This is a genomic window from Mesorhizobium sp. WSM4816 (assembly GCF_055811535.1).
This window is the reverse complement of sequence record NZ_JBVVQR010000018.1, coordinates 56,408-112,134: the sequence shown is the minus strand read 5'-3', so window position 1 is coordinate 112,134 and position 55,727 is coordinate 56,408. Positions and strand designations below refer to the sequence as shown.

Below are 55,727 nucleotides of genomic sequence, written 5' to 3'. Positions count from 1 at the left end.
ACCCGGCGCCGGTGTTCGAGATCAGGGCCAATGGAAAAAGCTTCGTCGATTTCCAGCACGACGTGACCGCGGAGGATGTACGGCTTGCACATCGCGAAGGCTTCGTCTCGGTCGAGCATCTGAAGCGCTACACCACGCTCGGCATGGCGACCGACCAGGGCAAGAGTTCCAACATACCCGGCCTCGCCATCATGGCCGAGGCGCTGGGCAAGCCGATTCCCGAAGTCGGCACGACACGCTTTCGCCCACCTTTTTCGGCCGTGTCGATCGGCTCACTCGCCGCCGAGCGTTTCGGCGACCTGAGGCCCCAACGGTTGACGCCGATGCATGACTGGCACGTCGCCAACGGCGCGACCATGTATTCGGCCGGCCTCTGGTATCGCCCGATGATTTATGGCGATCCCGGCGAGACGATCGAGCAGGCCTATGTGCGCGAAGCCAGGGCGACGCGGGAGAGCGCCGGCATCGTCGATGTCTCGACGCTGGGCAAGATCGCCGTGCAGGGCCCGGACGCGGCCGAATTCCTCGACCGGGTTTACACCAACATGTTCTCGACATTGGCCGTCGGCAAGGCCCGCTACGGGCTGATGCTGCGCGAGGACGGCCTCGCCTTCGACGACGGCACGACGTGGCGGCTCGGCGAACAGGACTTCCTGATGACCACCACCACCGCCAATGCCGGCAAGGTGATGCAGCATCTGGAGTATTTCCTCGACGTCATCTGGCCGGAGCTGAAGGTCCATGTCACCTCGGTGACCGACGAATGGGCGGGTGCGGCGATCGGCGGGCCTAGGGCGAGAGAGATCCTTGCTGCTTGCGTCACCGGCACCGCCGTCGACAACGCAACCCTGCCTTTCATGGGCATCGCGCACGGCAAGATATCAGGCGTGCCGGTGATGATCTGCCGGCTTTCCTTCTCCGGCGAAATGGCCTTCGAAGTCTACTCCGGCGCCGGCTACGGCACCCATGTCTGGGAAGCCTTGATCGAAGCCGGCAAGCCGTTCGGACTGGTGATCTACGGGCTTGAGGCGCTTGGCACGTTGCGCATCGAGAAAGGCCACGTCACCGGCGCCGAGATCGACGGCCGCACCAGCGCGCGAGACCTGCATCTCGACTGGATGCTGTCCAGGAAAAAGCCCTTCATCGGCTCGGCGATGATGGATCGCGAGGGCCTGATCGCGCCCGGCCGCCTGGAACTCGTCGGCCTGGTTTCGCTGGACAACCAGCCGCTCAACGGCGGCGCCCACATCGTCGAAGCGCTCGACGAAGCCAATCCGCACGATTCCATCGGCCACATCACCGCTTGCTGTTATTCGCCGGCGCTCGGCAAGTACATCGCGCTCGCTTTGGTCAAGGACGGCAAGGCACGGCGCGGCACGCGCGCCCATATCTCCGATCCTCTGCGCAACCGGTTCGGCCCGGTCGAGATCGTCTCCAACCACTTCTTTGATCCGGACGGGAGCCGCATGCATGGTTGAGCGCCAATCCCCGCTTGAGCTGGAGCTGCGCACCGGCTCGCATGGCGATTTCGAACACGGCATCGAGGTCATCCTCTCCGAAACCAGGCCGGGATCGATCCTGCAGCTCGCTGCCTGGCCGGGCCAGGAGAAGGCGTTGATAGCAGGCATTCGCACCGTTCCCGGCCTTGCGCTGCCCGACGGCGCCGGCGCCGGCAGCACCAACGGCGTGAGGTCGGTGTTCGGATTTGCACCGGGAAAATTCACCGTGGTCGACGAAGCCGAGGGCCTGGCATCGGCCTTTGCCAATGTCGTCACCCCTGATATCGGCACGGTGACCGACCTGTCGCACGGCCGCACCGCGATCCGCATCGCCGGACCGAAGGCGGAATGGGTGCTGGCAAAGTTCTTCGCCATCGACTTCGCGCTGCCGGCCTTCCCGGTCGGTGCCGGCCGCTCGACCATGCATCATGATGTCTTCGCCCAAATCCAGCGCACCGGCGCCGACCAGTTCGACATCTATGTGTTCCGCTCGTTTGCGCGCTCGTTCTGGAAAGCGCTCTGTCACGCCAGCGAGGAAGTCGGCTACGAAGTGCAGTAGACCGACGCGGCGCGTCGTCACCACGCTTGGCGTCACCTCAACTGGCGAACGTCACCCACTCTTCCAGCGGCGCGCGGTCGGTGCGGAACGCGTTTTCGGGCTTGGATGTGTCCTCACGGCCAAGCGCCATGCCGCAGACGACGATCTCCTCGTCGGGAATGTTGAGCACCGGCCTGATCTGCTTGTGATAGGGTGCAAAGGCCGCCTGCGGGCAGGTGTGCAGGCCCCTGCCCCGCGCCGCCACCATGATGTTCTGCAGGAACATGCCGTAATCGATCCACGACCCCTTGTTCAGCCGCCGGTCGACGGTGAAGATCATGCCGACCGGCGCGTCGAAGAAGACGAAGTTGCGGTCGTGCTGCGCGCGCATCCTGTCGACCTCACGCCGGCCGATGCCGAGCACGCTGTAGAGGCCGAAGCCGTTGGCCCGCCGCCGGGTCAGATAGGGCTCGAAGAACTGGTCGGGATAGTAGCGATACTCGTCCCACTCGGCCTTTTCGGCACGGATGCCGGAGTTGAGGATGGCATCGGTGATCCGCTGCTTGACCTCGCCCTTGGTGACGTAGACCCGCCAGGGCTGCATGTTGGTGCCCGAAGGCGCACGCGCGGCAACGGCGAGTATGGCGCGGATCGTCTCGTCGTCGACCATGTCGGGCAGGAACGCCCGCACCGAACGGCGCGACGTGATCGCCTCGTCGACGATCGCCGCGCCATCCGTAATCTTAGTCCTGTTTTCCAGCATGGGCGTCCCTTTGCGCGTGCCCCGGAAACCGGAATCGATTCCGGAAAGGATACATGCGCCGTCTAGAAATGAGAGAGCACCATTGCGGTCCAATTTGACGCATGGCGCTCTAACGCAAGCCTCGACCGGACGCCCTCACTCGCCGTTCGTGGCCGAGCCTTTGCCTGAACCGTCAAAACGGCGCAAGCAAATCTTGTGGCCTCATGAAAATTCTCTTGATTTTTTCACGAACCTGACCTTTGATGAAATTTGCCCTCAATTTTTCACCAAGGGGGACTTTTCACCAGACAGATTTTTACCGAGAAAAAAGGCTTTGACCTCAACCGCCGTCAGATCGGAGCAGGAAACCCGCGAACGGCTGCTGGCCGGCGATATCAGGGCGCTGCGCAGGGCGCGTGGGCTGACGCTTGCCGAGACCGGCCTGAAGCTCGGCCGCTCGGTCGGCTGGGTCAGTCAGGTCGAGCGCGGCCTGTCGATACCATCGCTTAGCGATCTCAGGGCCTTCGCGGAACTGTTCGGCGTGCCGGTCAGCCTGTTCTTCAGCCACGACGTGCCCGTCGAGAACGAGCGCGGCGTGGTCGTGCGCGCCGGCAGCCGCCGCACGCTTGGCACAAGCGATTCCGGACTGGTGGAGGAGCTTCTGTCACCCGATCTCGGCGGTAGCTTCGAGATGCTGCGTTCGGTCTTCGCGCCGGGTGCTGAACTGAAGACCGAAGCCCGCCGGCCGACGGAGGAAGCCGGATATGTCGCTTCCGGCAGCTTCGACATCGAGATATCAGGCGTCTGGCACCGGCTTGGTGAGGGTGACTCGTTTCGCTTCGACGGCAAGCCGTTCCGCTGGCGCAATCCCGGTGCGGAGCCGGCGGTGGTCATCTGGGTGGTTTCGCCACCTGTCTACTAGAGGTCTGGAGAAGAGTATGGCCGGTTTGCCGACCACGGCACGTGTGGTGATTATAGGAGGCGGTGTCGTCGGTGCGTCGGCGCTCTACCATCTCGCCAAGGCGGGCTGGACCGACTGCGTGCTCCTGGAAAAGAACGAGCTCACCTCCGGCTCGACCTGGCATGCGGCCGGCAACGTGCCGACCTTCTCCTCGTCATGGTCGCTAATGAACATGCAGCGCTATTCGACCGAGCTCTATCGCGGGCTGGCCGATGCGGTCGGCTACCCCATGAACTACCACGTCACCGGCTCGCTCAGGCTGGCCCATACGGCAGAGCGCATGCAGGAGTTCCAACGCGCCAAGGGCATGGGCCGCTACCAGGGCATGGACATCGATGTGGTCGGCCTCGACGAGATCAAGCGCCGCTACCCGTTCATCGAAACGCATGAGTTGAAGGGCGCACTCTACGATCCGAGCGACGGCGACATCGACCCGGCGCAGCTGACCCAGGCGCTGGCCAAGGGCGCCCGCGACCTGGGTGCGAAGATCATTCGCTTCTGTCCGGTCACCGGCGTGCGCCGCGACAAGGACGAGTGGGTGGTCGAGACCGCTCAGGGCGAGATCCGCTGCGAGATCGTCGTCAACGCCGCCGGCTACCGTTCGGCCGAAGTCGGCAGGATGTTCGGCCGCGACGTGCCGATGATGGTGATGAGCCATCAATATATCCTGTTCGAGGAAATCCCCGAACTGGCCGCGTGGTCGAAGGAGCAGGGCAAGAAACTGCCGCTGCTGCGCGACGTCGACACCTCCTATTATCTGCGCCAGGAAAAGAACGGCATGAATCTCGGCCCCTATGAGCGCAATTGCCGTGCCCATTGGGTCGGCCACAACGATCCGATGCCCGACGATTTCTCGTTCCAGCTGTTCCCCGACGATCTCGACCGGCTCGAGGACTATCTGGCCGATGCCGTCGCCCGCGTGCCGATTCTCGGCACCGCCGGCCTGTCCAAGGTCATCAACGGTCCGATCCCCTACGCGCCGGACGGCAACCCGCTGATCGGCCCGATGCCCGGCGTGCCGAACGCCTTCGAGGCCTGCGTCTTCACCTTCGGCATCGCCCAGGGCGGCGGCGCCGGCAAGGTGCTGGCCGAATGGGTGACTGAGGGCCAAACCGAATGGGACATGTGGTCCTGCGATCCGCGCCGCTTCACCGGCTTTGCCTCGGCCCCGGATTACTGCGTCGCCAAGGGCATGGAAATCTACGGCAACGAATACGCCATCCAGTTCCCGCGCCATGCCTGGCCGGCAGGCCGCGACCGCAAACTGTCGCCGATCCATGATCGCATCAAGGCGCTCGGCGCTTGCTTCGACGCCTATAATGGCTGGGAGCGCGCCACCTGGTACGCGCAGGCCGGCGACGACGTCTCGGAAACCGCGACGCTGACCTTCCGCCGCGACGGGCCGTGGCAGCATCGCGTGCGCGAAGAATGCCTTGCCGTGCGCGATACCGCCGGTATTTTGGACCTGCCCGGGTTCTCCCGCTTCAATCTCGACGGTCCGGGCGCGGCCGACTGGTTGAGCCAACAGATCACCGGCCCGGTGCCGAAACCCGGCCGCATCGGCCTCGTCTATTTTGCCGACGACAAGGGCCGCATCGTCACCGAAATGTCTGTCGTTCGCCACGACGAGAATTTGATGACGCTGATCACCGCCGCGGTGGCGCAGTGGCACGATTTCGAATGGCTGAAATGGCGCATGCCGAAGGAAGCCTCGTTCAGGCTGGTCGACAGGACCGAGGAATTCTCAACGCAGATCCTCGCCGGGCCTAATTCGCGAAAAATCCTCGCCGATGTCTGCGCCGCCGACCTTGCTCTGCCCTGGCTGACGCACCAGGAGACGACAATTGCCGGCCGTTGGGCAAGGCTGTTGCGCGTGTCCTTCGCCGGTGAACTCGGCTGGGAAATCCATACCAGGATCGACGACACCGCCGCCATCTTCGACGCCGTCTGGGCGACCGGGCAGAAGCACGGCCTGAAACCGTTCGGCATGTACGCGCTGGATTCATTGCGGCTTGAAAAATCCTATCGCGCCTGGAAAGGCGACCTGTCGATCGACTATTCGATCCTGCAGGGTGGGCTGGAGCGTTTCGTGAAATGGGACAAGCCGGATTTCCGTGGCAAGGCGGCGCTGCAAAACGAGAAGCAGCAGGGCGTGAAGAAGCGCTTTGTCACGCTGGTCGTCGAAAACCCCGGCGGCTGCGACGCGCCAACCATGTCGACGCTGTGGCATGACGGCCGGATCGTCGGCGAGACGACGTCCGGCGGCTGGGGTCATCGGATCGATAAGTCGATCGCGCTCGGCGTGCTGCGCGCCGACCTGACTGAGCCGGGAACTGCGGTCGAAGTCGAGATCTTCGGCGAGCGCTTCAAGGCGATCGTGCAGAAGGACGAACCGCTGTGGGATCCAAACAACGAGAGGTTGCGCGCATGAATTCAGTCATTCTCACCGACGGCGGCATGGGCCAGGAACTGGTCCGCCGCAGCAGCTCCGATCCCACCCCGCTATGGTCGGCCAGGGTGCTGATCGACGAACCGGACCTGGTGCGCGACCTGCATGCGGAGTTCATTCGGGCTGGCGCCCGCGTCATCACCATCAACACCTATTCCGCAACCCCCGAGCGGCTGGCGCGCGAGGGCGCGGAAGAGCTGTTCAAGCCGCTGCAGCAGCGCGGCATAGAACTGGCAAGGCAAGCGCGCGACCAGGCCGGCGACGCGGCAATCGCCGGCTGCCTGTCGCCGCTGTTCGGCAGCTACGCACCGGCCCTGACGATATCCTTCGAGGATACGCTCGACATCTACCGCCGCATCGTTGCCGAGCAGGCCGACGGTGTCGATCTGTTCCTGTGCGAGACCATGGCGTCGGTCGAGGAGGCGCGCGCGGCTGTCACCGCCGCGTCGGAAAGCGGCAAGCCGGTGTGGGTGTCGTGGACGCTCGCCGATCACGGCGCGCCGCGGCTGCGCAGCGGCGAAACCATAGCGGCGGCAGCAAGAGCTCTCGACGGCCTGCCGGTCGCAGCCAGGCTGATCAATTGCTGCCGGCCCGAAGCCATTGCTGCAGCGCTGCCCGAACTGATCGCTCTCGGCGGGCCGGTTGGCGCCTATGCCAACGGCTTCACCTCGGTCGAGGCGCTCAAGCATGGCGGCACGGTGGAAGTGCTGCACGCCCGCCACGACCTCGATCCGGATGCCTATGCCGACCACGCGGTCGGCTGGGTCGAGGCCGGCGCCGACATCGTCGGCGGCTGCTGCGAAGTCGGGCCGCCTCATATCGCGGCCCTGCGCGACCGGCTCGAACAGGCCGGCCACGAAATTTCGGGAGTAGCATAATGCCCAGGCCGTCATCGCGCATTTCCGGCATCGTGCCTTCCGGCAAGGACGGCTGGGAGGTCCATTTCGCCGCCTGGACGCGCAAGCAGGCCGGCGAGGACATCATCATGCTGTCGGTCGGCGACCATGATTTCGACACGCCGGCGCAGACGATTGAAGCCTGCGTGACCGCGGTTCGCGCCAGCAATCACCACTATACCCCGCTTGCCGGTATTCCGCGCCTGCGCCAGGCAATGGCGGCGGCCTCGACCGCCTGCACGGGCATTACGACCAACCCCGACCAAGTCATCGCCACACCGGGCGGGCAGGCTGCACTTTATGCGGCGGTGCAGGCCGTTCTCGACCAGGGCGACCATGCCATCGTGGTGGCGCCCTATTACGCGACCTACCCCAACACCTTCAGTGCGGCGGGCGCCGATTTCACCGTGGTCGAGACACCGGCCGAGGATGGTTTCCAGCCGCGTGCCGCCGACATTCGCGCCGCACTTCGGCCGAACACCCGCGCCATCCTGATCAACACGCCGAACAACCCGACGGGTGCCGTCTATTCGCGCCAGCGGCTGGAAGAGCTGGCGCAGATCTGCCGGGAGCATGACCTCTGGCTGCTGTCGGACGAGGTCTATTGGACACTGGGCGGCGGCGAGCACGTCTCGCCGCGTTCGCTGCCCGGCATGGCGGAACGCACGCTGGTCATCAATTCCATGTCGAAGAGCCACGGCATGACCGGCTGGCGGATGGGCTGGCTGAGCGGGCCCGAACAGATGATCTCGCTGCTGACCAACCTCAATCTGGTGACCACCTACGGCCTGCCGGCGTTCATCAGCCTCGCTTGCGCCGAGGCGCTGGAAAACGGCTACGGAGTCAAGGAGATCGCCGAACGCTATGCCGCACGGCGCAGCGTCGTCCTCGATGCCATGCGCGGCATGAACAACGTCACCGTGCGCGGCTCCGAAGGCGGCATGTATGTCATGCTCGACATCTCGGCTCTCGAGCCGGACGACGAGAAATTCGCCTGGGCCCTGCTCGACAAGGAAAAGGTCGGCGTGATGCCCGGCTCGAGTTTCGGCGAGGCCGCCGCCGGTCATATTCGCGTCAGCCTCTGCCAGCCCGAGGCGGTGCTTCTGGAAGCAACCCTTCGCTTGCGCCGCTTCGCGTCCAGCTACCGCCGCGAGGCCGCATGAGCGCCCTGCCCCAGAAAACCATTCTGGCCAAAACCATTCCTTCCAAGGCGAGGGCCGTCATCATCGGCGGCGGCGTCTCCGGCTGCTCGGTCGCCTATCATCTGGCCAAGCTCGGCTGGACCGACATCGTGCTGCTCGAACGCAAGCAGCTGACATCGGGCACGACATGGCATGCCGCCGGCCTGATCGGCCAGTTGCGCGGTTCGCAGAACATGACACGGCTGGCGAAATATTCGGCCGACCTCTACGTCAGGCTGGAGGCCGAGACCGAAGTCGGCACCGGCATGCGCCAGGTCGGTTCGATCACCGTGGCGCTGACCGAGGAACGCAAGCACGAGATTTATAGGCAGGCGTCGCTCGCCCGCGCGTTCGATATTGACGTGCGCGAGATTTCGCCAAACGAAGTCAAGCAGATGTACCCGCATCTTAATGTTTCCGATGTGGTCGGCGCCGTGCATCTGCCGCTCGACGGCCAATGCGACCCGGCCAATATCGCCATGGCGCTGGCCAAGGGTGCGCGCCAGCGCGGTGCGACGATCGTCGAGAATGTGAAGGTCACCAAGGTCCACACCAGGGATGGCCGCGTCACCGGCGTTTCCTGGACGCAGGGCGACGAGCAAGGCATGATCGAGGCCGACATCGTCGTCAATTGCGCCGGCATGTGGGCACGCGAGCTTGGCGCCCAGAACGGCGTCAGCATCCCGCTGCATGCCTGCGAGCATTTTTATCTCGTCACCGAACCGATCCCCGGCCTGACCCGGCTGCCGGTGCTGCGCGTGCCGGACGAGTGCGCCTACTACAAGGAAGATGCCGGCAAGATGATGCTCGGCGCCTTCGAGCCGGTGGCCAAGCCGTGGGGCATGGACGGCATAAGCGAAGATTTCTGCTTCGATCAGTTGCCCGAGGATTTCGAACATTTCGAGCCGATCCTCGAAATGGGCGTCAACCGCATGCCGATGCTGGCCAGCGCCGGCATCCACACTTTCTTCAACGGCCCCGAGAGTTTTACGCCTGATGATCGCTATTATCTCGGCGAGGCGCCGGAGCTTTCCGGCTACTGGATGGCGACCGGCTACAACTCCATCGGCATCGTCTCCTCAGGCGGCGCCGGCATGGCGCTGGCGCAATGGATCAACGATGGCGAAGCACCCTTCGATCTGTGGGAGGTCGACATCCGCCGCGCCCAGCCGTTCCAAAAAAACCGCCGCTATCTCAGAGAGCGCGTCTCCGAGACGCTCGGCCTGCTCTACGCCGATCATTTTCCGTACCGGCAGATGGCGACCTCTCGGAACGTCAGGCGCTCCCCGCTGCATGAACATCTGAAGGCACGCGGCGCGGTGTTCGGCGAGGTTGCCGGCTGGGAGCGGGCCAACTGGTTCGCGCGTGAAGACCAGGAGCGCGAGTACCGCTATTCCTGGAAACGGCAGAACTGGTTCGACAACCAGCGCGACGAACATCTGGCGATCCGCAACGGCGTCGGCCTGTTCGACATGACTTCGTTCGGCAAGATCCGTGTCGAGGGCCGCGATGCCTGCGCCTTCCTGCAGAGGCTTTGCGCCAACGACGTGGAGATGGCGCCGGGCAAGATCGTCTACTCCCAGATGCTCAACCAGCGCGGTGGCATCGAGAGCGACCTTACCGTCTCGCGGCTGTCTGAGACCACTTTTTTCCTCGTCGTGCCGGGCGCCACGCTACAGCGTGATCTCGCCTGGTTGAAAAAACATCTCGCCGATGAATTCGTCGTCATCACCGATGTCACCGCGGCCGAGGCCGTGCTCTGCCTGATGGGCCCGGATTCGAGGAAGCTGATTCAAAAGCTGAGCCCGAACGATTTCTCCAACGAAACCAATCCGTTCGGAACGTTTCAGGAGATAGAAATCGGCATGGGGCTGGCCCGCGCCCATCGCGTGACCTATGTCGGCGAACTCGGCTGGGAGCTTTACGTCTCGACCGACCAGGCCGCACACGTGTTCGAAGCGATCGAGGCGGCCGGCGCCGATGTCGGCCTGAAGCTTTGCGGCCTGCACACGCTGGATTCCTGCCGCATCGAAAAGGCCTTCCGGCATTTCGGCCACGACATCACCGACGAGGACAATGTGCTGGAGGCAGGCCTTGGATTCGCAGTGAAGACTGCCAAGGGCGATTTTCTTGGCCGCGATGCCGTGCTGAGGAGACAAGAAACCGGATTGAACCGGCGGCTGGTGCAATTCCGCCTGAAAGACAGGCAACCCTTGCTCTTCCACAACGAAGCGATCCTGCGCGACGGCAAGATTGTCGGCCCGGTCACCTCGGGCAATTACGGCCATCATCTCGGCGGCGCCGTCGGCCTCGGCTACGTGCCTTGCCAGGGCGAGAGCGAGGCGGATGTGCTATCGTCTTCCTACGAGATCGAGATCGCCGGCGAGCGCTTCGCCGCGGAAGTGTCGCTGAAGCCGATGTATGATCCGAAAGCGGAACGGGTGCGGATGTAGAGCGCCCTTCCCTTCTCCCCTTGTGGGAGAAGGTGGCCGAGCGAAGCTCGGTCGGATGAGGGGTGTTCCAGCTTGGCACCCCCGCACTCCGTCCAGCACCCCTCATCCGTCTCGGCGCTGCGCGCCGATCCACCTTCTCCCACAGGGGGAGAAGGAAATCTCCGCCAGCTCAAAACCGCTCCAGTTTCGCCCGCACCTTCGCAAGGAAAGCAGCCCGGCTCCCGGGTGTCGACGCATCCATCAAATAGTGCGCCAGAAAGAACGTCCTGCAGCGGGTGGCGCAGAGCGCCCGCATGCCGCGCAGGATTGTCTTGCGTCCCGGCTGGCCGACGACGACGCTCCACCAGGTCGGTGCGCCGCAGGTCGTGATCACCCCGATCTTCGTCACATGCCTCACCAGTGACTGGATCCGTCCCTTGCCGGCCGGCAGTCGGAAGGCGACGTCGGTCGCCCACACCCGGTCGAGCCAGCCCTTCAGCATCGCCGGCAGCCCGTACCACCATGTCGGATAGATGAAGAGGATTGCCTGGGCCCAGTTGAGATTTTCGATATGCGGCTTGAGCGCCGGATCCTGCGGGGCGTGCTCATTATAGAAGCGTCGCTCGTCACAGCCCATGACCGGATCGAAATTTTCCGCATAGAGGTCGAGCAGCCGCACCTCCCAGCCTCTCGCCTCCAGCACGTCGATGGCACTATCCCGGATCGCGGCGCAAAAGCTTTCCGGGACCGGATGGCAATAAACCACCAGGACCCGCATCAGAAGACATCCATGCTGGCGGCGACCTTCGCCGTAAATCTCTTCCGCGTTTCATCGGTCGACAGGTTCATCGAATAATGCGCGAGATAGGACACCGAGGCACCTGGCTTGACCGTCGCGCGCAAGACACGCTTGACCAGCTTGCGCGGCGGGTCGCCCATCAGCATGGCGTGGAGCCGGCTGCCACCATAGGTGGTGACCGCCGCCAGCTTGCGGATGTTGTGCAGCGACGGCTGCACCTTGCCACTGACCAGCTTGAACGAGACGCCGGGCAGGAAGACGCGGTCGAAAAAGCCTTTCAGGATCGCCGGATAGCCGTAGTTCCACACCGGAAACGACAGCACCAGCGCCTCTGCCCGCAGCAGGCGCTCGACATAGGGCGCTGCCGGATCACCGGCGCCGCGCTCGTCGTGATAACCGAGCCGCTCGGCCCGTGTCAGCCGCGGGTCGAAATCCTCGGCATAGAGATCGCAATCGTCGACGGCGTGGCCGGCGGCCGTCAGCCGCTCGACGATCGTCCGGTGCAGACCGGCGTTGAAGCTGGTTTCGACCGGGTGGGCATAGAGCACGAGGATGTTCACCGAAGACCTCGCAGGTCAGCGCGACAGCGCCACACGCTCGTCATCGTTCACCCCGCCTTCTGCAATCCCTTGAACAGGAACGACTTGCCCGAGCGATAGTCGTAGTCCGGGTTTTCCCAGGCGATCATCTTGCCGGGATTGAGCAGCCCTTGCGGATCGGTTTCGCGCTTGAAGGCGAGCTGCACCTCGTCCGTCTGCTTCATGCCGCCTTCTTCCAGCGTGTAGCGGTGTGGATTGAAGACCCAGCAGCCATTGTCTTCATGGATGCGGATGATCTCGTCGAGCCGCTCGGCCGTGGTGAAGCGGACCAGCGGCAGTCCGGCGACGCCGATCGCGCCGTCGAAGCGGATGAATTCGAGATGAACGGGCACCTCGTCGCCGAAGCGGTCGATCATCGCCTTGACGTAAGCGAGGTGATCCGGCGAGGGATAGCGGGTCTGCAGATAGGTAATATCAGGGTCGACCCTGATGGCGCGCAGCGTCGTGTGGTTCCAGGTCAGCTCATAGGCCGGCGGCAAGCCCTTGAGATCGGCCTCCTTGTCGGCGCGGAAGACGATCTCGCCCTTGCTGCGCGCCGTGAGGGCCACAAAGGCGTCCATCGCCTGCGGGGCGATCATGCAGACGACGATGCTTTGCTCGCGCCGGAAGAATTTCTGGTGCCGCTTGAAATAGTCGTAGGGGATCGGCGCGGCGATCGGCGTGATCAGCTTCGCCAGGATGCCGTCCTGGATGGCGAGATCGTTGCCGAAGCCGGCCGCATCCATGAAATCGTCGAAGCCGACGATGACGTCGATCCAGTCGTAGGATGCGGTCAACGGCATCTCGACCTCGGTGATGATGCCGTTGGTGCCGTAGGCATGCATCACCTTCAGCACCTCCTCGCCGGCAAGATCCATGATGCGAGGCTCCGCCTCCATCGTCACGGTCCTGAGCCGGATGACGTTGCCGAGGTCGCGCAGGCCGCCCCAGCGGATCGAGCCGACACCGCCCGAGCCGCCGGCGACAAAGCCGCCTATGCTCGCCGTGTTGTAGGTCGACGGCGACATCCGCAGCTCCTGGCCGGAATGGGCGCGCGTCGCCCTGTCGATGTCGGCGAGGACGGCACCTGGACCGGTCACGACGCAGCCGGGCGCGATCGTCTTGATCGTATTCATCTCGGCGAGATTGAGCACGACGCCGCCGGACAAGGGCATCGCCTGACCGTAATTGCCGGTACCGCTGCCGCGTGGCGTCACCGGAATGCTATGCCGGTGGCACGCGGCAAGCACGCGGATCACCTCGTCCTCGGTCTTTGGCGTCACGATCAGGTCGCCGGTCACGTGATCGAGCTGTTGCTTCAGCACCGGGCTGTACCAGTAGAAATCGCGGCTCTTCTGCTGGATGATCGCCGGATGGTCGTCGATCTTCAGACCGTCGAGGTCGCGCTTCAGTGCCGAAATGTCCATCATCTCTCCATCAGATCGTCGAGTTCGGCATAGTCGGGCAATTGGCGCTCGATGGCGCGACCATCCCGCACCACGATGCGATCCGATTCGGGCCGCGACAGCAATTCTGTCCAGTTCCGCCCCCTAAAGACGACGAAGTCGGCGCCACCGCCGGCGGCAAGGGTGCCGAACCCGTCGAGCCGCATCACCCTGGCCGGCGTCGAAGTCACCGCTTGCGGCCAGTCGCCGACCGGGTGATCGAAATGCAGTATACGCGTCGCCATGCGATAGACTTCCAGCATGTCGAGATCGCCATAGGCGTAGAACGGATCGCGGGTGTTGTCGGAGGCGACGGCGACGGGAATGCCGCGCGCCTTCATCTCGTGCAGCAGCGTCACGCCGCGCCAGCGCGGCGTGGTCTGGTCGCCGCGCCGGTCCTGCAGATAGAGGTTGCACATCGGCAGCGACACCACGGCAAGTCCCGCCTTCGCCATCTTGTCCAGCGTGTCGAGCACGTCGAGATCGGGCTGGCGTGCCAGCGAGCAGCAGTGGCCGACGAGGATGTTTCCCTCAAACCCGTTCCACAGCGCCGCCTCGGCGATCTTCTTCAGCGAGATCGCCGAGATGTCGTCGGTCTCGTCGGCATGGAAATCGAGGTCGAGGCCATGCTTGATCGCCTGCGCGAAAACCCGATCGAGAAGTTCTTCCAGATCCGGCAGCATATAGGTGACGACGCCAAGCACGCCGTTGGCCGCAGCGACGCGTTTGGCCAGGCTTTCAAACCATTTCTTGTCGCGCACGCCTTCGATGCCGAGCAGGCAAGCGGCCTGCAGCTCGACGCGGCCACGCCATTTCTCCCGTACCGTCTCGAACACCGGCCAGGAGATCTCCTCCTGCGGTGCGACGCTGTCGAGATGGGTGCGCAAAGCCCTGGTGCCGTGCGCGTAGGCGCAGCGCAGCGAAAAATCCATGCGGCGAGCGACGTCCTCGGCGCTCCAGCGGGCAGCACGGTCGGCGCCGGTGGCGTTCAGCGCACCCATGAAGGTGCCGTCCGGATTGGGTTTTCGAGGCCAGATATGACCTTTGTCGATATGCGTGTGGCAGTCGACGAAGCACGGCATGACGATACGGCCGCCGAGGTCGAGGGCGCCTGCGGGTTTATTGGACAGGCGATTCGCGACGATGCTGGCGATTTTGCCGTCGGCGACAGCGATGTCGGCGAGCGTAAAGCCGTCGCTGTCATAGGCAGCGGCAAGGTCGGGCGTGAGCGACTGATGAACACGAACGTTAGCAAGATGGTAAGGACCAGAGGCTGGTATCTCCAACACCATCATCGCTCCTGCTTCAGCGCACTCTCGTGCCAGCGTCGCAGGATCAGGTGCGAGATCAGCGACAGCACCAGGAAAATCAAAATGCCGGTGAACGAGATCAGGATCAGCGCCGCAAACAGCCGCGGTGCGTTGAGCCGGTAACCGGCCTCGATGATGCGCGAAGCCAGCCCCGACGACTGTCCGGTGGCCCCGGCGACGAACTCCGCGACCACCGCGCCGATCAGCGACAGGCCGCCGGCGATCTTCAGCCCGCCGAGGAAATAGGGCATCGCCGCCGGCAGGCGCAGATAGCGCAATTGCTGCCAGCGGGTTGCGCCGTTGAGCTTGAACATGTCGCGCAGGTTGCGGTCGACAGAGTTGAGGCCGAGCGTCGTGTTGGACAGGATCGGGAAGAAGGCGACGATCCAGGCACACAGCAGAAGCTTCGTCGTCTGGTTGTCGACATAGATGTTGATCAGCGGGAAGATCGCGACGATCGGCGTCACCTGCAGCACGATGGCGAACGGGAAGAACGACATCTCCACCCATTTCGATTGCGTAAACAGCACCGCCAGCCCGACACCGCCGATGACGGCCAGAAGCAGGCTGAGAAAGGTGATCCTGAGCGTCACCAGCAGCGAGGAGAACAGCAGCCCGGCATCGTCGAACAGCGTTTGCAGCACCACAGCGGGGCGCGGCAGGATATATTTCGGGATGTCGTTCCAGACGCAGATGCGGTCCCACAGCCAGATCGCCAGGACCATGATCGCCAGCGGCAGCAGCCATCGGCCGATCCGCTCGAGCCGCTCCTGGCGCACGCGACGCGCCTCCTCTGGATCCAGGGTTACGGCAGTATGATCAATGGCCGTCATGATGCGGTCCGGCGGTTGAGTTGATGGCGCCGATCAGCACATCGGACGCCTGGCGGCAGAGCGCGGCATAGGCGGACGAGGTGCGGAAGGCTTCGTTGCGCGGATAGGACGCATCGATGGCGAGTTCTTTGAAGACCCTACCCGGCCGCGCCGCCATGACGACGACGCGGCTGGAGAGGAAAACGCTTTCGAAGACGCTGTGGGTGACGAAGACGACGGTAAAACGCTCGTCCTGCCACAGTTCCAGGAGATCGTTGTTGAGCTTGAAGCGGGTGATCTCGTCCAATGCCGCAAATGGCTCGTCCATCAAAAGCACGCGCGGCTTGGTCACCATGGCGCGGGCGATCGAGACGCGCATCTTCATGCCGCCGGACAATTCGCGCGGCACGGCTTTCTCGAAGCCGGTCAGATGAACCCGCGCCAGCATCTCCATCACGACAGGCGCAGCCTTGGCCCGCGACACACCCTTCAGCCTGAGCGGCAGCCAGACATTGTCGAAGACGTCGGCCCACGGCAGCAGCGTCGGTTCCTGGAAGACGAAGCCGATGTCAGAGCGATCGGCAGCGCTGCTGCCGCGCCAGTCGAGCAGGCCGGAGGTCGGCGTTGCAAGACCGGCGATGAGGCGCAAGGCCGTCGACTTGCCACAGCCGGACGGGCCGAGAAGGCTGAGGAAGTCGCCTTCCCGGATCGTCAGGTCGACGTCGCTGAGCGCTGTCACGCCGTTGGAAAAGACTTTGCCGACGCCGCGCAGCGCCAGCAGCATCGGACCTTTGCCCGATGCGCTTGCCGGCGCTTGCGCCACTTTCTCCTGCATCATGCCCGGTGCTATTTCTTCAGGTCGATCCCGACGCCCTTGTTGACGAAGGCCAGTGTGTAGGACTTTTTGATGTCGACGTCGGCCGGCACGACCTTGGCCTTGACCATCTTGTCGTAGAAGCTCTGGATGCGCGCGTCGGTCATCGCGCCGATGCCGAGTTTTTCCGTATCGCCGGAATCGACGATGCCGAATTTCTTCATCTGCTCGATCGAGAACGCGATCTGCTCGTCGCTGATGTCGGGGTTGTCCTTCTTGATCGCCGCGTTGGCGGCAGCGTTGTCGCCGTAGAGATAGTTGTACCAGCCCTTGGCCGAGCCATCGACGAAGCATTGAACCACCTCCGGCCGCTTGTCGATCGTCGCCTGCATGGTCTCGATCGTCGTCGCATAGGTGTCGAAGCCGTAGTCGGCGAGCAGGAACAGATTGGGCTGGAAGCCGCCTTCCTTGGCGACGGCGAAGGGCTCCGAGGTCACGTAACCCTGCTGGATCGACTTCGGATTGGCGATGAAAGGTGCGGGGTTGAACGTATAGGGCACGCGCTTGGCCGGATCGAAGCCGAACTCCGTGATCATCCACTGGAAGTAGCTCTGTGCACCTTCGTCGCCGATAATGTACTGGTCCGCGTTCTTCAGATCCTCCCACCTGTCGAGCCCCTGACCCGGATGGCTCATGATCACCTGCGGCTCTTTCTGGAACGAGGCGGCGACGACACGCAGCGGAATCTCCTGCTGCACGGCGTCGAAGGCCTGCAGCATGTTGCCGCCCATGTAGAAGTGGATCTTGCCGGCAAGCAGCAGCGGCCGACCACTGACCTGCGGGCCACCTTGCATGATCGTCACGTCGAGCCCGCACGCGGCATAGGTGCCATCAGCCACCGCCTGATAATAGCCGCCATGCTCGGCCTGGGCGAGCCAGTTGGTGCCGAAGGTGATCTTCTCGTTTGCTGCCGCGTTCAGCGTGCTTGCGGCAAGCAGCACGATCGCGCCAGCCGAAATCTTGAGTTTTCCGTCCATCCACACCACCCTCAGTTGGCTCTGGCGCGCCGCGCGCCGAGCTCGACACCATCGATCGAAGAAGCAAGACACATGCCATCGCCCGGACCGCCCGCCTTGCGCAACAGTGGCGCGCGAAAGCCGGACCGGTCATGCCGTACCGGGGGCATCGTGCCTATTTTTTGAACGCCTGTCCACAATCGCCCTGATAGTATGCACTGCATCTTGAGGGCTCGCCTGATCCGGCTTTACGCTGGCAGCAGACTGGAGATTTTCATGTTCAAGTTCCTGACGCCGAAGTCAATCAAGCCGCCCTTTGCCCGCTACAGCCATGGCGTCGAGGTGCCGCCCGGCAAGCGGCTGGTGCTGTGTTCTGGCCAGGTCGCCATCACGCCGGACGATAAGATCCCGGAGGATGCCGGCGCGCAGGCCGAGCTCTGTTTTCAAAGCATCGCAGCGATTCTCGGCGACGCCGGGCTTGGACTTTCCGACATCGTGCGCATCAACGCCTATGTCACCGACCGCGTCTTCCTGAAACCCTATATGGACGTGCGCGATCGCCTGTTCACCAGCCCGGCGCCGGCTTCGACGCTGATGATCGTGTCCGGTTTCGCGCGACCGGAATTCAAGGTCGAGATCGAGGTCATCGCGGCAGGGTGAGGAGCCGGCTGGAATCGACAGGCCGTTGATCTCCAGTTACACGACAAAGGCTGGTGCTGCCCCTCATCCGCCTGCCGGCACCTTCTCCCCGTATAGTGACGGGGAGAAGGGAAGCGCTCCAACGCTGGCGACCCCCTTTCCCCGTCTCTATACGGGGAGAGGGTACGGGTGAGGGGCAGCGCCAACGCCGCCAGTTTGCTCGAGGTTTCAAAATGACCGTTGCAACGAAACGCGTGTGGTGGGGCGACTATCGGACCACCGAGTACGCCACCATCGACCCGGAGGCGACGATCGCCGTTCTGCCGGTGGCGGCGATCGAACAGCACGGGCCGCATCTGCCGGTTTCGACCGACACCTCGATCATGAACGGCATGCTCGAGACGGTGATCGCGCGCCTGCCTGGCGATCTCGACATACGCATCCTGCCGGTCCAGGCGGTGGGCAAGTCGAACGAGCACCTGCATGCGCCGGGAACCCTTACATTGCCGGCGGCGACCTTGATCGAGGCCTGGACCGAGCTTGGCCTGTCGGTCGCACGGGCCGGGTTAAGGAAGCTGATCGTCGTCAACTCGCATGGCGGCAACGAGGAGATCATGGGCATCATGACGCGAGAATTGCGCGTGCGGGCAAAGATGCTGGGTGTGAAGACGAGCTGGCAGCGCTTTGGCCGGCCGGCCGGCTTGTACACCGAGCTTGAGGATAGCCACGGCATCCATGGCGGCGATGTCGAGACCTCGCTGATGCTGCATTTCCGGCCGGATCTCGTCGACATGGCAAAGGCCGACAATTTCGTGTCCAACGTCGCCCGCGCCGAAAAGCAATTTTCGCTGCTACGCCACACCGGAACGCACGCCTTCGCCTGGATCGCCACCGATCTCAACCCGAACGGCGTGGTCGGCGACGCCAGCATTGCAACGGCCGAAAAGGGCCGGCTGACCGCCAACCATCAAGCCGACGGTTTCATCAGCCTGTTGAAGGACGTGCGCAAGGCCAAGCTTGCAGATTGGCTGGCCTAGGAGGCTTTTCGCCAGCGCCGCGCCGCCCCTCACCTGCCTGCCGGCATCCTCTCCCCGTAACCGGGGCGAGGGGCGCCCTCATCAATGTTTTCGCCAATCGCCGGCATTGCAAAAAAGGCGCCAGCGCTGCGGCCAGCCCCTTCTCCCCGTCACTATACGGGGAGAAGATGCCGGCAGGCAGATGAGGGGCAGCGCCGACGTCGCCAATACCTGCAGCGATCACAGCACGAGTAGGTTGCTTGGTGGCTTAATGGCTCAAACAACTGTCCTCAAGTAGGAATCAGCCGTCGATCTTCAGCTCGAAAGGCGTGCCTTCGAAGGCCTCGGCGCCGCGCCCGATCGCCCGGATCGCACCGGTCATGCGGCCGTTGCGATCGAGCAGCGCGTCGGCGACCGCGATCAGCCGCGGATTGGGTGTCGCGGTCGGCGACAGTGCACGCAGCGTCTCAGCCAACTCGACCTCGCAGCGCTGCGGCGCCAGTGCCGCCGCGATGATGTAGGCCGAGGCCGTCGACCGGCTGATACCAGCATAGCAATGCACGACCAGCGGCCTTGCGCGATCCCATCGGCGCGCGAAATCGAGCAGGTTGCGAACATGCGCCTCGCCCGGCATGGTCATGCCCTCCTGCGCCACCGCGATATCGTGCATGACGAGGTGCAGATGGTTTTCCTGGGCGATCGACGCCGGCCGCGTCACCTCGGTGCCGGCGGCCAGCAGCGAAAGCAACCGCTCGGCCCCGGTCTTCGCGACGGTTTCCTCGACTTTTGAAAGCGAACAGACATGGATCATTGCTGGACCTCGCTGGTGTTATCGTGGCGCTGTTGCGCCCAGTCGGCAAGAGCCGATTCGAGCCGCTGCCATTCCTCGCCCTCGCCCGGCAGCCCGGCGCGCAGCACCTCCGGCCGGCCGGAAAAATGCCGAAGCAGGATGCCGCGCTCGCCAAGCACCGAAAACAGACCGGCGGCGTCCGCCAGCCTGATATAGCGGAACAGCGTGGTGCCGCCGGCAACAGCAACGCCGCAGCGGCCGAACAGCGCATCGAGCCGTGCTGCATCCCTGGCCAGACGGTCCCGCATCTCGGCCTGCCAGCCGCTGTCGGCAAGCGCGCGGATGCCATATTCGAGCGCCGGACCGGCAACCGCCCACGGCCCGAACTGCGCCTCCAGCCGTTCGACCGTCAGCGCGTCGGCCAGCGCAAAGCCGAGCCGCAAGCCGGCAAGGCCAAAAAACTTGCCGAAGGAGCGCAGCACGACGATGCCGCCTTGCTCGACATCGCCGGCCAGGCTCTCGTCAAGCGGGCCGACATCCATGAACGCCTCGTCGACGACCAGCAACCCGCCTCTGGCGCGCAAACTTTCGGCAAGCGCAAGCAGCTTCTTGCGTTCGATGATACGTCCGTCCGGATTGTTGGGGTTGACGACGATGGCAAGGTCGGCTCCTGCTAGGGCATCGAAATCGTCGACCTCCATCGCCGCATGGCCGGCGATGGCCGCTGCCCGCTGATGCTCGGCATAGGTCGGCCCGAGCACCAGCGCCTTGCCGGGGCTGACTAGCGAATCGATGCGCGGCAACAGGATCTGCGTGCCCGGCGCTGCCACCACATTGGCCGCCGATGGTGCGCCATAGGCGCTCGCCGCGACATCGGCCAGATCCCGGACCCGCGCAGCTTCCGGCAATCTCGACAGGGCGGTGGCGGGCAGCTCGAAAAACGGATAGGAGTGCGGATTGATACCGGTCGAGAGGTCGACGAAGGGCTGTGGCGCATGCGGAAAAAGCGCCCTCGCCCGGCCAAGGCTTCCGCCGTGATCCACCACTGCCGCCGCTCCATCAAGAGACTTCATGTCGATCCTGATCGCTTTCCTGTCACTGCTTGTTGAATTCGCTGTCGGCTATCCCAGCTGGCTGCTTGGCGCCATCGGCCACCCCGTCACCTGGTTCGGCAGGCTGATATCCTTTCTCGACCGCAGGCTCAACCGCGATACTGATTCCGAAGCCCTGCGCCGCCGGCGCGGTGTTCATGCGCTGCTGATCATCGTTCTGGTGCCGGCCACCATCGCTTTCGCGGTGGAAACCATGCTTGCGGGCATTCCAGCCGGATTGATCCTCACCGCGCTCCTGGCGACATCGCTGCTGTCGCAGAAGAGCCTGGCCGAGCATGTCGAGGCGGTGGCCGACGGACTCGACAATGGCGGACTCGACATCGGTCGTGTTGCCGTCTCGCAGATCGTCGGCCGCGATCCGGAAAAGCTCGACAGAGCCGGTGTCTGCCGCGCTGCGATCGAAAGCCTGGCCGAGAATTTTTCCGACGGCGTCGTCGCGCCGGTCTTCTGGATCGGCGTCGGCGGGCTGGCCGGCGGCGTCGCCTACAAGGCCGCCAACACCGCCGATTCGATGATCGGCCACCGCACGCCGCGCCACGAGGCCTTCGGCAGCGCGGCGGCGCGCTTCGACGATCTGATCAACCTGCCGGCGTCGCGGCTGACCGCACTGCTTATCGTGCTGGCCGCCTTCCTCGTCAAAGACGCTGACGCCGGCAACGCCTGGCGCACCGTGCGGCGCGACGCAAAGAAACACCGCTCGCCCAATGCCGGCTGGCCGGAGGCAGCGATGGCCGGCGCGCTCGGCCTGGCGCTGGCCGGGCCGCGCTCCTACGACGGCGTCATAGTCGACGACGCGTTCATGGGCGAAGGCGGCCGCCGCGATGTCGAGAGCGCGGACATCAGACGAGCGCTAAGACTCTATCAGCTTGCCGACTTTCTGCTGATTGGACTGTTCGGCTTGCTGTCGGTGATCGTCATCGTTGCGTGACGTCCACGAGCAAACAAATATGTGCTGCTTCAGGGCAATCGCTTGAGGTTGGCGCAGCCCCTCATCCGCCTGCCGGCACCTTCTCCCCGTATAGTGACGGGGAGAAGGGGCTGGCCGCGGGCTCGGCACCCATTCTGCAACGCTGGCGATTGGCGAAATCCTTTGCGAAGGCGTCTTTCTCCCCGTCACTATACGGGGAGAAATGCCCGGCAGGGCAATGAGGGGCGGCGCAGAGATCGACAATTAGCCATTTCAACATGAGTTGGATGCATCGTCTGCCCGAAGCATTGCCCTGCCCCTCGCGCGAACGAAACCTCAAAACTCTATGCCTTGCTGCGCCTTCACGCCGGCGGAAAAGTGATGCTTCGTAACTCCCATCTCGGTGACCAGATCGGCGGCATCGACCAGCGCCGGCTTGGCGTTGCGGCCGGTGACGACAATATGCAGGTTTTCGCGGCGGCCCTTCAGCGCCACCACCACCGTGTCGAGATCGAGATAGTCGTAGCGCAGCGCGATGTTCAATTCGTCGAGCACCAGCAGGCTGATCGATGGATCGGCCATCAGCTCGAGCACCTTGGCCCAGGCAGCCTCGGCGGCGGCGATGTCGCGCTTCAGATCCTGCGTTTCCCAGGTAAAACCCTCGCCCATCGTGTGCCAGACGACCCGATCGCCGAAAGCGGCAAAGGCGTCCTTCTCGCCGGTATGCCATTTGCCCTTGATGAACTGGACGACGCCGACGCGCCTGCCGTAGCCGAGCATCCTCAGCGCCAGCCCGAAGGCGGCAGTGGTCTTGCCCTTGCCGGGGCCGGTGTTGACGATCAGCAGTCCCTTCTCGACCGTCTTGGCCGCGACCTCGGCGTCCTGCACCGCCTTGCGCTTGGCCATCTTGGCGCGGTGGCGTTGCTCGTCCCTGTCGTCGATATCGGTCATATCACTTCACCTTGAGCGGCAGTCCCGCCACCATCAGCAGCACCGTGCCGGCGACGGCGGCGACCTGCTGGTTGAGCCGGCCGGCGGCATCGCGAAACCGGCGGGCAAGCGCATTGTCGGGCACGATGCCCTGCCCGACCTCGTTGGAAACCACGAACCACGGCCCGCGCGGCCGCGACAGCACATCCGCAAGCCCTCGGCATTCGGCCTCAATGTCGCGTTCGGCCAGCATGTGGTTGGACAGCCACAGCGTCAGGCAGTCGATCAGGACTGGCCGGCCGTCAGGCAGCGCCTCGATCGCGCCGACGAGATCTAGCGGCGCATCGACGGTCGTCCAACCCTCGCCGCGCCGCGCCCGGTGCAGCGCGACGCGTTCGCGCATCTCGTCGTCATAGGCTTGCGCCGTGGCGATATAGGTCCACGGCGCCGGACAGTCCGTCACCAGGCTTTCGGCATGCGCGCTCTTGCCCGAGCGTGCACCGCCGACGACCAGGGTCAGCTTGCTGCCTGGAGCAGCGCGATCAGGCAAGGCTGTCGCGCAGGCTGGTTGCGGTGCCGGTCAAGCGGCCGCGCAACAAGCCGACGACAGCGCCGAGCACCAGCCAGAACACCAGATTGGTCAGCGTCACCGCCACCACGAACTGGTGGTGCAGGCCTTCCGGGATCGGCGATTCGAAACTGTCGGGCTGCGGCGCGCCGACAATATGCGGCGCCACGATCAACGCCACGGCAATCACCGCCAGCGGCAATGACTTGCGAAAGGCGAGCAGGCCGAGACCGGCCGCGGTCGCCACCACCGTTGCCGTCCACCAGATCTGGCGCTGGGCGAGATCGGCCGCCGGCATCGCCGGCAGTTCGGGCGGCAAGCCAAGGTTCGGGGCCAGCGTGAACACGGCAAAGCCGGCAAGGCCCCAGAACAGGCCCTGTCGCCAATTGCCGATGCCGCCGGCGAACTCCGAAGCGGCGACCAGGATCAGCGCAAAGCCGATGCCGGTGACGACGTTGGCAACGACGTTAAAGGCGAAGCGCTCGAAGCCATCCGCCGGAGCCCAGCCTTCCTCTTCCGCGGTGGCTGCTTCAGCCGGCACGGCGCTGCTCATGGCATTACTGCCTGCTGCGGCCGGCGACAAACCATGGTCATGCGTGTGACCACCGCCGGCCTGTTCGTAGACTTCCGCCTTGAGGATGAGTGGCACCGTGGCGTAGGCCTGCATGCAGGCGAGAACGACGCCGGCCACAAGCCCTGCGATCGCCGCGATGAACACGACGTTGCGAAACAGTGTCATGGTGTCAGCCCCTCGTCAGTGGCAGGGAAAGCCCATCGAATGGCGATAGTCGTGGGCGGCATTGTGGACCGCATCGATATGCGAGAAGCCGACAAAACCCATGACGAAAACGCCTAGAAATGCAGCAAGCGCCAACTGCACGAAGCGCGACTGCGAGGAGACGGAAGCGCCGAGCGAGACGGAAGCGGTATTCATGTCTTGTCCTTTCGCCCTCCACCCGAGGGCATAGAAGTCAGTTCTCCTGTCGCCGGCAGGTCTCCTGGCTCGCGGATCAGCGCCCTTCCCCACCTTCCCGAAGAAGCTCTTCCCGAAGAAAATCTTCAGTGGCATATGGAGAGGACTACCGCACACAGTTGCGGGGGCAGCCACGGCATCGGGCGAATTTTGCCCCTACCGCATTCCCTCTTGGTTCCAAAACGGAACCGACGACGGCTGCGACTATAGGCAGAATCGCCGCGCCCGGCAAACCAAATTCCGCCAGCTACCAGCGCGAATGCGCCGTGCCGGCAGACCAGCTTGGTTCCTCGACGCCGCGATCTTGACACGTTGAAAGCCGATCGTCCGCGCTGCCCCTCACCTGCCTGCCGGCATCCTCTCCCCGTAGAACGGGGAGAGGGCGCTGTCATCGGCGGTCTCGCCAATCATCAGCGTTGCAAGAAGGGAGCCGGCGTTGCGGCCAGCCTCTTTCGCCCCGTTTACGGGGAGAAACGCCCGGCAGGGCTATGAGGGGCGGCGCCGGCCTCGACCACTGGCTGCGAGCGGCATACGGCGCTTTAGCCTAAGCCCTGGGCATCAATGGGCCCTGTCTTCTTTTGTCCGGGGCAACCATGATAGTCGTCTTGCAGCACTGAATCAGAATTGCGAGACCATGACCATTCCTACGCCGGCCGTTCAGGACCGATCCAGGCGCATCGTCGCTATCGACGCCGCCCGCGGCATCGCTTTGCTTGCCATGGCGAGCTACCATTTCACCTGGGATCTCGAATTCTTCGGCTACACCGATCCCGGCCTGACCGCCTTTGGCTGGTGGAAATTCTACGCGCGCTGCATCGCTTCGACCTTCCTGTTCCTGGTCGGCGTCAGCCTGTTCCTCGCCCATGGCAAGCAAATCCGCTGGAACGGCTTCTGGAAACGCTTCGCCATGGTCGGCGGGGCGGCGCTCGCCATATCGGCCGCCACCAGGCTTGCCACACCCGACAGTTTCATCTTCTTCGGCATCCTGCACGAGATCGCGCTCGCCAGCCTGCTCGGCCTGGCGTTTCTGCGGCTGCCGGCGCTGCTGACGCTGGTTGTCGCAGCTTTCGTCATCACCGCGCCGCTCTACCTCAGGTCCGAGATCTTCGATCATCCGGCCCTGTGGTGGGTCGGCCTGTCGGCAACCAACCCGCGCTCCAACGATTATGTCCCGCTGTTTCCATGGTTCGGCGCTGTGCTTGCCGGCATCGCAGCGGCAAAGCTTGCCTTCGCCTCCGGCATGCTGACGCGGCTGGCGGGCCTGACGCCCGGCCGCTGGACCAATCCGCTGGTCTTTATCGGCCGGCACAGCCTCGCCTTCTATCTGATCCACCAGCCGGTGCTGATCGGCTCAGTCTGGCTGATTTCGCAAGTCATGCCGGCAGCGGTCGAAACCAGGCAGGTCACCTTCCTGAAAGAGTGCCAGGCATCATGCGAGCAATCGCGCGACACGGAGTTCTGCAGCAGCTATTGTGACTGCATGCTCGATACGCTCGAGGGCGAGGCCACGCTTGATCGGCTCTACCGCAACGACCAGGCTGCGGAATGGAAGGCGCATCTCGACGAGCTCGCCGGCGCCTGCACTGCCAAGGCCGACGGCACTTTGATGGAGGGAGGAGCACAATGACCGACCATCAGCAGAAACCGGGCCAACAGAAACCGGGACAGCAAAAACCGGGGTTTATACCGTGGCCGCCGCTGATCTATGTCGCGGCCATCGCCGTCAGCATCGCGCTTGGCTTGCTTTATCCGCTGCCCTGGATCAGCGGCCTTTTGGGCGACATCCTGTTCGCGGCCGGCTGGGTGGCATTGTTCGGCGTCGTCGCACTCTGGTTCACGGCGATCCGCATCATGATCCGGGCAAAGACGACGCTCCACCCGAACGCCGTGCCGGACCATCTGGTTACATCGGGCCCCTTCGCCGTCAGCCGCAATCCGATCTATCTGGCCAACACGCTGCTGATGATCGGCGTCGCCCTTATCTCGGGGAACGTATGGTTCCTGCCGCTGGCGATCATCGCCGCCTTCGCAACGCAGAAAATGGCGATCGAGAGCGAGGAAAAGGTTCTGGCAACGAAATTCGGCAAGAAATACCGGGATTACGCGAAAACGGTGCGGCGCTGGATTTGAGGCGGCAGCCGATCAGGTGTTGACGCCGAGTTCCACCAGCCGCTCGACGCACGACTCTTCGGCCTGGTCGAGTTCGGCCAGGGTCTCTTCGAGATCGCGGCGCTTCTGGCGCAGATCCTCGCGCTTTTCCTCGATGCGCTTGATCATCAGGTTGAGCTGACCGACCTCGCCGGGCGGCTCCTTGTACATCTGGATGATTTCGCGGATCTCGTTGATCGAAAAGCCGAGCCTCTTGCCGCGCATGATCTGGCGGATCAGATGCCGGTCCGACGGGCGAAATAGCCGCGTGCGGCCGCGCCGCACCGGCTGCACCAGCCCCTCGTCCTCGTAGAAGCGCAGCGTCCGCGTCGAAACGTCGAATTCGCGGGTCAGTTCGGTTATCGAATAATATTCCCGCATCATCACTCCAAATGCCCGGCCGCGCTGCGGGTTCCAACCATGCGGCCTCGCTATCCGCACGCGTTTCAGAATCGGCCGGAGGCTGTTCCAGAATCTCGCATGGCATTTACGTAAAAGTCAATTGCGTCGCTCACACGCCGAACCACCATGTGGCGAGGCCGAGAAAGGCAAAGAAGCCGACGACGTCGGTGACCGTCGTGACGAAAACCGCCGAAGCCACGGCCGGGTCGATCTTGAACCGGTCGAGCAGCAGCGGGATCAGGATGCCGGCCAGTGCGGCCACGAACATGTTGATGATCATCGCCGCGGCGATGATGCCGCCCAGATTGGGATCGCGGAACCAGGCGGCCGCGACGATGCCGATCAGGATGGCGAAGATGATGCCGTTGATGAAGCCCACCCCCATCTCGCGGCGGATGATGCGGCCGGCATTGTAGATGTCGAGGTCCCGCGTCGCCAGCGCCCGCACCGTGACCGTCATGGTCTGCGAGCCGGCATTGCCGCCCATGCCTGCCACGATCGGCATCAGCACGGCCAGCGCCACGATGTGCTCGATCGTGCGGTCGAACAGGCCGATCACCGAGGCCGCCAGGAACGCCGTCAAAAGGTTGACGAGCAGCCACGGAACGCGCGAGCGCGAGGTCGAAAGGATGCTGTCCGACAATTCTTCGTCGCCGACACCGCCCATGCGCAGCAGATCCTCCTCGGCTTCCTGCTGGATGACGTCGACCACGTCGTCGATGGTCAGCACGCCGACCAGCCGCTCGTTCTCGTCGACGACGGCAGCGGAGAGAAGGTCGTATTGTTCGAATTCGCGCGCCGCCTCCTCCTGGTCCATCGTCGCCGGAATGGCGTGCCTGGTCTCATGCATGACCTCTTCGACCTTGATCGAGCGCTTGGTGCGCAGGATCTGGTCGAGGTCGATGGCGCCGAGCAGCTTGAAGCTCGGATCGATGACGAAAATCTGGCTGAAGCGGTCGGGAAGGTTGTTGTCCTCGCGCATGTAGTCGATGGTCTGGCCGATCGTCCAGAATGGCGGCACCGCGACGAACTCGGTCTGCATGCGGCGACCGGCGGTCTCTTCGGGATAGTCGAGCGAGCGGCGCAGCCTGATCCGCTCGGTGAACGGCAGTTGCGACAGGATCTCGTCCTGGTCTTCCTTTTCGAGATCCTCGAGAATGTAGACCGCGTCGTCAGAATCGAGGTCCTGCACACCCTGGGCAATCTGGGCGTTGGGCAGGCTGTCGACAATGTCGCGGCGGATAGCCTCGTCGACCTCGGTCAGCGCGGAAAAATCGAAGTCGGCGCCCAACAATTCGACCAGGGCGCGGCGCTGTTCTGGATGAAGCGCCTCGATCAGGTCGCCGAGTTCCGATTGGTGCAGGTCGTCGACTTCACGCTTCAGCGTCAGCGTGTCGCGATCGGCGATCGCGGCGCCGATCTGGGCAAGGAACGACGACAGAATGGCGCCGTCCTCGCCATAGATGTTGGCGCTGTCCTCAGCAGTCCTGGCGCCGGTCGTCTGTTCGTCCTGGCCTTCCACCAGCGCCTCCCGCCATCAGAATTCCGGAAAAGCTGCGTGTTAGGTCTAGCGCATGACCATGGAAATCGGAATCGATTTCCAGAAAGGATCATGAGCAGCGTCAAATTGCTACAGCGTCCGTCAGATTTCGAACTCGATGTCCGCGGGCGCAATCATCGACCAATCGCACAATGTCTTGTCCGGCTCCCATCATCGTCACGCCGAGGCTCCTCGGTATGTTCCCTATCGGCGTCTCTGGGAGGCTACCATTGCGGGCGGAGTCAATATTCTCACCGATGTACCACCAGCCTGGCGGCCGCCCGGCGCTTTCGACATTTGCGGATGGCGGCTGGAAACCTTATATAATCCAACTTGTGCATGCTGCGGCGTGCGCAGATCAATCGTAGAGAAGGATACAGATGCCGGACTCGGATGCGGCGATACCTCGAATTGCTCTCATTTCAACCCACGGCTACGTAGCAGCCAATCCGCCACTCGGCGCGGCCGATACCGGCGGACAGGTGGTCTATATCCTGGAACTTGCCAAAAAGCTGGCCCAGTTGGGTTATGCCGTCGATATCTGGACGCGACGATTTGAAGACCAGCCTCCTGTCGATGACGTGGCCGACGGGGTTCGCGTCCTGCGTGTCGCCTGTGGCGGACCCGATTTTATTCCGAAGGAATATCTCCACCGCCACCTTCTCGAGTGGTGTGAAAACGCGCTGCGCCTGATTCGCCGGGAAAACCTCTCCTACGACTTCATCAACTCTCACTACTGGGATGCGGGCGTGGCGGGGCAGCGACTGTCGGAAGCGCTCACTGTCCCGCACATCCATACGCCGCATTCGCTTGGCATCTGGAAGCAGCGCCAGATGAAGACGGACTACCCTGACAAGGCCGATACATTCGAGGCCGAGTTCAATTTCAGCGAGCGCATCAAGCACGAGACGATCATCTATCGAAGCTGCGCCATGGTGATCGCAACAACGCCGCCGCAGGTCGACATGCTGGTCGAGGACTACAGCCTCGAGCGCGACCGCGTGCACATGATCCCGCCCGGTTACGACGACAACCGGTTCTTCCCGGTCAGCGAGGCGTCTCGCCGGTTGATCCGCCATCGGCTCGGTTTCGAAGGGCGAACGGTCCTGGCGCTCGGCCGGCTCGCCACCAACAAGGGCTACGACCTGCTGATCGATGCGTTTTCAGTGGTGGCGCCGCGTGTGCCGGATGCGGTCCTGAGGCTCGCTGTCGGCGGCGAGAACATGGACGAGCAGGAACAGAAGATCCTCAACCAGCTCAAGCAACAGGTCGAACAGCTAGGCTTGCAGGATCGCGTCGTCTTCTCCGGCTATGTTGCCGACGAGGATCTCGCCGACACCTACCGGGCGGCGGACATGTTCGTCCTGTCGAGCCGCTACGAGCCGTTCGGCATGACCGCGATCGAGGCAATGGCTTGCGGAACGCCGACCGTGGTTACGATCCATGGCGGCCTCTATCGCGGGATCAGCTATGGCCGGCACGCGCTTTTTGGCGATCCGTTCGACAAGGAAGATCTCGGCATCACCATCGTCAAGCCGATGAAGCACCAGCGCCTCTACGGCCGCCTGGGCCGCATGGGCGCGCACAAGGCGCGCAGCCTGTTCACCTGGACAGGCATCGCGCAGCAGCTGGTCAGCCTTGTTGAAGGACGTCCGGTGCTGAAGGCGGTCGACGATCATGACTGGGACGAGCCGTGGAACGACGGCGATTGAAACCTATCGCGCTCTTGTCGAGTGATCTCGACGGGACCCTGGCGGGCGATGCGCCGGCGACGTCACGCTTTCGATCAAAATGGCAAGCGCTCGATCCCGAGCACCGGCCGGTTCTCGTCTACAACAGCGGTCGCCTGGCCGACGATATCTTGAACTTCGTCGACGAAGTCGCCCTGCCGGCGCCGGACTATGTCATCGGCGGCGTCGGCACGATGCTCGCCGGTCCGCGGCACACCTCGCGCCCCACACACTTTACTGATTTGGGGCATTTTACCCAAAGATTTTCGGAAGGCTGGTCGCTTGAAAAGATCGATGCGGTGCTCGGGTCGCTCAAAGACACCGTCCGCCAACCCGACGGCTATCAACACGCCTTCAAATCGAGCTGGTACCTGCTCGACGCAAGTCCGGAAGCCCTTGCCAGCATCGAGCGTGCTTTGGCCGAGGCCGGCCTGTCGGTGACGATGGTCTATTCGAGCGGACGCGATCTCGACATCCTGCCGCGCTCAGCAGACAAGGGCCAGGCGCTGGCCTGGCTCTGCAATGAGCTCGGCATTGGCCTCGATGAGGTGGTCGTCGCCGGTGATACCAACAACGACCGCAGCATGTTCGAGCTGCCCGGGGCGCGTGGAATTGTCGTTGCCAATGCGCTTCCCGAACTGCTTGACATGGCGCGGGCCAACCCGCTGATCTACAGCGCCAAGGAACAGTTCGCCCTTGGCGTCGTCGAAGGCCTCGTTCATTGGTCGGTGTTTGCGGACGCCCGATCCTAAACTGGAAATATTTATCCCCTTGTCACGGTTTGAGCGCCCATACCGTCGCGTGTAGCACGGCGCCCGTTTCGGCGATGAGACGTGCCGATTGCACCGGCTCAAAACCGCTAATCCGCTTCGTGCCAGCCCAACGACCGCGATCCGCAAAAACCTCGATCGATCCGTAGTCGAGGAATATCCGCAGCCGTTTTGGACGGGCTCCCTTGGCAATATAGTGAGGGGATGCCGCTGCGTCGTCTCCATGACGAATGGCAAGTCCCTCGTCGTCAACGACAACCTCGAGCCGGACAGTTGGATGTTGCAGCTTCAAGTGGAAATGGGCACCCGGCTTTTCCAGCTCGAACAGGATTTCGACGGCGCCGTTGATAAAGCTTACCTGCTCTCCGGCTGCGAGGCGTGTCCGGTCCAGAATATGGCTCCGCAGACTCTCGGCAGCGCCGATGGGCGGAGTGTGCAACTCGCCTGCAGTCAGGTGGATATTGCGAGGCAATGTCATGGCTGTGGGGAAATCGATCGCCGGTCCGGTGTCGGCCCAGTTGGCAAGCCAGCCTATGCCGACAATGGCATCGCCGTCGGCGAAGGCCTGGAAGGCGTAATTATCCGTCCCGAAGTCAAGTTCCTGTTCGAATTCCTTGGCAAAGGTCCGACCATCGAACCAGCCGACGATGGCCATTGTCAGGTTCTTGCGCCGGGTCGACCGGTCCTCACTGTTCATCAGCCCGAGAATCAGAACCCAGCGCGTCGCGGGATCGGTCGCAGGCCCGTCGAGCGGCAGCAGACAGGGGCATTCGATCGCCGTCGTCCGATAGTGTTTCTCGACCAGAAGCTTGCCGACATACGTCCAGCCGGTGGCGGCCGTATGGTCACGGGTTTCGTAGAGCAGGACAACGCCGCCTTCATCGCTCTGGCTGCCCAGCAGCATTTTCCAAAGGCCATCCGGTCCCCTGAAGACGTATGGGTCACGAAAATCCGCTGTCAATCCCTGGTCAAGCGGGCGGTATGGCAGGATGACGTGCGCGTCTCCCGCCATGATGAGGTCGCTGGAAGTGGCCGTGAGTTGGATCTGCTGTTCCGGGATACGGTCCTGTACCTGCTCGGTGAAAAAGACGCGAATGCCCGGGCCATCGGCAAGCGGGATGGCCGAGCCGGAATAGGCGCCGCCCCGTTTGTCGGGCCTGGCGGTGAGATCTTCCGACGGAAACAGGAAGATTGGCATGTGACGCCACCGCAAATAATCGGAAGAGACGGCGTGCCCCCAATGCATCGTGTTCCAGCGAAGGCCATGCGAATAATGCTGATAGAACAGATGTGGGCGGCCTCCAAACCGGCCAAATCCGTTCGGATCGTTCATCCAGCCGAACGGCGGACGAAAATGATAGCTGTCGGGGATGTTCGGTGGGGCATTTCCCGGATTGGTGTGGAGAACTGTAATGCCGGTCTCCAGCACGTCGGCCAATGCGAACCAGTAGGCAACCGAAACCGAGGTCTGATCCGCATCGTAATCCAGTTCGACACTGCCGCCGCCGAAGACGTGAAAAATTCTGAACTCATGCTCTTCGGCGTTCGCGACGCTCACCTCGCCGAACTTGCCGCGAACGTTGGAAAACGACAGCGAGCCTGGAACGTCCGGCCTGGTCGCCTTGAGCCAGATATGGAAGGTGGCGTTGACCGGCAGATCGGCATGCAGGCTTCGAATGGTGTTCCCGGCCGCAATCCTTACCTGGCTGTCACTCATAAATAGGGCTCCGTTGCGTGCGGCTTTCCCAGGAAATACCGGATGCTCGACCTGGAATGCATTGCAGAAGGTTAAGGCTGGATTTTGACTTTGGCAAAGTCATTCCCCAGGATCGACAGTCCTTGAGGTCGATCGCCGCACGGATCGCCGCCTGCAGCTGCTGAACTCGCGGCGTAAGAAGGTTGACGGCTCGCAGAGCATGATTGCATTGTCCGACGGCGCAACACCTTCTCTTTCCGCGGGTTTCGACCCGCGGCGCAATCCCGTGCAGCCATTGTCCAGATCGGTCAACCAGTTGTCCGCATACGATGGAACGACGAACGGGACCACGCCCGTCCGGACCGACTGCCGGGTTGGATCGGACGGTCGGTCCTGCGCTATGATTGAAAGCTGGATTTAGGAGGAGCTCATGGCCATCGGCCCTGACACCAAAGGCGTCTACACCATTGCCCCGACGCCGTTCGAGGCGGATGGCAAGATCGACTGGGAATCGCTTGATTCGATGGTCGATTTCTACGAGCGCTGCGGCGTCGATGGGATGACAATCCTCGGCATCATGGGTGAGGCCCCGAAGCTCGACGCCGGCGAATCGCTGGAGATCGTCAAGCGTGTCGTGGCGCGCACCAGGCTGCCGGTCATCGTCGGCGTCTCCGCCCCCGGCTTCGCCGCCATGCGCAGCCTTGCGCGCGCCGCGATGGAGCTTGGCGCGCAGGGCGTGATGATCGCGCCGCCGCCGGCGCTGCGCACCGACGACCAGATCGTCACCTATTTCCGCAACGCATCCGAAGCGGTCGGCGAGGATGTTCCTTTCGTCCTGCAGGATTATCCACTGACCCTTTCGGTCGTCATGACGCCGGCCGTCATCCGCCGCATCGTCACCGACAACCCGGTCTGCTTCATGCTCAAGCACGAGGACTGGCCGGGCTTGGAGAAGATCAGCGCGCTGCGCGGTTTCCAAAAGGACGGCTCGCTGCGGCCGCTGTCGATCCTTGCCGGTAATGGCGGCCTCTTTCTCGACTTCGAGATGGAGCGCGGTGCCGACGGCGCGATGACCGGCTATGCCTTCCCCGATATGCTGGTCGACATGGTGAAACTGTCCGCCGCCGGCGAGCGCGACAAGGCGCACGATCTTTTCGACGCCCACCTGCCCTATCTGCGCTATGAGCAGCAACCCGGCGTGGGACTTGCGGTACGCAAATATGTGATGATGAAGCGCGGCGCCATCGCGTCGGACGCCCAGCGCAAGCCGGGCAGTGCATTGTCGGCGGCGGCCAGACAAGAGGTCGACTATTTGCTCATGCGGCTGGAAAATCGCGTCCGCAAACAAGCCTTGAGATAACGCACTAGCGGGCGATTTGCCGCGCAATCACATCAATATATAGCCGCTTGCCTGGAAAGCACATTTTTCGCCGCGCATTGCCAAGTGTCCGTTTCGCGGCACGGTTCGGTCTTTGAAGCAGCTGGCATGTAACGGCGGGTCAAACCACGCGGTGAGGGCGCGGCATTCCGCATCCAACCAGCAACGGGTTCGCGTAGTGTTCAGTTTGCACAAACAGTCTTGGAAGGACTGCAAGGAAACAAAAAAACGCACATAAAAATAACAGCTTACTGGATAAAGCTGGTGCGGTCGAGAAGACTCGAACTTCCACGGGTTGCCCCACAGCGACCTCAACGCTGCGCGTCTACCAATTCCGCCACGACCGCACGTGGTAGGAGCCGGAACGAACCGGCTCGCGGCGTGTAGCAAATCGTTTCCGGCGAAACAAGGGCGCGTCGCGCAATAAATGCCCGCGCTTCGGCATAACCCTCCAAAGAGCTGAAACGCGCTCGCAACTGGACGTTTCAGCCGATTGCCGCCATATGTGGGGCTAATGCATGTCGCCCAAAAGTGCGCAGCGGTTTTGGGACAACGACATGCACAAATCAAGAATCTAAAGCGCGCCACGGTTCCCTTCAAACGCGGCGCGCTTTAGACGAGACACACCATGACAGAACGCAGCCAGATCGCCACGTCGTTCCTGCCCCTGCCCGGTTCGGCGCCGGTCGAATGGCGGATCGAACCCGGCCTCACCGCCTATCCGGATGCGCTTGCCGTGATGGAGGCGCGTGCCGAAGCGATCCGAGGCGGCGGCGCCGGCGAGATGGTCTGGCTGGTCGAGCACCCGCCGCTCTACACCGCCGGCACCAGCGCCCGCATCGAGGACCTGATCGAGCCCGACCGTTTCCCGGTGTTCGCGGCAGGACGCGGCGGCGAATACACCTATCATGGGCCAGGCCAGCGGGTCGCTTATGTGATGCTCGACCTGAAGCGGCGGCGCGAGGATGTTCGCGCCTTCGTCGCGGCACTTGAACAATGGATCATCGGCACGCTCGCCGCTTTCAACGTGCGTGGCGAACGGCGCGAGAACCGTGTCGGCGTCTGGGTGGTGCGGCCGGATCGCCCCGCCCTGCCCGACGGATCGCTCGCCGAGGACAAGATCGCCGCCATCGGCATCAGGCTGAGGCGCTGGGTGAGCTTTCACGGCATCGCCATCAATGTCGAGCCGGATCTCAGCCACTTCAGCGGCATCGTGCCGTGCGGTGTGCAGGACCACGGCGTCACCAGCCTCGTCGACCTCGGCCTTCCCCTGGCAATGGCCGATCTCGATCTTGCGCTGAAATCTGCCTTCGAGGATGTCTTCGGACCCACCGCAGCTCTGCTTGTCGAAACGGCCCGCAAGGCCGGCTGACGAAGCGGCGCTGAACCACCGAGCTCCGATGCCGCCCCTCACCCCGCGAAGAACGAGGCGCGCTGCCTCACATCGCTCCGATCCAGATCGCCATGGAAATGAGAAACGTGCTCATGCAAACCAGAGACACGACATCCTGAACAAGACCGGTCATAACGCTCTCCTGTTTTCAGTATGTTCGTATTTTGTTCTGAATTTGTTCGGATGTCAACGGCGGCAATCCGAGCGTGGCACGGATTTCGGGCGATCAGTTCGGCACGGTTAAGGAAAGGTTGAGAGCGGGTTTCTCTGTTTCCGCGCTGGCTGCGTGCGGGGAAACACGGTCGCTGGTGATCAGCCCGTTAGGTGTGTCGAGATTCAGGTCAGGCCGCGCCGACAATGGTGGCTTCCGAGAACCGGAGCGGAGCGTACTTCAGTACGTGAGCCCACATGACCCGAAATCAAGATCGATTTCGGTCATGCGCGAAATCAAAGTTCTACAGCGTCCTTTGCGCGCCCAAGAGGGCGCGCGGCGCTGTAGGGAAGCGCAGGAAACCGCCGTTCGCAGGCCGGCTGAATATCGATACACCTAAAGCGGAACAACCTTGCCGTCGGCGAGCGTGACGCGACGGTCCATGCGCGAGGCAAGCTCGTGATTGTGGGTGGCGATCAGCGCCGCCAGGCCCGACTGCCGGACCAGTGCCCCCAGTGCCTCGAACACATAGGAGGCGGTGACCGGGTCGAGGTTGCCGGTCGGCTCGTCGGCCAGCAGCACCAGCGGCGCATTGGCGACGGCGCGCGCGATGGCGACGCGCTGTTGCTCACCGCCAGACAGTTCCGACGGCCGGTGCTGCGCGCGTTTGCCGATCTGCATATAGTCGAGCAGTTGCGCCGACCGCTCGGCAGCCTCCTTGCGCGTCAGCCCTTTTATCAGTTGCGGCATCATGATGTTTTCCAGCGCCGTGAACTCCGGCAGCAGGTGATGGAACTGATAGACGAAGCCGACATCGTTGCGGCGGATCGCCGTGCGCTCGTCGTCGGAAAGCCGCCCGCAGGCGCGGCCGGCGAGAATGACATCACCGACGTCCGGCCGCTCCAGCAGTCCGGCGGTGTGCAACAGCGTCGATTTGCCGGTGCCCGAAGGCGCCACCAGCGCCACGATCTCACCGCGCTTCAGCGAAAAGTCGGCGCCGTTGAGGATGGTCAGCTTGCGCGGCCCCTGGACATAGTGCCGCTCGACGCTCTTCAGCTCGATAATGGCCTCGGCCATCATTCGTACCTCAGCGCTTCGACCGGATCGAGCCTGGCCGCGCGCCATGCCGGAAACAGCGTCGCCAGGAACGACAGCACCAGCGCCATCAGCACCACCGAGATCGTCTCGCTGGCGTCCATGCGGGCAGGCAACTGGCTCAGGAAGTAGAGCTCGGGATTGAACAGCCTTTCGCCGGCCAGCCAGGAGAAGAACTGGCGAATGCGCTCGACGTTCAGGCAGATGATGACGCCGAGGAGGACGCCGGCGAGGGTCCCCACCACGCCGATCGCCGCCCCCGTCATCAGGAAGATGCGCAGGATCGCGCCGCGCGTGGCGCCCATGGTGCGCAGGATGGCGATATCGTGGCCCTTGTCCTTGACCAGCATGATCAGCCCCGAAATGATGTTGAGCGCCGCGACCAGCACGATCAGCGTCAGGATCATGAACATGACGTTGCGCTCCACTTGCAGCGCATCGAAGAATGTCCGGTTGCGTTCTCGCCAGTCGACCATGGTTATCGGCCGCTGCGACGCCTCCTCGACCTTCGGCTTCAGCGCATCGACATTGTCGGGACTGTCGACATAGATCTCGATCGCCTGGGCCAGGCCATCCATGTTGAAATAGAGCTGTGCTTCCGAAAACGGCATATAGACGATAGAGCTGTCATATTCCGACATGCCGACCTCGAAGATCGCCGTGATCGGGTAACCCTTCATGCGCGGTGTCGTGCCGAGCGGCGTCACATCGCCGTCGGGCGCGATCAGCGTGATGGTGTCGCCGAGCACAAGACCGAGATTGTCGGCCATGCGGCTGCCGATGGCGACGCCTTCGCCTGTGTCGAAGCCGGCGATCGACCCCTGCTTGATATTGTTGGCGACGATTGAAATCTTGCCCAGATCCTCGCCGCGGATCCCGCGCACGAGCGCCCCCGACCCGCCGCCGACATTGCCTTGCGCCAGCACCTGGCCGTCGATCAGCGGAATGGCGTATTGGACGCCGGGCACGCCGTTGATGCGGCCGGCGATCTGCGCATAGTCCTCCAGCGGCATGTCGAGCGGCTGCACAATCAGATGACCGTTGACGCCGAGGATGCGCGTCAGAAGCTCGGCGCGAAAGCCGTTCATCACAGCCATCACCACGATCAGCGTGGCGACGCCCAGCATGATGCCGAGAAACGAGATCGAGGCAATGACGGAGATCACCGTCTCCTTGCGGCGCGAGCGCAGATAGCGCCACGCGACCATGCGTTCAAACACGGAAAAAGCTCCGGCGGCCATGGGTTTAGCTGCTGCCGCTCCACTCATAAGGCAAGACCGAAGCGTTTCTTCACGTCCGCGACCGGCAGCGTTTCACGCTCGCCGTTCCTGCGGTTCTTGATCTCGACCTCGCCGGCGGCGACGCCGCGCGGCCCGACGATCACCTGCCACGGCAGTCCGATCAGGTCGGCTGTGGCGAACTTGCCGCCCGGCCGCTGATCGGTGTCGTCGTAGAGCACGTCCTTGCCGACGGCGACAAACGCCGCATAGAGTTCATCGCAGATGCGGTCGCAGTCGGCGTCGCCGGCTTTCATATTGATCAGGCCGATGTCGAAAGGCGCCACCGCCTCCGGCCAGATGATGCCGTTGTCGTCGTGGCTGGCCTCGATGATCGCCGCGACCAGCCGCGTCGGGCCGATGCCGTAGGAACCTCCGGAAGCAAAATGATCCTTGCCGTCGGGCCCGGTCACCTTGGCGCCCATCGGCTTCGAATATTTGTCGCCGAAATGGAAGATGTGGCCGACCTCGATGCCGCGCGCCGAGACCCGGTCGCTTGTCGCGACCTTCTCCCACCCCGCCTCGTCGTGCATTTCGTCGGTCGCCGCATAGGGCGTCGTCCATTTCTGGACGATGTCGCCGATCTCGGCATCGTTGGAGAAGTCCGTGTCCGCCCCCGGCACATCAAGTGCGAGATAGTCGCGATGGCAATAGACCTGGCTCTCGCCGGTGTCGGCCAGGATGATGAATTCGTGGCTGAGGTCGCCGCCGATCGGCCCGGTGTCGGCACGCATCGGGATTGCCTGCAGCCCCATGCGCGTGAACGTCCTGAGATAGGACACGAACATCCTGTTATAGGCCGCCCTGGCGCTTTCGAAGTCGAGATCGAAGGAATAGGCGTCCTTCATCAGGAACTCTCTGCTGCGCATGACGCCGAAGCGCGGCCGCACCTCGTCGCGGAACTTCCACTGGATGTGATAGAGATTGAGCGGCAGATCCTTGTAGGACTTCACATAGGCGCGGAAAATCTCGGTGACCACCTCCTCGTTGGTCGGCCCATAGAGCATGTCCCGATCCTGCCGGTCCTTGATGCGCAGCATCTCCTTGCCATAGTCGTCATAGCGGCCGCTTTCGCGCCACAGCTCGGCCGACTGGATGGTCGGCATCAGGATCTCAAGCGCGCCGGCCCGGTCCTGCTCCTCGCGAACGATCCGGCAGACCTTGTCCAGCACCCTCTTGCCGAGCGGCAGCCAGGAAAAACTGCCTTGCCCCTGCTGGCGGATCATGCCGGCGCGCAGCATCAGCCGGTGCGAGACGATTTCCGCCTCGCGCGGATTTTCTTTAAGGATAGGCAGGAAATAGCGCGACAAACGCATGGACCGGTCCGTGAGAGAGAGGATTGCCGCACCGGAATCGGCGCAGCGCAGGCTTGCTTGCCCCGGCTTCATAGCCATTTCATGACGGAATGGAAACCCGCCCCCCCAAGCCAACTGGCAGCCAACTGGGCGCCCGATGGGGCGTCGCAAAGGCGCCGCAGTGCCGCGTTTGCCTTGCTGGTCGTTTCGCAAGCAACGCCTGCCATACTATTGTGCAGTGCAGCACGAGATTGCTTATTTCCGGGCAAAATTCTGCGTGACATTTTCACCCGGCTTGGTCTAATGTGCGCCGATAAACGAGAGGGCGGAAAGAAATCTGCTCTCCTACGCGGTCAAAGTCTTGGGAGGATGCGATCTAGGCGCGGTTACTCGCTGCCGCCGGATACCGGAAACAGATCGGACGCGTTTAAATTGCAAGGCCTCGTGCCTTGCATTTTTTTTGTGCAATCATTTGGTTAGCACGACAAATTGCTAAACCACTTTACCTGGTCCCCAGCACAGCCGGTTAGGAACCTGCATCGGCTTCCAGCCCGGATTGGTGCTCGCATGCAAGATGTGGCCAGCCGTACCCGGCGGTCTAGTTTTCGGGACTCCGACTGAAATCCGGCACGATGTGCGGGATGTCGTCGATGCCGAGGCCGAGCCCCCGCGTCATGCCATAAAAGATGCCAAGCAGAACCAGTGTGACGATCGTCGTCCGCAGCACCGCGCGCAGCATATGCGGTCCGCGCGGCGCGCTGGATACCGTGCCCAGCGTCACGTCCTCATCCTCATCCTGCGTCCTCAGGCTGAACGGCAGGATGGCGAACAGCACCACCCACCATGTGATGAAGAACAGGGCGAGAAATGAAACCCAGCTCATGCTTGCTCCAGTTCGACCAGCGTGCCGAAGAAATCCTTGGGATGCAGGAAAAGCACCGGCTTGCCGTGCGCCCCGGTCTTCGGGTTGCCGTCGCCCAGGACGCGGGCGCCGCTGGCGATGAGGTGATCACGCGCGGCAAGAATGTCGTCGACCTCATAGCACAGATGATGCACGCCGCCCGAGGGGTTCTTCTCGAGGAATGCCGCGATCGGCGAACCCTCACCAAGCGGCTCCAGCAATTCGATCTTGGTATCGCCGACATCGACGAACACCACCGTCACGCCATGCTCCGGCAGCGCCTGCGGCGCCGTCACCCGAGCGCCGAGCGTGTCGCGATAAGCCGCTGTCGCCGCAGCCAGATCCGGCACGGCAAGCGCGACATGGTTCAGGCGTCCAAGCATTGGTTTTCCTCAGGGCAGTAAGGTAATAGGGCAGTATGGGAGTAGGGAAAAACGACTTTCTCCCCCTACTGCCGTACTGCCCTACTCCCCTATTCCCTTACCTTGTGACGAACACCGTCACCAGCGGCTTCTTGCCCCAGGCTTCATTGGCGGCGCCACGGACGGCGCGGCGCACTGCCTCCTGCACGAGGTCGAGATCTCTTCGGCGCTGACGGGGGATGGAGTCCACGGCGCCGATTGCCGCATCGATCATCAGGTCCTCCAGGCTCTCGCCGCGGCCATCGGCCTCGGCGACGCCGATGGCGACCAGATCGGGATCGCCGGCGAGCTCATATTTGTCGTCGAGCACGACATTTACCGCGACATGGCCGGCGAAAGACAGCTTGCGCCGGTCGCGAATGCCCATCGCCTGGTCGGTGCCGATCAGCCTGCCGTCCTTGTAGATGCGGCCGAACGGCACCTGGTCGATGATCGCCGCCGCACCGGGATAGAGCCGTAGCATGTCGCCGTTGCGCACCTGCGCCACCTGGCCGATGCCGGACACCGACATCAGCGATCCCTGCGCCACCAGATGCGCCGCCTCGCCATGCACGGGAACGCCGATCTGCGGCCGCACCCATTCATACATCTTGCGCAGCTCGCTGCGGCGCGGATGGCCCGAGACATGCACCAGCGCATCACCGTCCTCGATGATCTTGATGCCGAGATCGATCAGACGGTTCTTGATCTCGAGGATACCCTTCTCGTTGCCGGGAATGGTGCGCGAGGAAAACACCACCGTGTCGCCTGCCGTCAGCGACACCGATTTCATCTCCTCGCGCGACAGTTTCGCCAGTGCCGCAAGCGGCTCGCCCTGGCTGCCGGTGCAGATGATGACGAGGTTTTCGCGCGGGATGAAGCCAAAGTCCTCTTCGGCGATGAATTCGGGCAGCCCATCCATGTAGCCGAGTTCGCCGGCAACATCGATGACCCGCTTCAGCGAGCGGCCGAGCACCAGGCACTGCCGGCCGGCATCGCGTGCCGCCTTGGCAATGGAGACGATGCGTCCGACATTGGAGGAAAAAGTGGTGACCGCAACGCGGCCCTTGGCGTTCTGGATGACGCCCTTGAGGCCCTCGCCAACCGCGACTTCCGACGGCGACACCCCTTCCCGCAGCGCATTGGTGGAATCGCAGATCAACGCCAGCACGCCGTTGTCGCCATAGGCGCGAAAGCGCGCCTCGTCGGTCAGCGGACCGATCGTCGGCGCCGGATCGATCTTCCAATCACCGGTGTGGATGACGGTGCCAGCCGGCGAGGTGATCGCCAGCGACATCGGCTCGGGGATCGAATGGGCGACCGGGATGGCCTCGATCTCGAACGGGCCGACGCTGAACTTTTCACCGGCGCGGTAGATCGTCACCGGGATCTTTGGTGCGCCCTGCTCGCCCTGCCGCTTGGCTTCCAGCAATCCAGCGCCAAACGGCGTCATCCAGACCGGCGCCTTGAGCTTCGGCCATGTGTCGAGCAGCGCGCCGTAATGGTCCTCATGCGCGTGCGTGATGACGATGCCGCGCAGATTGGCGACGTTCTCCTCGATGAAGCGCGTGTCGGGCAGCACCAGGTCGACGCCAGGCAGGCTGGCATCGGGAAAGGTCACGCCGACATCGACCACGATCCATTCACGCGCATTGGCTGGCCCGTAGCCATAGAGGGCGAAGTTCATGCCGATCTCGCCGACGCCGCCAAGCGGCACGAAGACGAGTTCGGCGTTTTCCGCTGTCGCCATGATCATTCCTTTCCTGGCCGGTCAACCCAAGCCCGTCAAAATCTGGGGCCAGTCAAACCTGAGCCCGTAAAAAACTTGGCCTGTCAAAACCTTGGCCTGCCAAACCTGGGGGGCCCGTCAAACCTGGGCCGACGCGACCGCACCGAAATGCACGTCGCCGGCGGCGATCGTCAGAACCGAACCCTCATCGTCGCGGATCACGAAACGGCAGTCCTCGTCAATGGTCTCGAACGTGCCGCGCACCACATTACCGTCAATTCTGACAGCAACCTGCCCGCCAAGCCCTGCCGCGCGCGCCAGCCAGCGCCGCCTGACGGCGGCCAACCCGCGCCCATCGTTCCACAGCCGCGCATTCTCGCTCCAGGCATCCGACAGCGCCAGAAACAATGTCTCGGCATCGCAAGCAGCGCCCAGCGCGCTAAGCGATGTCGCGGGATAAGGCAAATCCTTGGGGTATGCCACCACATTGACACCGATGCCGACCGCCACCGCAAAGCGATCGCCTTCGAGTATCGCCGATTCCAGCAGGATGCCGGCAAGCTTGGCGCCGGAGGCAAGCACATCGTTCGGCCATTTCAGCTCGAAACGGTTTTTTCCATCGCTGCCGCCGTCGAGGCCGATTGCGATCCTGCCCTTCGGCACGACGGCGTCGAGCGCATCGGCCAGCGCCAGCCCGGCGACGAAGCCGAGCGTCGCGGCGAGGCGAAGCTCGGCATTGGTGACCACCAGCAGCGTCGCCGCCAGATTGCCCTCGGGGGTCGCCCAGACCCGGCCGCGCCGGCCACGCCCGCTTTCCTGTTTTTTCGAAACGACCCAGAGCTTGCCCGGATCTCCCGCCCGCGCACGGTCGAGCGCCAGCGCATTGGTAGAACCGACGGTGTCATGTGCCTCGAGCCGGAACCCTTCCGAGGCCGCTGTTGGAGCCAGCCGAAATGCCATCCCGTCAGAAGAATGTCTTGGCGGCGGCTTCGGCATAGGTGCCGATCGGCCCGCCGATCAGCACATAAAACAGCACGAAGGCGCCGCAGACGCCAAGCACGATGCGAAGCTCGGTCGCCATCGGCACGAAGCCGCCGACCGCTTCGTCGAACCACATGATCTTGATGATCCGCAGATAATAATAAGCGCCCACCACCGAGGCCAGCACGCCGATGATCGCCAGCGCGTAGAGGTTGGCGTTGATGGCGGCAAGGAACACGTACCACTTCCCCCAGAAGCCGGCGAGCGGCGGAATGCCGGCCAGCGAGAACATCAGGATGGTCAGGATCGTCGCCATGATCGGATTGGTCGACGACAGCCCGGCGAGATCGCTGATCTGTTCGACATTGCCTTCCTTGCGCCGCATGGCGAGGATGAAGGCGAAGGTGCCGAGCGTCATCACCAGATAGATCAGCATGTAGATGGCGACGCCGCGCACGCCGGCCTGGCTGTTGGCGGCGAGGCCGACCAGAGCGTAGCCCATATGGCCGATCGAGGAATAGGCCATCAGCCGCTTGATGTTGGTCTGGCCGATAGCCGCAAAGGCGCCGAGCAGCATCGAGGCGATCGAGATGAAGACGATGATCTGCTGCCAGTCGGCGGCGATCGGCTGGAAGGCGTCCATGGTGACGCGCACGATCAGCGCCATCGCCGCCATCTTCGGCGCCGCCGCGAGGAAGGCCGTCACCGGCGTCGGCGCGCCTTCATAGACGTCGGGCGTCCACATGTGGAACGGCACCGCCGATATCTTGAAGGCGAGGCCGGCCAGCACGAAGACCAGGCCGAACACCAGGCCAAGCTGCCGCTCGCCGCCGCCAAGTGCTGCGGCGATCTCCTGGAAGCCGGTGTTGCCGGTGTAGCCGTAGACGAGGCTGATGCCGTAGAGCAGCATGCCGGACGACAGCGCGCCGAGGACGAAATATTTCAACCCCGCCTCGGTCGAGCGCAGATTGTCCCGGTTGATCGCCGCCAGCACGTAGATTGCCAGCGACTGCAGTTCGAGGCCGAGATAAAGCCCGATCATGCCGTTGGCCGAGATCATCAGCATCATGCCGAGCGTGCACAGCAGGATCAGCACCGGATACTCGAACTTGTCGAAATGCTCCGCCTTGGCGAAGCGCATCGACATGACCAGCGTCACCGCCGACCCGACCAGCGCCAGCACCTTCATGAAGCGGGCGAAGGGATCCTGGACGAAGGCTTCGCCGTAAGCGTTGCCCTGCCCGGTGGAAAAGATCGTCCAGACGCCGGCAACCACCAGGACGGCCACGGCAAGGCCGCTGACCGTGGTGGTGGTGTTGGCGCGCGAATAGGCGCCGAGCATCAGCAGCGCCAGGGCGCCGACGGCGAGGATCAGCTCTGGCGTCGACAGCGACAGGCTGGAGAGAAGGTCCGGCGTCATGGTTCGCAAACCTCTCGGGTCAGTTCGCCGCCGCGGTCTGCGCGGTGTCGATGGATGCGGTGACATTGGTGACGAGCGCCTTGACCGATGCGGCAGTCGCGTCGAAGACCGGCGCCGGGTAGACGCCGAAGAAGATGACCAGCACGGCCAGCGGGTAGATGATCACCTTCTCGCGCGTCGACAGGTCGAGCAGGCCTTTCAGGCTGTCCTTGGTCAGCGCGCCGAAGATCACCCGGCGATACAGCCACAGCGCATAGGCCGCCGACAGGATGACGCCGGTGGCGGCGAAGAACGCCACCCAGGTGTTGACCCGGAACACGCCGAGCATGGTCAGGAACTCGCCGACGAAGCCGCTGGTGCCGGGCAGGCCCACATTGGCCATGGTGAAGATCATGAACACGGTGGCGTATTTCGGCATGTTGTTGACCAGCCCGCCATAGGCGTCGATGTCGCGCGTGTGCATGCGGTCGTAGATGACGCCGACGCACAGGAACAGCGCGCCGGAGACCAGGCCGTGCGACAGCATCTGGAAGATCGCCCCCTGGACGCCTTCCTGGTTCATCGCGAAGATGCCCATGGTGACGAAGCCCATATGGGCGACCGACGAATAGGCGATCAGCTTCTTCATGTCCTCCTGCATCAACGCCACCAGCGAGGTGTAGATGATGGCGACGACGGACAGCGCGAAGACCAGCGGCGCAAACATCTCCGAGGCGATCGGAAACATCGGCAGGGAGAAGCGCAGGAAGCCGTATCCGCCCATCTTCAGCAGGATGGCGGCCAGGATCACGGAACCGGCCGTCGGCGCCTCGACATGGGCGTCCGGCAGCCAGGTGTGCACCGGCCACATCGGCATCTTCACGGCGAAGGAGGCGAAGAAGGCGAGCCATAGCCAGGTCTGCATGGAGGCCGGGAAGTTGTGCGTCAGCAGGGTCGGGATGTCGGTGGTGGCGGACTGGAAGAACATCGCCATGATGGCGAGCAGCATCAGCACCGAGCCGGCCAGCGTGTAGAGGAAGAACTTGAACGAGGCGTAGACGCGCCGCTTGCCGCCCCACACGCCGATGATGATGAACATCGGGATCAGGCCGGCTTCGAAGAAGACGTAGAACAAGACGATGTCGAGCGCGCAGAACACGCCGATCATCAGCGTCTCCAGCAGCAGGAAGGCGATCATGTAGGCCTTGACGCGCTTCTCGATCGATTCCCACGAAGCCAGGATGCAGAGCGGCATCAGGAAGGTGGTCAGGATGACGAAAAGCATCGAGATGCCGTCGACGCCCATATGGTAGGAGATGCCGGAATCCAGCCAGGCAAACTTCTCGACGAACTGGAAGCCGGGCTCCGCATTGTCGAAGCCGGTCCAGATGAACAGCGAGACGATGAAGGTGATACCAGTCGTCCACAACGCAATGGCGCGGATGTTGCGGCGGGCATTCACGCTGTCGTCATTGATCAGCAGAATGGACAGCACACCAACCAGCGGCAGGAAGGTGACCAGCGAGAGGATCGGCCAGGCGGTCATCAGAGCATCATCCAGGTGACGAATGCGGCAACGCCGATCAGCATGGCGAAGGCATAGTGATAGAGGTAGCCGGTCTGCAGTTTGACGACCCGGTTGGTGACGTCGACGACGCGCGCCGAAACCCCGTCAGGACCAAGTCCGTCGATCACGGTGCCGTCGCCGGTCTTCCACAGGAAGTGGCCGAGGCGTTTTGCCGGCCGCACGAACAGGAAGTCGAAGAGTTCGTCGAAATACCACTTGTTGAGCAGGAAGGCGTAGAGCCCGCGATGCTGCGCCGCCAGGTTCTTCGGCATTTCCGGCGCGCGGATGTAGAATTGCCAGGCAATCGCAAAGCCGATCAGCATGGCGACGAACGGCGACAGCTTCACCCAAAACGGCACTTCGTGGATGTCGTGCAGGATGTGGTTTTCCGGCAGCGTGAACAGCGACGCCTTCCAGAACTCGGCATAGCCCTCGCCGATGAAGGCGCCATGGAAGATCACGCCGGCGAACAGGGCGCCCGCCGCCAGGATGTACAGCGGCACCAGCATGACCGGCGGTGATTCATGGACGTGGTGCATGACCTCGTGGCTCGCCCGCGGCTGGCCGTGGAAGGTCATGAAGATCAGCCGCCAGGAATAGAAGCTGGTGAAGCAGGCGGCGACGACCAGCAGCACGAAGGCAAGGCCGGCGACCGGATTGTGCGCGGCAAAGGCGCTTTCGATGATCGCGTCCTTGGAGAAGAAGCCGGCGGTGCCGATGACCGTCACCGGAATGCCGACGCCGGTCAGCGCCAGCGTGCCGATCACCATCATCCAGTAGGTCTTCGGAATGAGCGTTCTAAGGCCGCCCATCCTGCGCATGTCCTGTTCATCCGAGACGGCGTGGATCACCGAGCCGGAGCCAAGGAACAGCAGCGCCTTGAAGAAGGCATGCGTGAACAGATGGAAGATCGCCGCGCCATAGGCGCCGACGCCGAGCGCCACGAACATGTAGCCGAGCTGCGAGCAGGTCGAATAGGCGATGACGCGCTTGATGTCGTTCTGGACAAGGCCGACGGTCGCCGCGAAGAAGGCGGTGAAGGCGCCGATGAAGGTGACCACGATCAGCGCCGAATGCGACAGTTCGAACAGCGGCGACAGCCGCGCCAGCATGAACACGCCGGCCGTCACCATGGTGGCGGCATGGATGAGCGCCGAGACCGGCGTCGGGCCTTCCATGGCGTCGGGCAGCCAGGTGTGCAGCGGCACCTGGGCCGACTTGCCCATGGCGCCCATGAACAGCAAGAGGCAGACGACGGTCATCGCAGCCTGCTTGTCGAGCGCATAGCCGAGGAAGGTCAGTACGGCAGCGCTCTCGGAGCCGCCTTCGGCCGGAATGAACGTCGCCGCATTGGCGAAGATGGTGCCGAGATTGACCGAGCCGAACAGCACGAACACGCCGAAGATGCCGAGCGCGAATCCGAAATCGCCGACGCGGTTGACGACGAAGGCCTTGATCGCGGCGGCATTGGCCGACGGCTTCTTGTACCAGAAGCCGATCAGCAGATAGGAGGCGAGGCCGACGCCTTCCCAGCCGAAGAACATCTGCACGAGGTTGTCGGCCGTCACCAGCATCAGCATGGCGAAGGTGAACAGCGACAGATAGGCGAAGAAGCGCGGCCGGTTCGGGTCGTGATGCATGTAGCCGATCGAGTAGATGTGGACCAGCGCCGACACCGTGTTGACGACGACCAGCATCACCACCGTCAGCGTGTCGATGCGCAGTGCCCATGCGGCTTCCAACCCGCCCGACTGGATCCAGCGCAGCACCGGCACGGTGAACACCTCGCCCTCGCCGAAGCCGACGGCGAAGAAGGCGACCCACGACAGCACGGCTGATATCACCAGGAAGCCGGAGGTGATGTATTCGGACGCCTTGGCGCCGAGCGACGTGCCGAACAGGCCGACGATCAGGAAGCCGAGCAGAGGAAGGAAGACGATGGCCTGATACATGGTGGTTTCCGTCAACCCTTCATCATGTTCACGTCTTCGACCGCGATCGAGCCGCGGTTGCGGAAGAAGACGACGAGAATGGCGAGGCCGATCGCCGCTTCAGCCGCTGCGACCGTCAGCACGAACAGCGCGAACACCTGTCCGACGAGATCGCCTAGCGCTGCCGAGAAGGCGACGAAATTGATGTTGACCGCAAGCAGGATCAGCTCGATCGACATCAGGATGACGATGATGTTCCTGCGGTTGAGAAAAATGCCGAACACGCCGAGCGTGAACAGGATCGCCGATACGGTCAGATAATGTGCGATGCCGACGACCATCTCAGATTCCTTCGCCCGTCTTGACCTTGCGGATTTCCATTCCCGTTGCCGGCGTGCGGCCGACCTGGGCGGCGATCGACTGCCGCTTGATGCCCGGCTTGTGGCGCAGCGTCAGCACGATGGCGCCGATCATGGCGACCAGCAGCACAAGGCCGGCAATCTGGAAGTAGTAGAGGTAGTCGGTGTAGAGGATGTCGCCGAGCGCTGCCGTGTTCGAGCGCGCGGCAAGGTCCGGAATGGGTTTTGCAACCGTCGCCGCCAGTTGCGGCGCGAATGTATAGCCGCCGAGCACGACGATCAGCTCAGCCGCCAGGATCAGCCCGACCAGCGCGCCGATCGGCGCGTATTGCAGGGCGCCTTCTTTCATCTCGGCGAAATCGACGTCGAGCATCATGACGACGAACAGGAACAGCACCATGACTGCGCCGACATAGACGACGAGCAGGATCATCGCCAGGAACTCGGCGCCGGTCAGCATGAACAGGCCCGCGGCATTGAAGAAGGTCAGGATCAGGAACAGCACCGAATGCACGGGATTGCGCGCCGAAATGACCATGAACGCCGACGCCACCGCGACAAAGGCGAAGAGGTAGAAAAAGGCCGCCTCTAGTCCATTCAGCATGGGTTCCCCCGGGTTCCTGTTGGACCGGCTTTCGCACTGTCCGTTGTGTGCTTCGTTCCGCCTCCGGTGCCGAAGCCGCGTGTTCCTTAGACGAGGCCTCTCGCCTCGTCCATGCGTCAAATGTCAGCGGTACGGCGCGTCCAGCGAGATGTTGCGCGCCAGTTCGCGCTCCCAGCGGTCGCCATTGGCCAGGAGCTTGTCCTTGTCGTAATAAAGTTCCTCGCGCGTCTCGGTCGCGAATTCGAAATTCGGCCCCTCGACGATGGCGTCGACCGGGCAGGCCTCCTGGCAGAAGCCGCAATAGATGCACTTCACCATATCGATGTCGTAGCGCACCGTGCGGCGGGTGCCGTCGTTGCGGCGCGGGCCGGCCTCGATGGTGATCGCCTGCGCCGGGCAGATCGCCTCGCACAATTTGCAGGCGATGCAGCGTTCCTCGCCGTTCGGATAGCGGCGCAGCGCATGCTCGCCGCGAAAGCGCGGGCTGGTCGGCCCCTTTTCGTGCGGGTAGTTGATCGTCTCCTTCGGCGCGAAGAACTGGCGCATCGACAGGAAGAAGGCGCTGACGAAATCCTGCAGCAGCAGCGATTTTGCGGCTTGAGACAGCGTGCTCATTCAGCACCCCCAAACATTTGCAACGCGACTGCGGCGCCCATGACGCCACACGCAAGCGGAGAAACCACAAGGTAGAGTCTACGGATCAAATGCTCGCGCATTTGCTTCTCGTCGACGGAAAGGGGCAATCCAAGTCCCTTAGAACGCCCAAACATGTGCAACGCAGTCGGCAACGCGAAAATAGACGTCAGCCATGCCACCGAGGCGCCAGCAGCGGCGCCAAGCACCAGGATTGCCGAATCGCCCATCACGCAAACCCCGTGATCTTGAGGAACGCGGCGACAATCACCACCATCGCCAGCGAGATCGGCAGGAAGACCTTCCAGCCGAGCCGCATCAGTTGGTCGTAGCGGTAGCGCGGCACGAAGGCCTTCACCATCGAGATCATGAAGAACACCAGGCAGACCTTGAGCACGAACCAGATCAGCCCCGGCACCCAGGTGAAGGGAGCGAAGTCGAAGGGCGGCAGCCAGCCGCCGAGGAACAGGATGGTTGCCAGCGCGCACATCAGCACGATGGCGACATACTCGCCGAGGAAGAACAGCAGGAACGGCGTCGACGAATACTCAACCATATGGCCGGCGACGAGTTCCGATTCGGCTTCCACAAGGTCGAAAGGCGGGCGGTTCGTCTCGGCCAGCGCCGAGATGAAGAAGATGACGAACATCGGGAACAGCGACAGCCAATGCCAGTCGAGGAAAGTGTTGGGCAGGCCAACCCGCGTGCCCAGCCCATCCTGCTGCGACAGCACGATGTCGGAAAGGTTGAGCGAGCCGACGCAAAGCAGCACGGTGACGATGACGAAGCCGATCGAGACCTCGTACGACACCATCTGCGCCGCCGAGCGCAGCGCGCCGAGGAACGGATATTTCGAGTTGGACGCCCAGCCGCCCATGATCACGCCATAGACCTCGAGCGAGGAGATGGCGAAGACATAGAGGATGCCAACATTGACGTTGGCGATCGCCCAGCCCTCGTTGACCGGAATCACCGCCCAGGCCGAGATCGCCAGAACCGCCGAAACCAGCGGCGCCAGCAGAAAAACGCCCTTGTTGGCGCCGGACGGAATCACCGGCTCCTTGAACACGAACTTCAGAAGGTCGGCGAAAGCCTGCAGCGTGCCCCATGGGCCGACGACGTTCGGGCCGCGGCGCAGTTGCACCGCCGCCCAGATTTTGCGGTCCGCGTACAGGATGTAGGCGACGAAGATCAACAGCACGACGATCAGCACGACTGACTTCAGCAGGATGAGCAGCGCCGGCAGCACGTAGAAGGAGAAGAAGGTGTCCATGCTATTCCGCCGCCTGCCTAAAACCGTTTTTCGCCAGCGCCGAGCACTCCGCCATCACTGCGGAAGCCCGCGCGATCGGGTTGGTCAGGTAGAAGTCCTTGACCGGCGAGGTGAAGCTGTCCTTGCCAAGCCGCCCGCCAAGCTTCGCCACCTCAGCGATATCGTCAGCATTGCCGGCCGCGACCTGGTCGATGCGGGCAAGATGCGGGTATTCGCCATAGAGTTTTGCACGCAGCTGCGGCAGCGAATCGAACGACAATCTCTTGCCCAGCACATCCGACAGCGCCCGCAGGATCGCCCAGTCCTCGCGCGCATCGCCCGGCGCGAAGCCGGCGCGGTTGGTCTGTTGCACCCGGCCCTCGGTGTTGACGTAGGTGCCCGATTTTTCGGTATAGGCGGCGCCCGGCAGGATGACGTCGGCGCGGTGCGCGCCGTGGTCGCCATGCGTGCCGATATAGACGACGAAGGCGCCGCCGGTGCTGGCCATGTCGATCTCGTCGGCGCCGAGCAGGAACAAAACGTCCATCTCGCCCAGCATGCCGGCGACGTTCTTGCCGCCCTCGCCCGGCACGAAGCCGATATCGAGACCGCCGACACGCGCCGCCGCAGTGTGCAGCACGGCAAAGCCGTTCCAGTCGGCTCTCGCAGCATTGACGGCCAGGCTGAGCTTCGCCGCCTGGCCGAGCACGGCCGCGCCGTCCGAGCGCGACAGCGCGCCCTGACCGACGATCACAAGCGGATGCGTCGCCTGCTTCAGCACCTGGAAGAATTTGCCGTTGCCGTCGGCCAGATCCCTGAGCGATTCCGGTCCGGCGCCGACCTGCTCATAGTCGTAGCGCGTATCGCCGACATCGCCGATGACGCCGACCGGCAGGTTGCCGAGCCGCCAGCGCTTGCGGATGCGGGCGTTGAGCAAGGAAGCCTCGAAGCGCGGATTGGCGCCGATGATCAGCACCGCGTCGGCCTGCTCGATGCCCTCGATGGTCGGGTTGAAGAGATAGCTTGCCCGGCCGAGCGACGGATCGAGCGCGGCGCCATCCTGGCGGCAGTCGGTGTTCTTCGAGCCGAGCGAGGCCATCAGCAGCTTCAGCGCATAGATCTCCTCGACGGCGGCGAGATCGCCTGATATGGCGCCGATCTTGTCGGGCGCGGTGCTCGACACCGCTTCCTTGATCGCGGAAAAAGCCTCGGCCCAGCTTGCCGGGGCCAGCTTGCCGTTCTTGCGGACATATGGCCGGTCGAGGCGCTGGGTGCGCAAGCCGTCCCAGATGAAGCGGGTCTTGTCGGAAATCCACTCCTCGTTCACCGCCTCGTTGGTGCGCGGCAGGATGCGCATCACCTCGCGGCCTCTGGAATCGACGCGGATCGCCGAGCCGACTGCGTCCATGACATCGATGGATTCGGTCTTGGTCAGTTCCCACGGCCGCGCCTGGAAGGCGTAGGGTTTGGAGGTCAGCGCACCGACCGGGCAGAGGTCGATGACGTTGCCCTGCAGTTCCGATGTCATCGCGCTTTCGAGATAGGTGGTGATTTCGGCGTCCTCACCGCGGCCGATCAGGCCGAGCTCGGAAATGCCGGCAATTTCGGTGGTGAAGCGGACGCAGCGCGTGCAATGGATGCAGCGGTTCATGATCGTCTTGACCAGCGGCCCGATATACTTGTCTTCGACCGCCCGCTTGTTCTCGTGATAGCGCGAGGAATCGACGCCGAACGCCATCGCCTGGTCCTGCAGGTCGCACTCGCCGCCCTGGTCGCAGATCGGGCAATCGAGCGGATGGTTGATCAGCAGGAATTCCATCACGCCTTCCCGGGCCTTCTTGACCATCGGCGTGTTGGTGAAAATTTCCGGCGTTTCGCCATTTGGTCCCGGACGCAGATCGCGCACGCCCATGGCGCAGGACGCCTGCGGCTTGGGCGGCCCGCCCTTCACCTCGATCAGGCACATGCGGCAATTGCCGGCGATCGACAGCCGCTCATGGAAGCAGAAGCGCGGCACTTCGGCGCCGGCGTCCTCGGCTGCCTGCAGCAGCGTGTAGTGGTCGGGTACAGTAATCTCTTTCCCGTCGACCTTGAGCTTTGCCATCAATTGCCCCCGGCGGTCTTCGCCGTCTCATATGCCTGGAACAGGTCTTCAAGGCTGATGCCGTTGATCATCATGCCCGCAACCTGCGCGTTTTCTATCTTCACGTTGCTCATGTTCACGTTGGTGAAATACGCGTTCGAAAGATTGGCGTCTTCCACCTTGGTGTTGCTCAGGTTGGTGCGGTGGATCCTGGCCGCCGACAGGTTGACGTCGTGAAACCGGGTGTTCGACATGTTGACGTCATCGAAACTGGAATTGCTGACGATGGCGTTTCGCACGTCGAGAACATCGCGCCTGTCGTGGACCTCCATCGCGTCGCCTACCTCTCGGCCTTGGCGGCCAGCGCCGCCGCCTGGCCAAGCCAGTTGTCGCGACCGATGCGGCCCTTGAACGACAGATAGTCGTCGACCCAGGCGATCTCTTCCGGCGTCCATGTCGCGATCTGGCCGTAGGTCCAGATGCCCAGGCCGTTCAGCACCTGTTCCAGCTTCGGCCCGATGCCCGATATTGCCTTGAGGTCTGCCGGGTTTTCCGGACGATCCATTGCCTTGGGCTGCTTGAAATCCTCCGGCATCAACCCGGCCGGTGCGGCAGCCGCATCCACCACGCTGCGTGCATCATCCATGCTGTTCGCGGCTATGTCATTCACGTTCCTGGCGAAGGACTGCGCCTCGGCGATCAAGGTTTTCGTCGCCGCGCGCGCCTTGGTCGAGGAGCTTGTCCCTGTCTGCGAAAAGCGTTCTACCCTGGCATCGAAATCGTCGACGATCGGCTGGAAGAGCCGCTGCGAGGCCTCGGCGGCTCCCGAGAGCACGCCCATCCACAACCCAAAGGCATGATTGGCAAGCCCGATGCCGAGCGCCGACATCGCTGCCGCACCCGCGACAGGGTGCGCCAGGAGATTGACGGCGCTGGCCATCTCCTTCGGCATCATCCTGGTCAGGTCCTGGTTCATCTTCTCGAACGGGTCCAAATCTGGCATCAAATGTTCGGGTCTCGAATTCAGCGACATAGGTAGTCTCCTGGTCGTTTCTTCCGTATGCCCCGGCCTGTTTCCTCAGATCGGGCTCTCGCCCGTATTTCAGATCGGGCATTCGCCCGTATCTCAAATCGGGCACTTGCCCGTATTTCAGATCGGGCATTCGCCCGTCTTTCAACTCTCGTCTATTCCGCCGCCACCATCACCGGCTCAGTCCGGTGCGCATTGCGCGAAAACTCGTCGATACGCCGCTCAACCTCGCCGCGGAAATGCCGCATCAGGCCCTGGATCGGCCACGCCGCCGCATCGCCCAGCGCGCAGATCGTGTGGCCTTCGACCTGTTTGGTCACGTCGAGCAGCATGTCGATCTCGCGCTTCTGCGCCTCGCCGCGCACCAGCCGCTCCATCACCCGCCACATCCAGCCGGTGCCTTCGCGGCACGGTGTGCACTGGCCGCAGCTCTCGTGCTTGTAGAAGTAGGAAAGCCGGGCGATCGCCTTCACGATATCTGTCGATTTGTCCATGACGATGACAGCCGCCGTGCCGAGACCCGATTTCAGGTCGCGCAGCGCATCGAAATCCATCGGTGCATCGATGATCTGCTCCGCCGGCACCAGCGGCACCGAAGCGCCGCCCGGAATGACCGCCAGCAGATTGTCCCAGCCGCCGCGAATGCCGCCGCAATGCGTCTCGATCAGCTCGCGGAACGGGATCGACATCGCCTCTTCGACGGTGCACGGCGTGTTGACGTGGCCCGAAACGCAGAACAGCTTGGTGCCGACGTTGTTGGGCCGGCCGATGGACGAGAACCAGGCAGCGCCACGGCGCAAAATGGTCGGCGCCACCGCGATCGACTCGACATTGTTGACGGTCGTCGGGCAGCCATAGAGGCCGACATTGGCCGGAAACGGCGGTTTCAGCCGCGGCTGGCCCTTCTTGCCTTCGAGGCTTTCGAGCAGCGCCGTTTCCTCGCCGCAGATATAGGCGCCGGCGCCATGGTGCATGTAGATGTCGAAATCGTAGCCGGACGTGTTGTTCTTGCCGATCAGCTTGGCCGCATAGGCCTCGTCGATGGCGCGCTGCAGCGCCTCGCGCTCGCGGATGAACTCGCCGCGCACATAGATATAGGCGGCGATCGCGCCCATGGCGAAGCCGGCGATCAGGCAGCCCTCGACCAGCGTATGCGGATCGTGGCGCAATATGTCGCGGTCCTTGCAGGTGCCGGGCTCGGATTCGTCGGCGTTGACGACGAGATAGCTCGGCCGGCCGTCGCTCTGCTTGGGCATGAACGACCATTTTAGCCCGGTCGGGAAGCCGGCGCCGCCGCGGCCGCGCAGGCCTGATGCCTTCATCTCGTTGACGATCCAGTCGCGCCCCTTGGCGATGATGCCGGGCGTGTTGTCCCAGGCGCCGCGCGCCATCGCACCGGCCAGCGACTTGTCGAAGCGGCCGTAGATGTTGTTGAAGATGCGGTCTCTGTCCTGAAGCATTGTTCGTCCCTCAGACCGGCTTCTTGCCGAAGACGCGGATATATTCGGCGACCCCGCCCTTGGCCAGCGCCTTGGCCTGCTTGACCCAATCTTCGCGCTCGATGCGTCCCCTCAG

The 55,727-nt window shown here is 63.2% G+C and carries 53 protein-coding genes, 1 tRNA gene and 1 riboswitch (2 of these 55 running past the window's edge); of the genes, 16 read left to right on the top strand and 38 right to left on the bottom strand.

Annotated elements, in window-relative coordinates; all coding sequences use genetic code 11:
• Positions 1 to 1,478, top strand: partial view of a sarcosine oxidase subunit alpha gene (locus tag AC0L3H_RS19815; protein ID WP_473586605.1) — the 3' portion only. It extends 1,531 nt beyond the left edge of the window; only the last 1,478 of its 3,009 coding nucleotides appear in the window; the start codon falls outside the window, past its left edge; its stop codon occupies positions 1,476 to 1,478.
• Complete coding sequence (locus AC0L3H_RS19810; protein WP_473586604.1) at positions 1,471 to 2,058, top strand: sarcosine oxidase subunit gamma; 588 nt, start codon at positions 1,471 to 1,473, stop codon at positions 2,056 to 2,058. Before AC0L3H_RS19815 ends, AC0L3H_RS19810 begins: the two co-directional genes overlap by 8 nt.
• 37 nt (positions 2,059 to 2,095) lie before the next feature.
• On the opposite strand, the gene AC0L3H_RS19805 is transcribed toward AC0L3H_RS19810, so the two are convergent.
• Positions 2,096 to 2,800, bottom strand: coding sequence for a nitroreductase (locus AC0L3H_RS19805; RefSeq protein ID WP_473586603.1), 705 nt, complete (start codon positions 2,798 to 2,800; stop codon positions 2,096 to 2,098).
• A gap of 313 nt (positions 2,801 to 3,113) precedes the next feature.
• Here AC0L3H_RS19805 and AC0L3H_RS19800 point away from each other — a divergent pair, with 313 nt between their 5' ends.
• From AC0L3H_RS19800 to AC0L3H_RS19780, 5 genes are read left to right on the top strand one after another with little or no spacing between them, the layout of a single operon-like run.
• Complete coding sequence (locus AC0L3H_RS19800) at positions 3,114 to 3,701, top strand: helix-turn-helix domain-containing protein (RefSeq protein ID WP_473586602.1); 588 nt, start codon at positions 3,114 to 3,116, stop codon at positions 3,699 to 3,701.
• A 16-nt stretch (positions 3,702 to 3,717) separates the two neighbouring features.
• Complete coding sequence (locus AC0L3H_RS19795; RefSeq protein WP_473586601.1) at positions 3,718 to 6,171, top strand: GcvT family protein; 2,454 nt, start codon at positions 3,718 to 3,720, stop codon at positions 6,169 to 6,171.
• Positions 6,168 to 7,067, top strand: a complete 900-nt coding sequence (locus AC0L3H_RS19790; RefSeq protein WP_473586600.1) for a homocysteine S-methyltransferase family protein — start codon at positions 6,168 to 6,170, stop codon at positions 7,065 to 7,067. Before AC0L3H_RS19795 ends, AC0L3H_RS19790 begins: the two co-directional genes overlap by 4 nt.
• Entirely contained in the window at positions 7,067 to 8,248 is a 1,182-nt protein-coding gene (locus tag AC0L3H_RS19785) for a pyridoxal phosphate-dependent aminotransferase (RefSeq protein ID WP_473586599.1), read from the top strand. The genes AC0L3H_RS19790 and AC0L3H_RS19785 overlap by 1 nt, the downstream gene beginning before the upstream one ends.
• Entirely contained in the window at positions 8,245 to 10,719 is a 2,475-nt protein-coding gene (locus AC0L3H_RS19780; protein ID WP_473586598.1) for a GcvT family protein, read from the top strand. Before AC0L3H_RS19785 ends, AC0L3H_RS19780 begins: the two co-directional genes overlap by 4 nt.
• A 169-nt stretch (positions 10,720 to 10,888) precedes the next feature.
• Here the strand turns inward: AC0L3H_RS19780 and AC0L3H_RS19775 are convergent, their stop codons facing one another.
• The 7 genes from AC0L3H_RS19775 to AC0L3H_RS19745 are packed head-to-tail and all read right to left on the bottom strand — an operon-like array spanning position 10,889 to position 17,493.
• Complete coding sequence (locus tag AC0L3H_RS19775) at positions 10,889 to 11,476, bottom strand: NAD(P)H-dependent oxidoreductase (protein WP_473586597.1); 588 nt, start codon at positions 11,474 to 11,476, stop codon at positions 10,889 to 10,891.
• Entirely contained in the window at positions 11,476 to 12,057 is a 582-nt protein-coding gene (locus AC0L3H_RS19770) for an NAD(P)H-dependent oxidoreductase (protein WP_473491273.1), read from the bottom strand. Before AC0L3H_RS19770 ends, AC0L3H_RS19775 begins: the two co-directional genes overlap by 1 nt.
• 47 nt (positions 12,058 to 12,104) lie before the next feature.
• Positions 12,105 to 13,505: an FAD-binding oxidoreductase gene (locus AC0L3H_RS19765; RefSeq protein WP_473586596.1), complete on the bottom strand. Its 1,401-nt coding sequence runs from the start codon at positions 13,503 to 13,505 to the stop codon at positions 12,105 to 12,107.
• On the bottom strand, positions 13,502 to 14,812 hold the full coding sequence (locus tag AC0L3H_RS19760; RefSeq protein ID WP_473511632.1) for a cytosine deaminase: 1,311 nt from the start codon (positions 14,810 to 14,812) through the stop codon (positions 13,502 to 13,504). The genes AC0L3H_RS19765 and AC0L3H_RS19760 overlap by 4 nt, the downstream gene beginning before the upstream one ends.
• Positions 14,812 to 15,663, bottom strand: a complete 852-nt coding sequence (locus AC0L3H_RS19755; protein ID WP_473586595.1) for an ABC transporter permease — start codon at positions 15,661 to 15,663, stop codon at positions 14,812 to 14,814. The genes AC0L3H_RS19760 and AC0L3H_RS19755 overlap by 1 nt, the downstream gene beginning before the upstream one ends.
• Positions 15,650 to 16,480: an ABC transporter ATP-binding protein gene (locus AC0L3H_RS19750; RefSeq protein ID WP_473586594.1), complete on the bottom strand. Its 831-nt coding sequence runs from the start codon at positions 16,478 to 16,480 to the stop codon at positions 15,650 to 15,652. Before AC0L3H_RS19750 ends, AC0L3H_RS19755 begins: the two co-directional genes overlap by 14 nt.
• Positions 16,481 to 16,488: 8 nt before the next feature.
• Positions 16,489 to 17,493, bottom strand: coding sequence for an ABC transporter substrate-binding protein (locus AC0L3H_RS19745; protein WP_473586593.1), 1,005 nt, complete (start codon positions 17,491 to 17,493; stop codon positions 16,489 to 16,491).
• A gap of 255 nt (positions 17,494 to 17,748) precedes the next feature.
• Here AC0L3H_RS19745 and AC0L3H_RS19740 point away from each other — a divergent pair, with 255 nt between their 5' ends.
• Positions 17,749 to 18,132, top strand: a complete 384-nt coding sequence (locus AC0L3H_RS19740) for a RidA family protein (protein WP_473586592.1) — start codon at positions 17,749 to 17,751, stop codon at positions 18,130 to 18,132.
• 212 nt (positions 18,133 to 18,344) lie between these two features.
• The gene (locus AC0L3H_RS19735; RefSeq protein WP_091594395.1) at positions 18,345 to 19,148 is read left to right on the top strand and encodes a creatininase family protein; all 804 of its coding nucleotides are present in this window, start codon (positions 18,345 to 18,347) and stop codon (positions 19,146 to 19,148) included.
• 280 nt (positions 19,149 to 19,428) lie between these two features.
• Here the strand turns inward: AC0L3H_RS19735 and AC0L3H_RS19730 are convergent, their stop codons facing one another.
• Together AC0L3H_RS19730 and cobD are read right to left on the bottom strand one after the other, a co-directional pair.
• Positions 19,429 to 19,938, bottom strand: coding sequence for a tyrosine phosphatase family protein (locus AC0L3H_RS19730; RefSeq protein ID WP_473586591.1), 510 nt, complete (start codon positions 19,936 to 19,938; stop codon positions 19,429 to 19,431).
• Positions 19,935 to 20,990: a threonine-phosphate decarboxylase CobD gene (gene cobD, locus AC0L3H_RS19725; protein WP_473586590.1), complete on the bottom strand. Its 1,056-nt coding sequence runs from the start codon at positions 20,988 to 20,990 to the stop codon at positions 19,935 to 19,937. The genes AC0L3H_RS19730 and cobD overlap by 4 nt, the downstream gene beginning before the upstream one ends.
• On the opposite strand from cobD, the gene cbiB reads away from it, so the two are divergent.
• Positions 20,989 to 21,957 carry an adenosylcobinamide-phosphate synthase CbiB gene (cbiB, locus tag AC0L3H_RS19720; RefSeq protein WP_473586589.1) on the top strand — a complete coding sequence of 323 codons (969 nt, stop codon included), beginning with the start codon at positions 20,989 to 20,991 and terminating at the stop codon, positions 21,955 to 21,957. The two genes, cobD and cbiB, sit on opposite strands and share 2 nt — an antisense overlap.
• A gap of 315 nt (positions 21,958 to 22,272) precedes the next feature.
• Here the strand turns inward: cbiB and cobO are convergent, their stop codons facing one another.
• The 4 genes from cobO to AC0L3H_RS19700 are packed head-to-tail and all read right to left on the bottom strand — an operon-like array spanning position 22,273 to position 24,368.
• Positions 22,273 to 22,887, bottom strand: a complete 615-nt coding sequence (gene cobO / locus AC0L3H_RS19715) for a cob(I)yrinic acid a,c-diamide adenosyltransferase (protein ID WP_473586588.1) — start codon at positions 22,885 to 22,887, stop codon at positions 22,273 to 22,275.
• Position 22,888: 1 nt separating this feature from the next.
• Positions 22,889 to 23,386 carry a bifunctional adenosylcobinamide kinase/adenosylcobinamide-phosphate guanylyltransferase gene (gene cobU, locus AC0L3H_RS19710; RefSeq protein ID WP_473586608.1) on the bottom strand — a complete coding sequence of 166 codons (498 nt, stop codon included), beginning with the start codon at positions 23,384 to 23,386 and terminating at the stop codon, positions 22,889 to 22,891.
• A 22-nt stretch (positions 23,387 to 23,408) separates the two neighbouring features.
• Positions 23,409 to 24,173, bottom strand: coding sequence for a CbtA family protein (locus AC0L3H_RS19705; RefSeq protein ID WP_473491261.1), 765 nt, complete (start codon positions 24,171 to 24,173; stop codon positions 23,409 to 23,411).
• 15 nt (positions 24,174 to 24,188) lie between these two features.
• Positions 24,189 to 24,368: a CbtB domain-containing protein gene (locus tag AC0L3H_RS19700; protein ID WP_023798882.1), complete on the bottom strand. Its 180-nt coding sequence runs from the start codon at positions 24,366 to 24,368 to the stop codon at positions 24,189 to 24,191.
• Between the two features lie 37 nt (positions 24,369 to 24,405).
• Positions 24,406 to 24,615, bottom strand: a riboswitch (cobalamin riboswitch).
• A gap of 426 nt (positions 24,616 to 25,041) precedes the next feature.
• Here AC0L3H_RS19700 and AC0L3H_RS19695 point away from each other — a divergent pair.
• The gene (locus tag AC0L3H_RS19695; RefSeq protein ID WP_473586587.1) at positions 25,042 to 26,034 is read left to right on the top strand and encodes a heparan-alpha-glucosaminide N-acetyltransferase; all 993 of its coding nucleotides are present in this window, start codon (positions 25,042 to 25,044) and stop codon (positions 26,032 to 26,034) included.
• On the top strand, positions 26,031 to 26,537 hold the full coding sequence (locus tag AC0L3H_RS19690) for a methyltransferase family protein (RefSeq protein ID WP_473586586.1): 507 nt from the start codon (positions 26,031 to 26,033) through the stop codon (positions 26,535 to 26,537). The genes AC0L3H_RS19695 and AC0L3H_RS19690 overlap by 4 nt, the downstream gene beginning before the upstream one ends.
• Positions 26,538 to 26,549: 12 nt before the next feature.
• On the opposite strand, the gene AC0L3H_RS19685 is transcribed toward AC0L3H_RS19690, so the two are convergent.
• Both AC0L3H_RS19685 and mgtE read right to left on the bottom strand, forming a co-directional pair.
• Positions 26,550 to 26,936, bottom strand: a complete 387-nt coding sequence (locus tag AC0L3H_RS19685; RefSeq protein ID WP_023685221.1) for a MerR family transcriptional regulator — start codon at positions 26,934 to 26,936, stop codon at positions 26,550 to 26,552.
• A gap of 130 nt (positions 26,937 to 27,066) precedes the next feature.
• On the bottom strand, positions 27,067 to 28,479 hold the full coding sequence (gene mgtE, locus AC0L3H_RS19680; protein WP_473586585.1) for a magnesium transporter: 1,413 nt from the start codon (positions 28,477 to 28,479) through the stop codon (positions 27,067 to 27,069).
• A 398-nt stretch (positions 28,480 to 28,877) separates the two neighbouring features.
• On the opposite strand from mgtE, the gene AC0L3H_RS19675 reads away from it, so the two are divergent.
• Positions 28,878 to 30,209 carry a glycosyltransferase gene (locus AC0L3H_RS19675; RefSeq protein WP_473586584.1) on the top strand — a complete coding sequence of 444 codons (1,332 nt, stop codon included), beginning with the start codon at positions 28,878 to 28,880 and terminating at the stop codon, positions 30,207 to 30,209.
• On the top strand, positions 30,206 to 30,979 hold the full coding sequence (locus AC0L3H_RS19670) for an HAD-IIB family hydrolase (RefSeq protein ID WP_473586583.1): 774 nt from the start codon (positions 30,206 to 30,208) through the stop codon (positions 30,977 to 30,979). The genes AC0L3H_RS19675 and AC0L3H_RS19670 overlap by 4 nt, the downstream gene beginning before the upstream one ends.
• Positions 30,980 to 31,001: 22 nt before the next feature.
• Here the strand turns inward: AC0L3H_RS19670 and AC0L3H_RS19665 are convergent, their stop codons facing one another.
• Positions 31,002 to 32,714: a GH32 C-terminal domain-containing protein gene (locus tag AC0L3H_RS19665; protein WP_473586582.1), complete on the bottom strand. Its 1,713-nt coding sequence runs from the start codon at positions 32,712 to 32,714 to the stop codon at positions 31,002 to 31,004.
• Between the two features lie 409 nt (positions 32,715 to 33,123).
• On the opposite strand from AC0L3H_RS19665, the gene AC0L3H_RS19660 reads away from it, so the two are divergent.
• A complete protein-coding gene (locus AC0L3H_RS19660) occupies positions 33,124 to 34,053 on the top strand; it encodes a dihydrodipicolinate synthase family protein (protein ID WP_473586581.1) in 930 nt (309 codons plus the stop codon).
• Positions 34,054 to 34,333: 280 nt separating this feature from the next.
• Here the strand turns inward: AC0L3H_RS19660 and AC0L3H_RS19655 are convergent.
• A tRNA-Leu gene (locus AC0L3H_RS19655) sits at positions 34,334 to 34,418 on the bottom strand.
• A gap of 281 nt (positions 34,419 to 34,699) precedes the next feature.
• Here AC0L3H_RS19655 and lipB point away from each other — a divergent pair.
• Positions 34,700 to 35,443, top strand: a complete 744-nt coding sequence (gene lipB / locus AC0L3H_RS19650; RefSeq protein WP_473586580.1) for a lipoyl(octanoyl) transferase LipB — start codon at positions 34,700 to 34,702, stop codon at positions 35,441 to 35,443.
• A gap of 568 nt (positions 35,444 to 36,011) precedes the next feature.
• Here lipB and AC0L3H_RS19645 read toward each other — a convergent pair.
• The 20 genes from AC0L3H_RS19645 to AC0L3H_RS19550 all read right to left on the bottom strand — a co-directional run.
• Positions 36,012 to 36,695 carry an ABC transporter ATP-binding protein gene (locus tag AC0L3H_RS19645; RefSeq protein ID WP_473586579.1) on the bottom strand — a complete coding sequence of 228 codons (684 nt, stop codon included), beginning with the start codon at positions 36,693 to 36,695 and terminating at the stop codon, positions 36,012 to 36,014.
• Positions 36,692 to 37,978, bottom strand: coding sequence for a lipoprotein-releasing ABC transporter permease subunit (locus AC0L3H_RS19640; RefSeq protein WP_473586578.1), 1,287 nt, complete (start codon positions 37,976 to 37,978; stop codon positions 36,692 to 36,694). The genes AC0L3H_RS19645 and AC0L3H_RS19640 overlap by 4 nt, the downstream gene beginning before the upstream one ends.
• Entirely contained in the window at positions 37,975 to 39,303 is a 1,329-nt protein-coding gene (proS, locus tag AC0L3H_RS19635; RefSeq protein WP_473586577.1) for a proline--tRNA ligase, read from the bottom strand. The genes AC0L3H_RS19640 and proS overlap by 4 nt, the downstream gene beginning before the upstream one ends.
• Positions 39,304 to 39,880: 577 nt before the next feature.
• The gene (locus tag AC0L3H_RS19630) at positions 39,881 to 40,165 is read right to left on the bottom strand and encodes a DUF1467 family protein (protein ID WP_023798870.1); all 285 of its coding nucleotides are present in this window, start codon (positions 40,163 to 40,165) and stop codon (positions 39,881 to 39,883) included.
• Positions 40,162 to 40,566, bottom strand: a complete 405-nt coding sequence (gene mce, locus AC0L3H_RS19625; RefSeq protein WP_473586576.1) for a methylmalonyl-CoA epimerase — start codon at positions 40,564 to 40,566, stop codon at positions 40,162 to 40,164. The genes AC0L3H_RS19630 and mce overlap by 4 nt, the downstream gene beginning before the upstream one ends.
• Before the next feature lie 97 nt (positions 40,567 to 40,663).
• Complete coding sequence (locus tag AC0L3H_RS19620) at positions 40,664 to 42,334, bottom strand: ribonuclease J (protein ID WP_473586575.1); 1,671 nt, start codon at positions 42,332 to 42,334, stop codon at positions 40,664 to 40,666.
• A gap of 117 nt (positions 42,335 to 42,451) precedes the next feature.
• The gene (locus tag AC0L3H_RS19615) at positions 42,452 to 43,273 is read right to left on the bottom strand and encodes a biotin--[acetyl-CoA-carboxylase] ligase (protein WP_091594342.1); all 822 of its coding nucleotides are present in this window, start codon (positions 43,271 to 43,273) and stop codon (positions 42,452 to 42,454) included.
• Positions 43,274 to 43,277: 4 nt separating this feature from the next.
• Positions 43,278 to 44,714, bottom strand: a complete 1,437-nt coding sequence (gene nuoN, locus AC0L3H_RS19610) for an NADH-quinone oxidoreductase subunit NuoN (RefSeq protein WP_473586574.1) — start codon at positions 44,712 to 44,714, stop codon at positions 43,278 to 43,280.
• 19 nt (positions 44,715 to 44,733) lie between these two features.
• On the bottom strand, positions 44,734 to 46,239 hold the full coding sequence (locus tag AC0L3H_RS19605; RefSeq protein WP_473586573.1) for an NADH-quinone oxidoreductase subunit M: 1,506 nt from the start codon (positions 46,237 to 46,239) through the stop codon (positions 44,734 to 44,736).
• The gene (gene nuoL / locus AC0L3H_RS19600) at positions 46,239 to 48,212 is read right to left on the bottom strand and encodes an NADH-quinone oxidoreductase subunit L (protein ID WP_473586572.1); all 1,974 of its coding nucleotides are present in this window, start codon (positions 48,210 to 48,212) and stop codon (positions 46,239 to 46,241) included. Before nuoL ends, AC0L3H_RS19605 begins: the two co-directional genes overlap by 1 nt.
• A gap of 11 nt (positions 48,213 to 48,223) precedes the next feature.
• Positions 48,224 to 48,532, bottom strand: coding sequence for an NADH-quinone oxidoreductase subunit NuoK (gene nuoK, locus AC0L3H_RS19595; RefSeq protein ID WP_023798863.1), 309 nt, complete (start codon positions 48,530 to 48,532; stop codon positions 48,224 to 48,226).
• Position 48,533: 1 nt separating this feature from the next.
• Positions 48,534 to 49,154 carry an NADH-quinone oxidoreductase subunit J gene (locus tag AC0L3H_RS19590; RefSeq protein WP_091594336.1) on the bottom strand — a complete coding sequence of 207 codons (621 nt, stop codon included), beginning with the start codon at positions 49,152 to 49,154 and terminating at the stop codon, positions 48,534 to 48,536.
• Positions 49,155 to 49,277: 123 nt separating this feature from the next.
• Positions 49,278 to 49,769: an NADH-quinone oxidoreductase subunit NuoI gene (nuoI, locus tag AC0L3H_RS19585; RefSeq protein WP_287198832.1), complete on the bottom strand. Its 492-nt coding sequence runs from the start codon at positions 49,767 to 49,769 to the stop codon at positions 49,278 to 49,280.
• Complete coding sequence (locus tag AC0L3H_RS19580) at positions 49,766 to 50,017, bottom strand: hypothetical protein (RefSeq protein ID WP_473586571.1); 252 nt, start codon at positions 50,015 to 50,017, stop codon at positions 49,766 to 49,768. The genes nuoI and AC0L3H_RS19580 overlap by 4 nt, the downstream gene beginning before the upstream one ends.
• Positions 50,017 to 51,060: an NADH-quinone oxidoreductase subunit NuoH gene (gene nuoH / locus AC0L3H_RS19575; RefSeq protein WP_023798860.1), complete on the bottom strand. Its 1,044-nt coding sequence runs from the start codon at positions 51,058 to 51,060 to the stop codon at positions 50,017 to 50,019. Before nuoH ends, AC0L3H_RS19580 begins: the two co-directional genes overlap by 1 nt.
• 1 nt (position 51,061) lies before the next feature.
• Positions 51,062 to 53,143, bottom strand: a complete 2,082-nt coding sequence (gene nuoG / locus AC0L3H_RS19570) for an NADH-quinone oxidoreductase subunit NuoG (protein ID WP_473586570.1) — start codon at positions 53,141 to 53,143, stop codon at positions 51,062 to 51,064.
• Positions 53,143 to 53,454, bottom strand: a complete 312-nt coding sequence (locus AC0L3H_RS19565) for a pentapeptide repeat-containing protein (protein ID WP_128180400.1) — start codon at positions 53,452 to 53,454, stop codon at positions 53,143 to 53,145. Before AC0L3H_RS19565 ends, nuoG begins: the two co-directional genes overlap by 1 nt.
• Positions 53,455 to 53,462: 8 nt before the next feature.
• Positions 53,463 to 54,155, bottom strand: coding sequence for an NADH-ubiquinone dehydrogenase subunit (locus tag AC0L3H_RS19560; protein WP_023798857.1), 693 nt, complete (start codon positions 54,153 to 54,155; stop codon positions 53,463 to 53,465).
• A gap of 152 nt (positions 54,156 to 54,307) precedes the next feature.
• On the bottom strand, positions 54,308 to 55,612 hold the full coding sequence (gene nuoF, locus AC0L3H_RS19555; RefSeq protein WP_473586569.1) for an NADH-quinone oxidoreductase subunit NuoF: 1,305 nt from the start codon (positions 55,610 to 55,612) through the stop codon (positions 54,308 to 54,310).
• A 10-nt stretch (positions 55,613 to 55,622) separates the two neighbouring features.
• Positions 55,623 to 55,727 carry the final stretch of an NADH-quinone oxidoreductase subunit E gene (locus AC0L3H_RS19550; protein WP_473586568.1) on the bottom strand. It continues 1,227 nt past the right edge of the window, so only the last 105 of its 1,332 coding nucleotides appear in the window; its start codon lies off the right edge, out of view; the stop codon is at positions 55,623 to 55,625.

Excerpts from the sequence above, each read along its gene's own strand:
- AC0L3H_RS19810 (WP_473586604.1), top strand. The coding sequence starts at position 1,471 with ATGGTTGAGCGCCAATCCCCGCTTGAGCTGGAGCTGCGCACCGGCTCG.
- AC0L3H_RS19805 (WP_473586603.1), bottom strand. The coding sequence starts at position 2,800 with ATGCTGGAAAACAGGACTAAGATTACGGATGGCGCGGCGATCGTCGAC.
- AC0L3H_RS19795 (WP_473586601.1), top strand. The coding sequence starts at position 3,718 with ATGGCCGGTTTGCCGACCACGGCACGTGTGGTGATTATAGGAGGCGGT.
- AC0L3H_RS19790 (WP_473586600.1), top strand. The coding sequence starts at position 6,168 with ATGAATTCAGTCATTCTCACCGACGGCGGCATGGGCCAGGAACTGGTC.
- AC0L3H_RS19785 (WP_473586599.1), top strand. The coding sequence starts at position 7,067 with ATGCCCAGGCCGTCATCGCGCATTTCCGGCATCGTGCCTTCCGGCAAG.
- AC0L3H_RS19780 (WP_473586598.1), top strand. The coding sequence starts at position 8,245 with ATGAGCGCCCTGCCCCAGAAAACCATTCTGGCCAAAACCATTCCTTCC.
- AC0L3H_RS19775 (WP_473586597.1), bottom strand. The coding sequence starts at position 11,476 with ATGCGGGTCCTGGTGGTTTATTGCCATCCGGTCCCGGAAAGCTTTTGC.
- AC0L3H_RS19765 (WP_473586596.1), bottom strand. The coding sequence starts at position 13,505 with ATGATGGACATTTCGGCACTGAAGCGCGACCTCGACGGTCTGAAGATC.
- AC0L3H_RS19760 (WP_473511632.1), bottom strand. The coding sequence starts at position 14,812 with ATGGTGTTGGAGATACCAGCCTCTGGTCCTTACCATCTTGCTAACGTT.
- AC0L3H_RS19755 (WP_473586595.1), bottom strand. The coding sequence starts at position 15,663 with ATGACGGCCATTGATCATACTGCCGTAACCCTGGATCCAGAGGAGGCG.
- AC0L3H_RS19750 (WP_473586594.1), bottom strand. The coding sequence starts at position 16,480 with ATGATGCAGGAGAAAGTGGCGCAAGCGCCGGCAAGCGCATCGGGCAAA.
- AC0L3H_RS19745 (WP_473586593.1), bottom strand. The coding sequence starts at position 17,493 with ATGGACGGAAAACTCAAGATTTCGGCTGGCGCGATCGTGCTGCTTGCC.
- AC0L3H_RS19740 (WP_473586592.1), top strand. The coding sequence starts at position 17,749 with ATGTTCAAGTTCCTGACGCCGAAGTCAATCAAGCCGCCCTTTGCCCGC.
- AC0L3H_RS19735 (WP_091594395.1), top strand. The coding sequence starts at position 18,345 with ATGACCGTTGCAACGAAACGCGTGTGGTGGGGCGACTATCGGACCACC.
- AC0L3H_RS19730 (WP_473586591.1), bottom strand. The coding sequence starts at position 19,938 with ATGATCCATGTCTGTTCGCTTTCAAAAGTCGAGGAAACCGTCGCGAAG.
- cbiB (WP_473586589.1), top strand. The coding sequence starts at position 20,989 with ATGTCGATCCTGATCGCTTTCCTGTCACTGCTTGTTGAATTCGCTGTC.
- cobD (WP_473586590.1), bottom strand. The coding sequence starts at position 20,990 with ATGAAGTCTCTTGATGGAGCGGCGGCAGTGGTGGATCACGGCGGAAGC.
- cobO (WP_473586588.1), bottom strand. The coding sequence starts at position 22,887 with ATGACCGATATCGACGACAGGGACGAGCAACGCCACCGCGCCAAGATG.
- AC0L3H_RS19705 (WP_473491261.1), bottom strand. The coding sequence starts at position 24,173 with ATGACACTGTTTCGCAACGTCGTGTTCATCGCGGCGATCGCAGGGCTT.
- AC0L3H_RS19700 (WP_023798882.1), bottom strand. The coding sequence starts at position 24,368 with ATGAATACCGCTTCCGTCTCGCTCGGCGCTTCCGTCTCCTCGCAGTCG.
- AC0L3H_RS19695 (WP_473586587.1), top strand. The coding sequence starts at position 25,042 with ATGACCATTCCTACGCCGGCCGTTCAGGACCGATCCAGGCGCATCGTC.
- AC0L3H_RS19690 (WP_473586586.1), top strand. The coding sequence starts at position 26,031 with ATGACCGACCATCAGCAGAAACCGGGCCAACAGAAACCGGGACAGCAA.
- AC0L3H_RS19685 (WP_023685221.1), bottom strand. The coding sequence starts at position 26,936 with ATGCGGGAATATTATTCGATAACCGAACTGACCCGCGAATTCGACGTT.
- AC0L3H_RS19675 (WP_473586584.1), top strand. The coding sequence starts at position 28,878 with ATGCCGGACTCGGATGCGGCGATACCTCGAATTGCTCTCATTTCAACC.
- AC0L3H_RS19665 (WP_473586582.1), bottom strand. The coding sequence starts at position 32,714 with ATGAGTGACAGCCAGGTAAGGATTGCGGCCGGGAACACCATTCGAAGC.
- AC0L3H_RS19660 (WP_473586581.1), top strand. The coding sequence starts at position 33,124 with ATGGCCATCGGCCCTGACACCAAAGGCGTCTACACCATTGCCCCGACG.
- lipB (WP_473586580.1), top strand. The coding sequence starts at position 34,700 with ATGACAGAACGCAGCCAGATCGCCACGTCGTTCCTGCCCCTGCCCGGT.
- AC0L3H_RS19645 (WP_473586579.1), bottom strand. The coding sequence starts at position 36,695 with ATGATGGCCGAGGCCATTATCGAGCTGAAGAGCGTCGAGCGGCACTAT.
- AC0L3H_RS19640 (WP_473586578.1), bottom strand. The coding sequence starts at position 37,978 with ATGAGTGGAGCGGCAGCAGCTAAACCCATGGCCGCCGGAGCTTTTTCC.
- proS (WP_473586577.1), bottom strand. The coding sequence starts at position 39,303 with ATGCGTTTGTCGCGCTATTTCCTGCCTATCCTTAAAGAAAATCCGCGC.
- AC0L3H_RS19630 (WP_023798870.1), bottom strand. The coding sequence starts at position 40,165 with ATGAGCTGGGTTTCATTTCTCGCCCTGTTCTTCATCACATGGTGGGTG.
- mce (WP_473586576.1), bottom strand. The coding sequence starts at position 40,566 with ATGCTTGGACGCCTGAACCATGTCGCGCTTGCCGTGCCGGATCTGGCT.
- AC0L3H_RS19620 (WP_473586575.1), bottom strand. The coding sequence starts at position 42,334 with ATGGCGACAGCGGAAAACGCCGAACTCGTCTTCGTGCCGCTTGGCGGC.
- AC0L3H_RS19615 (WP_091594342.1), bottom strand. The coding sequence starts at position 43,273 with ATGGCATTTCGGCTGGCTCCAACAGCGGCCTCGGAAGGGTTCCGGCTC.
- nuoN (WP_473586574.1), bottom strand. The coding sequence starts at position 44,714 with ATGACGCCGGACCTTCTCTCCAGCCTGTCGCTGTCGACGCCAGAGCTG.
- AC0L3H_RS19605 (WP_473586573.1), bottom strand. The coding sequence starts at position 46,239 with ATGACCGCCTGGCCGATCCTCTCGCTGGTCACCTTCCTGCCGCTGGTT.
- nuoL (WP_473586572.1), bottom strand. The coding sequence starts at position 48,212 with ATGTATCAGGCCATCGTCTTCCTTCCTCTGCTCGGCTTCCTGATCGTC.
- nuoK (WP_023798863.1), bottom strand. The coding sequence starts at position 48,532 with ATGGTCGTCGGCATCGCACATTATCTGACCGTATCGGCGATCCTGTTC.
- AC0L3H_RS19590 (WP_091594336.1), bottom strand. The coding sequence starts at position 49,154 with ATGCTGAATGGACTAGAGGCGGCCTTTTTCTACCTCTTCGCCTTTGTC.
- nuoI (WP_287198832.1), bottom strand. The coding sequence starts at position 49,769 with ATGAGCACGCTGTCTCAAGCCGCAAAATCGCTGCTGCTGCAGGATTTC.
- AC0L3H_RS19580 (WP_473586571.1), bottom strand. The coding sequence starts at position 50,017 with ATGGGCGATTCGGCAATCCTGGTGCTTGGCGCCGCTGCTGGCGCCTCG.
- nuoH (WP_023798860.1), bottom strand. The coding sequence starts at position 51,060 with ATGGACACCTTCTTCTCCTTCTACGTGCTGCCGGCGCTGCTCATCCTG.
- nuoG (WP_473586570.1), bottom strand. The coding sequence starts at position 53,143 with ATGGCAAAGCTCAAGGTCGACGGGAAAGAGATTACTGTACCCGACCAC.
- AC0L3H_RS19565 (WP_128180400.1), bottom strand. The coding sequence starts at position 53,454 with ATGGAGGTCCACGACAGGCGCGATGTTCTCGACGTGCGAAACGCCATC.
- AC0L3H_RS19560 (WP_023798857.1), bottom strand. The coding sequence starts at position 54,155 with ATGTCGCTGAATTCGAGACCCGAACATTTGATGCCAGATTTGGACCCG.
- nuoF (WP_473586569.1), bottom strand. The coding sequence starts at position 55,612 with ATGCTTCAGGACAGAGACCGCATCTTCAACAACATCTACGGCCGCTTC.